This window comes from Pseudomonas sp. CCNWLW23, from assembly GCF_037095675.1.
GTDB lineage: Bacteria > Pseudomonadota > Gammaproteobacteria > Pseudomonadales > Pseudomonadaceae > Aquipseudomonas > Aquipseudomonas atacamensis.
Genome location: NZ_JBAWKM010000010.1, coordinates 132,081 through 188,750, shown reverse-complemented (window position 1 = coordinate 188,750; position 56,670 = coordinate 132,081). Strand labels below are relative to the sequence as shown.

The window sequence follows — 56,670 nt, the reverse complement described above, 5'->3', positions numbered from 1 at the left end:
AGCAGTTCCGCATTGATGTGCGTATCAACCTGGCGATTAGCAATGACTTTGACTTCTGACAGCGGCAACCCAGAACTCGACCTAGATGCCCGGTTGAACCAGCATTTCACTGGCAAGGTGGTGCGCAAGGATCTGACCAAACGCTTGAAGGAGGGCATCAATGTGCCTGTGTATGTGCTGGAGTATCTGCTCGGCATGTATTGCGCTTCAGACAACGAAGAGGTGATTGTTGATGGTCTGGAGACTGTAAAACGCATCCTTGCAGAGAACTATGTGCGCCCAGATGAGGCTGAGAAGGTCAAATCCAAGATTCGTGAGCGTGGCAGCTTTAAGATCATCGACAAAGTTTCAGTCAGCCTGAACGAGCGCCGCGATATCTATCAAGCTCTGTTTATGAATCTGGGAGTCAAAGACGCCGAGATCCCCAGTCGCTTTATCAAGGAGTTCGAGAAACTCCTGGCAGGAGGTATCTGGTGCATCGTAACGCTGAATTACCTCTTCGAAGAGGGCGCGAAAGGTTCGCCCTTCACTGTGCATGACCTCAAGCCAATTCAGATGCCCAACATGGACATGGAGGCGCTGCTGGAGTCACGTAAGAATTTCAGTGAAGAGCAGTGGATGGATGTGTTGTTGCGCTCGACTGGCATGGAGCCAGCTCATTTCAATGTGCGCACGAAATGGCATCTTCTCACCCGGATGATTGCTTTCGTCGAGAACAACTACAACTGCTGCGAGCTTGGCCCTCGCGGTACAGGTAAGAGTCACATCTACAAGGAAGTCAGCCCCAACAGCATTTTGGTGTCCGGTGGCCAGACCACAGTCGCCAACCTCTTCTACAACATGTCTCGTAGGCAGATTGGTTTGGTCGGGATGTGGGATGTGGTTGCCTTCGATGAGGTAGCGGGTATCTCGTTCAAGGACAAAGACGGGGTGCAAATCATGAAGGATTTCATGGCCTCTGGCTCATTTGCTCGTGGCCGTGACTCTATCTCAGCCTCTGCGAGCATGATGTTTGTCGGCAATATCAACCAGCCGGTCGACACCTTGGTGAAGACCAGCCACCTGCTGGCCCCATTTCCGAGTGCGATGATCGACTCTGCATTTTTTGACCGTTTCCATGCCTACATCCCAGGTTGGGAAGTCCCGAAGATGCGCCCTGAGTTTTTCACCAACCGCTATGGGCTGATCACAGACTATCTGGCGGAGTTCATGCGCGAGATGCGCAAGCGCAACTTTGCCGACGCCATTGACCGTTATTTCAAGCTGGGCAATAACCTCAATCAACGCGACACGATTGCAGTACGCCGGACGGTGTCAGGCCTGCTCAAGCTGCTACATCCGAGCGCTGACTATGACCGCGAAGCGGTACGTCGCTGCTTAGAGTACGCCCTAGAAAGCCGGCGCCGGGTGAAGGAGCAACTGAAGAAGATCGGCGGAATGGAATTCTTCGATGTGCACTTCTCGTACATTGATGCAGATACCCTTGAAGAAACCTTCATCAGCGTGCCAGAGCAGGGCGGTGGTGGGTTGATTCCTGAGGGACAAGGCAAACCAGGGGCAATGCACTTGGTATCCACTGGTGCTAATGGTCATCTGGGGCTGTACCGTTTGGAAACCCAGATCACCGCAGGCAGCGGCAAACTGAACATGTCGGGCCTGGGTAGCAGTTCATCGGCGAAAGAGGCACTCAAAGTCGCTTTTGATTACTTCAAGGCCAACATCAATCGCGTCAGCGCTGCTTCAAAAGTCGGTGATCACGATTACCACCTGCATGTTGTGGAGCTTCATAACACTGGGGCCCCTAAAGCGCTAACCTTGGCAGGCTTCGTCGCTTACTGCTCTGCTTTGATGCAGAGACCGCTTCAAGCACAAATGGTGGTGTTGGGGGATATGAGCCTTGGCGGAAACGTGGTGCCCGTGGAGAATCTGGCCGAGTGCATGCAAGTGGCATTTGATGCGGGAGCAAAGCGTATTCTTCTACCGATGGCCAGCGTAACTGACATCCCTACCGTACCGGGAGAGCTGTTTGCCAAGTTCCAGACCAGCTTCTATAGCGATCCGGTGGATGCGGTTTTCAAAGCGCTTGGGGTTAGCTGAGTTAGGATGCATCCCTTCCTGCGAATCGCCACAGGCAGCACTCATTATTGGTCGAGGCGTCGCTTGAGGCCTGCAGTTATCCGACAGATCATGCTTTGCATAGAGGATCTGTCTGTAGTGGAACTCCGATCTCTAACTAAGTCAGAATTGACAGGGACGGCAGGTGTCCCTGTTGCCATTTTTGATATTTAAATTCTTGACGATCCCGTTTCCTCAGCTAAAAATACACCCACTTGTTAGCTGATCTTGAGACCGGCTGACATGGTAGAACGCTGATTTACTCAAATAAACAGCCACCCAGCCTTGAATCACCGCATAGCGAAACTACCCACCGGGATCCGTCCCATGTGGGCAGCTCCCCTTAATGAGAGCTGTTCATTGATACATTCTTGCTGCCCCATGATCGCGTGTTCTTTAAGCAATATGAGATGTAAACAAATACGCGTGAATAATGCGATTTATTGACAAAAAACATAACAGAGTTGCTGCTTATGCGGCATATCGGACTGTTTTTTAACGATAAGTTGTCATGCTTTCCGTTCTTAGGTAGGCATAACCATTCTGATTTGCCGCTGTAACCGTCTTAAATGAAAAGGGCCCGTCGCTTAAACGACGGGCCTTTTTTGTGAGGCAATATTTACGGTTATGTTCGATTACCTGTGGGAGCGAGCCTGCTCGCGAATGCGTCAGTTCAGTCGATGCACCTGTAACTGACAGGACGCTTTCGCGAGCAGGCTCGCTCCCACGAGGTAACTTCGTCTTAATCCAGGATCAGGTGCGGCAGGAAGCGGCTGGAGTCCTTGGTGATCAGACTGTTGTCCTCGCGAACACCAATCCCTGCCGCCTCATCACCAATCACCCACGAGCCAATCAGCGTGTAGCTGTCGCCAAACTTCGGCAGCGGCGCGAACTCCTGCAGGATGAACGGCGCATCGGTGTAAGGCCCGTCCTCTTTGACAATCAGACCTTCCGCTGTTTGCAGTTCGATGTTGGCACCTTCGCGGGAAAAGTACGGCTTGCGCACCCAGCCCTTCGGCACGGCACTCTGCGGATTCGGATCAAGGTGCGCGGCGAGCAGATTCGGATGTCCCGTGTGCAATTCCCACAGCAGCGGCAGCGCACCCTTGTTGGACAGAATCGCCTTCCACGCCGGTTCGAAAAACTGCGTATCGCACTCGGCGATTGCCGCGCCGAACGGTTCGTGGAAGATGAACTCCCAGGCGTGCAGCTTGAACAGGTGCGGGATCCAGCGATCCTGCAGATCGACGAAACGACCCTCAGCCGTCAGGCCGATGTCTTCGATATCGATGTGGCGTGATTCGATGCCGACCTTTTCCGCGATCAGCCGCAGATAGTCGGTGGTACCTTTGTCCTCGATCGAGTCCTTCATCGAGGCAAAGTAGAACGGCCGCTTCAACTGCAATTCGGCGAAGGCCTGATGCAGCTTGGTGTCGATGCTGTTGAACTGGTCAGCATGCGGCGGCAGCGTGCCACGCTCGATGCATTGTTCCAGCCAGCCCCACTGAAACGCCGCCGCTTCATAGAGGCTGGTCGGCGTGTCGTAGTTGAGTTCCAGCAGTTTCGCCGGCCCGTTGCCGCTGTAGGAAAAGTCCATGCGACCGTACAGATGCGGATGACCTTCGCGCCAGGAGGTGCGGATCATGTCGTAGTACGCCGCCGGGATACTCAGGCGATCAAGCAACTCCTCGCTGTTGACCACGCGATCAACCAGATCCATGCACATCTCATGCAGTTCGGTGGTCGGGTCTTCGAGATCGTTTTCGATCTGCGCGAGGCTGAACTGGTAGTAGGCGCTTTCGTCCCAGTACGGTTCGTCGTCGATGGTGTGGAACAGGAAACCGAGGCTTTCGGCGGTGTGTTTCCAGTCGGGGCGCTCGGCGCAGTGGATCTTTTTCATGTCAGCTGCTCGAGCGTCCGGAACTGCTGCCCCAGCCACCCCAACCGCTGCGGGCGCTGGACTGGCTGCCGAAGCCGCCGCGCGAAGTCGACGACGCAACGTTCACCGGTTTGCTCTTGCTGCTCTCGTAATCCGACTGGCTGCGCGAGGTTGTGTCAGCTCGGCGGTACTGCGTTGAGGTGTTGTACGGCTGGCGCGTTTCGCGATCACGGTAAACGGTGCGTTCGGCGTTGTTGCTCATTGCGTTGCCGATCAGCCAGCCGGTCAGCCAGCCATTGCCGCCGCCACCTGAGCCACCGGAATAGTGCGAGCCGCCGTGGCTTGCGCTGCTGCTGGTGGTGGAGTCGCCCGCCGGCATTTGCGAATTGGCGATGGCATCGAGATCCTGCGGCGTCTCGGCATTGCCCGGCACTTTGAAGCCGCCGAGTTTCGGCACGAAACGGCCATCGGAATTTTTCTGACACCAGCCAGCGGCAAAGTCTGCATCGCACTTGGCCTTGTCGGTGTAGGCCGGGGCGATGCGCCGGTGTTCGTTCAGGGCGGCGACGTAGGCGCTGGAGCAGAGATCGGCGGCCACTTCGGCGTCGACACACTGTTCAACGCTCTGGAAGTTGCGCGGCTGATCCAGCGCCGCTGCTTCACCGGAAATCGCCATCGCCACCGACGCGGCGAGGGACAATTGCACGTATTTGCTGCGTTTCATCGAGAGGCTTCCTGCCGGTCAGTGGGACGGTGTCATGCACGCGGCATTGAGCATGCCGACGCTGATCGCCACGGCGGCGACATAAATGCCGGCGGCGACTTCGCCGTTGGCGATGCGCTGGGACGTGCCCTTGAGCACCAGCCCGGTCGCAACGAACGCCAACAGCTGCACGACGGCGGCGATGACCGCCCAGAGGACAAAGTCGAGCACGTTGACCGAGTAGGCGATCACGTTGCTCGCCGGAATGGCGAAACCGATGATCGCCCCGGACAGAGCAATGGCGGCGGCAGTGTTGCCGGCACGGATCAGTTCGAATTCCTTGTGCGCGGTAATGCGCGTGTAGACGAATTGAAACAGCATGAACAGCAACACGGCGCCGATCAGGTAGACGACAAAACCGACCAGCGCGGTTTTGTTCAGGGAAACGGCCAAGACTTCCAGCATGAAAAACTTCCTTTTTTAGATGGCGCTCAAATCAGTCGTGTACAGCGAGATGCCCAGCGAGGTGCTCAGGCTGACGGTGCCTTCTTCGTCCTGTTCGACGGAGAACAGCAGCAGTTCGCGGCGATCGGTCAGGCCGGTGTCACGGGCATACAGCATGGCGTGGTGCTTGATGGTGTAGGACTCGTCCGGGTTGACCACGTGTTCGGTCATTGGCACCAGTTCGGTCTGATGTAACTCGGTGCCCCATTCACGGGTGTATTCAACACCGTCGTGGTGGTAGGTCGGCAGACCGATCAGGCTGTTCGGCCCGGCCAGACGTTGGAGTTCGGCGTCACTGTTGACCGTTACATAGCTGAGGTAATTGAACAGGGTGACCGACTCGACCTGATCATCGCCGGTGACGTGGATCTGCACCCAGAAATCCTCGTCGTTCATGTAGTAGCGGTGCAGCTTGTTGGACTGGCCGAGATCGACCCAGCCGGCGCTCCACACCGCTTGATCGAATGGCACCCGCACCGACGTCGAGCCTTCCAGCAGCAATGCCAGGGTCGTGTCGAAGCGCACGCCTTTGCCTTGTGCCATGCCCAGTGGACCGCTGGCGCCGGTGCTCGTTGGCGCAGCGGCCTGCCAATTGCTGGTGCCGAGCAAGTCTTTAAACCATCCCATGGGTACGTTCCTTGAAGCGGGTGGAGGTGTTCGGGGGTGAAAAAGTGGCGGTAGTGTAACGGGCGAAGCGGTGAACGAGCAGAGGCAATTACGCCGCAAAACCATGTGGGAGCGAGCCTGCTCGCGAATGGGTTGTGTCAGTCACTCGATTATTTGACTGTCACGACGCTTTCGCGAGCAGGCTCGCTCCCACAAGTTACCGTTCAGTCATTACTGCGCGGACTTCTGCTTCAGCCGCTCAAGGATCGCATTGGCGCTGCCTTCGTTCGGCGTGATGCCGGCGTCGCGCAGTTTGCGTTCCAGGTCGTTGCCGGTAGAGGCGTCGGCCAGTTCGTCTGCGGCGTTCAGTTCGGCAGCGCGTTGCTGCTGCTTGGCTTGCAGGCGGTTCAGGGTGCCGACCGCGGTTTCCAGTTTGCCGTTGGCGCCGCCGCTGGCAATCGAGGCGCTGACCTGGGCTTTCTGCACGCTGTCGCGGGCCTTGGCCATGTCCACTTGCTGGCGCAGGCTCTTGATTCGCGATTCGGCTTTGCTGATGTCTTTGCGCATGTTGTCGGCGTAGGCGCCGAATTCATCGCTGAGCTTCTTCTCGGCAGCGAGGTCGTTGGTCAGGGTCGAAATCGCTTCGGCCACTTCCAGCGCCAGGTCTTCACGGCCGGCATTCAACGCGGCTACAGCCTTGGCTTCGAGGTCCTTGATCTTGGCGTCGTATTCGCTGACGCGGTCGGCGGCCAGTTTGTGCTTGGCCATGATCGTCACCAGTTCGCGGCGAGCATTGGACAGCGCGGTGTCGGCGTCGCGGATTTCCTGATCTAGGATGCGCAGTGCCTGCTGGTCGGCGATGGCTTCGCCAACTTCATTGGCGCCGCCGCGCAGTGCGGTGAACAACTTGCTCCAGATGGACTGAGTCATTGGATATTCCCTGTTGATTACTTGAAGAAGTGTTCGAAGGCTTCGCTGGCGCGCTGCACGTTGTCGACCAGGGTTTTCACCTCGGTGACGACGTTGGTCAGGCTCGAATCAGCGCTGAGGGCGCCGAACATGTTGTAGACGGTCTGGCCATTGGGCATCGACTCGATCCCGATCGACGACAGCGGGAACATCTCGCGGCTGCGCAGCACGGCATCGTTGAACGCCTGGACGTTGCTGATCGAATCGATGTCCACCAGCACGGTGTCGACGATGATCTGCTGGCCGGCCAGGGCGATGTGAATCGGCAGGCCGCCGAATTCGTTCATTTCCAGCTTGATGCTCGGCTCGGAGCTCTGGATCAGGGACAGCGAAATCTCTTGGGAAGCCACCTCGTCCAGCGCCTTGAGGGCATTGAAGAGGCTGTCGATGGTCCAGTTGTTGCCTGCGCTCATGTATTTCTCCGACATGAAAGAGCCAGCCAGAATCGGTTGGCGTAGCTGTTGCTCCATTTGCTTGAGCAAGCTTCGGTTTTCCGGAAGCACCCAAGTTTCGTGTTTCACATAACCGGCGGCGGCCAGGCCTGCGCGCATCTGCTTCATGTAGAAGCTCGATGGTTTTTTCGCCGACTTCTTGCCACGCTCGCCCTTGGGGCTGGCTGCGGCAGTCGTCCGAGTGCGGCTTGTCATGGCTGGAATCCGGTTATGAGCGTCTCACGCGTGGGCCACACTACAACCAATGCAAAGTGCCATCAATGACTCACGCGTGAGATTTTCGTGACAGACGCAAAAAGGCCCGCAACGCGGCGGGCCAGTGGATTGCGCAGTTGTTGCTAGGCGTTGCTGCCCAGGAACTGCTCAGTCGATACCACGCTGGCATAGGCGAAACCCAGCGCCGCCATGAATGCTGCGTGCACGTGGGCGGCCGGCACCGTCAGGCCGTTGAATTCCAGATCACGGCTGGCGCAGGCATCGTGAATCACGGTCACGCTGTAACCCATGTCCGCCGCCGCGCGGGTGATGCCATCGACGCACATATGGCTCATGCTGCCGACCACCACCAGGTCGGTGATGCCTTGTTCGTCTAGCACCGCTTTCAGTTCGGTTTCACGGAACGAGTTGACGAAGTGCTTGAGCACCACCGGCTCATCGGCATGGTTGAGCACTTTCGGATGCAGTTTCGCGCCCTCGGAGCCGGGAGTGAAAAACGGTGCCTCGTCGGAAGTGAATTCATGCCGAATGTGCACCACCGGATCGCCCGCTGCGCGAAAGGCTGCGATCAGCCGTGCGGCGTTGTCCGCAGCGGCGTCGGCGCCGACCAGCGGCCACTTGCCTTGGGGGAAGTAGTCGTTCTGGATATCGACTACGATGAGCGCTTGCTTGGCCATGGGATTGTCCTCGAGGCAGTGATTGGGTGTGGTCTCAGTATTGACGCTGGCCGAGGATTCGAGGATTGGCCGCACCGACAATAGACGGGGGAAAACTGACAATGGCTGCACAAAGAGCCGCCACCGCTGAACTGGGCGTGCTGATTTACCCAGGCGCGCAACTGGCGGCGGTGCACGGTCTGACCGACCTGTTCGCGGTGGCCAACCGCATTGCCGCCGAGTATCAGGCTGTGCAATTGCCCTTGCTGCGGGTCAGTCACTGGCAGGTCGAGGGCGAGCAGTTGCCGACGCGGGTTTACGACAGTCATCCGGGCGACGAGGACGTTTTGCTTGCCGTGCTGATTCCGCCGTCTCTCGGCGGGTTCGATGCGGCGCAGATGACCGCGAGTCTTGCGCAATGGCTGCGCGATCAGCATGCACACGGCGCGACCCTCGGTGGTGTTTGTGTGGGCTCGTTGATGCTCGCTGAAAGCGGCTTGCTCGACGGTCGCAGCGCCACCACCCACTGGACCTCGGCCCAGGCGTTTGCCGAGCGTTACCCGAAGATCAAACTGAAGGCCGACACGCCGATTGTCGACGACGGCGACCTGATCACCACGGCCGGGCTGATGGCCTGGTCGGAACTGGGACTGCGCCTGGTCGATCGCTTGCTCGGCCCGAGCATCGCCACCGCGACCGCGCGTTTTCTGGTGATGGAACACAGCGACAGCGCCAGTAAATGCGGGAGCAATTTCGCGCCGATCCTCAGCCATGGCGACGCGTCGATTCTCAAGGTCCAGCACTGGCTGCAAAGCACCGGGGCGACGGATGTTTCGCTGAACGCGATGGCCGAGCGCGCGGGCCTTGAAGAACGCACTTTCCTGCGCCGATTCCGCGCCGCTACAGGCTTGAAACCGACCGAATATTGCCAGCACCTTCGGGTTGGCAAAGCGCGAGAAATGCTCGAGTTCACCAATGGCACGATCGACCATATTGCCTGGACGGTGGGCTATCAGGATCCGGGCGCGTTTCGTGCGATTTTCAAGAAGATTACCGGGTTGGGGCCGAGTGAGTACCGGGGGCGGTTTGGTGTGAATCCCGCTCCCAGAACGACGATGAACTAATGTGGGAGCGAGCCTGCTCGCGAAGGCGCTGGATCTACAGAGTTGTAGTCGGCTGACACTACGCTTTCGCGAGCAGGCTCGCTCCCACAATGATCGCGGCAGGATGACAGATCGTGCAATTTGCCGGAGTTTTGCGCGCCGTCGTGCAGTTTGAAACAGGCCTCATGCCAGCACAGTCACGGCAAGCTCCCGATTATCGGGCGGTTCGGGGGGATCGTTGATTGGCCTGATCTCTGCAATTTCCTTTGAGAACCCATCGACTGATAAAAGGGGAACGCATGACCCCGACACCCAGCAACAAAATCGTCGTTGCCCATTCGGTGCGTGCCGAGGCGCCGCAACATGAAGTCGAGACCAACAAGGCTCTGGCGCGCTGGCTGGCGCAGATTCTCGGTTGCAAGTTCGGCGGCAGTTACGACCCGGCCAAACATTCGGGCCGCGACCTCTATCTGCTGCCGACACAAACCATCGTCGGCGCGGCCCACGCGCAAGCGCTTGGCATCAACGGCCCCGATGACTTGTGGGGCGGTTACGTCGAATACGATTTCATCTGCACCAAAGCCATCAGCCACGGTTTGCGCAGTCATCTGGCGCACGCGCCGCAGGGCTGGTCGCCGCTGTTTTCGGAGCGGGTGCGCAACGTTGTGCTCGACGGTCTCAGCGTATTTGCCCTGGAAGATGCACGGCCCGCCGCCGAACATCTGCTGTACGCCGGGCCGATTCGCTTGAAGCCGGTTCACGCTTGCGCCGGTCGCGGTCAGGAAGTGATCAAAAGCCTCGACGCGTTCGATGAGATCCTCGCGCGGCCCGAGGCGCAAAATCTGTTCAAGAACGGCGTAGTGCTGGAGCAGGACTTGAGCAACGTCGTCACCCACAGCGTCGGCCAGTCGTTCATCGGCGGCAAAGTGTTGAGCTACTGTGGTGATCAATACTTGACCGAGGACGGCGAGGGCGAAGAAGTCTACGGCGGTTCGAATCTGCTGGTGGTGCAAGGGGGCTATGACCAACTGCTCGCGCTGGATCTGCCTGATGATGTGCGTCTGGCCATCGAGCAGGCGCAGGTCTTCGACAGCGCCGCCAACGAAGCTTACCCGCACTTCTTCGCCTCGCGGCGCAATTACGATATCGCCCAAGGCCTCGACGCCAGCGGCAACCCGCGCAGCGGCGTGCTCGAACAATCCTGGCGCATGGGCGGTGCCAGCAGCGCTGAAGTGGCGGCGCTGCAAAGCTTCGTCAACGATCCACAGATGCGCGCGATTCGCGTGTCGTCGGTGGAGACCTATACCGATCAGGCGCTGCCGGCGGACGCCATCGAGGTCTATCGCGGTCCGGCTGAAAACAGCGCGTTTCTTCTCAAATATGTGACGGTCCAATCCTATGACGGCTAGAAGCGAAAGCATTCAAATCGACATTGATGACGAACAGATGAGCGGGACTTTTCTCAGTCCCAAATCGAAAGTCCCGGGGGTGTTGTTTGTGCACGGTTGGGGCGGCAGTCAGGAACGTGATCTGGAACGGGCCAAAGGCATCGCCGGCCTGGGTTGCGTATGCCTGACTTTCGACCTGCGCGGGCATACCGGCGGCACCGGAATCCCGCTGACCCGCGTGACCCGTGAAGACAATCTGCGAGATTTGCTGGCGGCCTACGATCGCTTGCTGGCGCACCCGGCCCTCGACACTTCGGCGATCGCCGTGGTCGGCACCAGTTATGGCGGCTATCTGGCCTCGATCCTGACGTCACTGCGCCCGGTGCGCTGGCTGGCGCTGCGCGTACCGGCGCTGTACCGCGACGAGCAATGGCACACGCCCAAACGCGATCTGGACAAGGCCGACCTGCGCGATTATCGCGGCACGCTGGTGCGCGCCGACAGCAATCGCGCCCTGCATGCCTGCTCGCAATTCACGGGCGATGTGCTATTGGTGGAGTCGGAAACCGACGATTTCGTGCCCCACCCGACGATCATGAGTTACCGCGCCGCGTGTCAGCAAACCCACTCGTTGACCCACCGGATCATCGATGGCGCGGATCACGCGTTGAGTGACCCGGTGTCGCAGCAGGCCTACACCTCGATTCTGGTGGACTGGATTACCGAGATGGTGGTGGGGGAGCGGTTGAGCATTATCCAATCCAGATGATCTGTCGCGTGTACCGGCCCCTTCGCGAGCAGGCTCGCTCCCACAGTTTGTGGAAGCGAGCCTGCTCGCGAAAGGGCCATCAGCAGCAATGCATGGTCAGGAAGGTTTCTTCTCGATGCGCAACGCCTTGGCCTTGGCTTCCACCACTAGATACATCACCACCGTAATCAACAGCGGCAGAAGAAAATAAATCGCCCGATACGCCAGCAATCCCGCGACCAGACTGCCGCGCGATGCCTCATGCTGCAGCAACGCCACGAACACCGCCTCCAGCACACCCAGCCCCGCCGGAATGTGCGTGATGACCCCGGCAATCGCGCTGATCAACAGCACGCCGAGCACCAGCGGATAATCCAGTTTGCTCGGCAGCAGAGTGAAGATCACCGCCGCCATCAGCGACCAGTTCAGCGCGCCCAAAAGCAATTGCAACACCGCCATGCGCAGCGACGGCAGGTTGATTTCCACGCCGCGAATCGACCACTCGCGGCGCTTGGAAAACTGACACGCCGCCAGATAGCCGGCGCTGACCAGCAGCAATAACACCCCGACCAGTTGCAAGGCCGAACTGCTGAGCTTCCAGCCCGGCGGCATAGTCACCAGACCGCTGCTGAACACCACGCCTGCGATGGTCATGTAGCCGAACCAGTTGGTCGCCAGGCTCAGGCCAAGAATCTTGGCGATGTTGCCTTTGCTTACGCCCAGCCGCGAATACAGGCGATAGCGCATGGCGATGCCGCCGACCCAGGCGCTGAGATTGAGGTTGAAGGCGTAACTGATGATGCCCACCGGCAGGATCTGCTTCCAGGTCAGGTCCTGACGAATGTAGGTGCGGCCGATAAGGTCGAAACTGGCGTAAACCAGAAAGCTCAGCAGGGTCAGGCTGGCGGCGATAATCAGCGTGCGCACCTTGAAATCGGCAAGGGTCTCCAACACCTCGGCCCATTCGATGCGGGTGGCGAACATCGTCAGCAGGACGATCAGCGCGAGGAAAAACAGGATGGTCAGCGGGCGTTTCCAGCGGCTCCATTTTGACGGCGCCGCTTGTGCCGAATGGCTATCGGAGTGCACTTCGGAATGACTCATGGACGCGCACCTCGGAAAGGCTTCAGACGCGGTTTATGCGCCGGCAGCCAACCGGCCATGGCCGGGAAGTGCCGCAGGAAGTGGAACACCAGAAAGCCCACGGTCATGTGCCAGATGCGCCCACGCGGCAACAGCTTGGCGTCCATGGCTTTGCAGTGGTTCTGGCTGAGGTCTTCGAGGCGTTCGTACAGGTGCTGATTGAACGCTCGATCGCGGATCAGCACGTTGGCTTCCAGATTCAGCGACAGGCTCAGCGGGTCGAGATTGCTCGAGCCCACGGTGCTCCAGTCATCGTCGACCAGCGCGACCTTGCCGTGCAGCGGGCGCTGGCAGTATTCGTGAATCTGCACGCCGGCACGCAGCAGATAATCGTAGGTCATGCGCGCCGCCAGTTTCGCCACGAGCATGTCCGGCTGGCCTTGCAGGATCAGCCGCACCTCGACGCCACGGCGGGCGGCGTTGCGGATTTCGCGCAGCAAACGGTAGCCGGGAAAGAAGTAGGCGTTGGCGATGATCACCCGGCGCTTGGCCTTGCGCAGCATCTGCAAATACACGTCTTCGATATCGGTGTTGTGTTGATCGTTATCGCGGAACACCAGGCGCACCTGGCCGTCGTGATCGGTGAAGGCCATTTCCTCCAGACGCTGGCGCCGGCGCTGCCACCAGAACCGCGCGCGTCCGGGACGACCGCTTTGCAGCAGGGCGAAGTGATGGATATCGGCGACCACCGGGCCCTGGATCTCCACCGAATAATCCTGCTTGGCTTCAGGGCCGAAGTCGGCCAGGTGATCGCCGGAAAAGTTGATCCCGCCGATGAACGCGATCAAGCCGTCGACCACCACGATCTTGCGGTGCAAGCGGCGGAACCAGTTGGTGCGAATGCCCAGATGCTTGGGCGCCGGATCGAAGATCTGCAAATGCACGCCGGCATCGCTCAAGGCCGACAGATAGCCGGTGCTCAGTTCGCCACAGCCGAAGCCGTCGAGGCTGACCGTGGTGCGCACGCCGCGCTGGGCGGCTTCGATAAGGATTTGCTGCAACTCGGCGCCGACCTTGTCTTCGAAAACGATGAACGTCTCCAGCAAGATCTCGCTCTTGGCTGCGCGCATCGCTTCGAACACGCGGGGGAAATATTCCTCGCCGTTCTCCAGCAGCTCTACGCGGTTATTGCTGTGCCATTGATACTCGACGTCAACGTGGCCGGGCTCGCGCACCGGCGGATTCAGCGGGACCGGGTCGACGGCAGATTTTTCCAGTGGCGCACTGTTCATAGTTCAATCTCCACCGATAACGGTGCGTGGTCGGAAAGGTGGGACCAGGGCCGGTTGGTCAATACTTTTGGCCGGCTGGCCTTGAGGTTGCGTACGTAGATGCGGTCGAGTCGTAGCGCTGGCAGACGCGCGGGAAAACTGCGCGCGGGTTTGCCGTACTGCTCGGCGAACACTTCGCGCAGGCCACAGGGCTTGAGTTGCGCATCGGCGCGCTGGCGCCAGTCGTTGAAATCGCCAGCGACAATCACCGGGGCATCGGCGGGCAATTCGGCGAGGCGTTGCATCAGCAGATCCAGTTGCGCGTTGCGGTGGCTCTCGCGCAGGCCCAGATGCACGCAGATCGCGTGCACTTCGGTGCCGTCGCCAGGCAGGCGCAGCACGCAATGCAACAGGCCGCGGTTCTCATGGCCGCTGATCGACACGTCGAGGTTGTCGTGGCGGATGATCTGGAATTTCGACAGCAGCGCATTGCCGTGATCGCCCGCCGGGTACACCGCGTTGCGCCCGTAGGCGAACTGCGGCCAGAGGCTGTCGGCGAGAAATTCGTATTGCGGCATCGTCGGCCAGTTGTCGTAGCGTTTCGGATGCTGCTCGTGCGTGCCGTGCACTTCCTGCAGAAACACCACGTCGGCGGCGACGCTGCGCACCGCTTCACGCAGCTCCGGCAGAATGAAACGCCGGTTCAGCGCGGTGAAGCCCTTGTGAGTGTTGACCGTCAGTACGGTGAAAGTGCGCACCGAGGGCGCAACCACGGAGCCTTCGTCGGTGAAACCGACCGGTTCGGGAATGCTCATGACAGAACTCCTTCTGCGGCAACTTGCCCGGGAGTCGTGGCGAGGTCTTTATCGAGGTCGAAGCGCTGCAAGAGGTTGCGTGCGTCGTAGGGCGCGCGGACTTTGATGTCGTTGTCGAAGTAGCAGAACACTTCGCGGGATTTGCGCGCGCGGGGTTTCAGGCGTGGCGCTATCAGGTGGGCGTCCTCTGGCTGTTTACCGTGATGCCAGGCGTCGATGCGCTCGGCCCAGCGCTTGAGCGCTTGTTCGGAATAACCGCTGGCGTAGAGCTCTTCGGCGCCGTGCAGGCGCAGATAGACAAAGTCGCTGGTGAGGTCTTCGCGGTACGGCCATTTGCCGGCGGTATCGGCGACGACAAGTGCGGTGTTGTGGCGCTTGAGCAAGCGCACGAACTCCGGGTCGACAAAGCTCTCGTGACGAATTTCCACAGCATGGCGCAACGGCTTTTTGCTCCAGGCTTTGACGCTGGCGTGGCCGGGCAGATGCGAATCGTGCTGGCGGGCGAGGGCGGCTGCGGCTTGGGTGTCGTGGGGCAGTTGCGCGAGAAACTGGTCGAAACGCTCGGCGTCGAATTTGAAGTTTGGCGGAAACTGCCAAAGGATCGGCCCGAGTTTTTCCTTCAGCTCCAACACGCCCGAGGCAAAGAAATTCGCCAGCGGTTTTTCGATTTCGCGCAAACGGCGCACGTGGGTGATGAAGCGCGGTGCCTTGACGCTGAACACGAAGTCATCAGGGGTTTCGGCGTACCACTGGGCGTAACGTTCGGGGCGTTGCAGGGCGTAGAACGATCCATTGATTTCGATGCTGTTGACCGCGCGGGAGGCGAACTGCAATTCGCGCTTCTGCGCCAGTCCCTTCGGGTAGAAATCCCCGCGCCACGGGGCGTAGCGCCAGCCTGAAATACCGATGTGAATCGTCGCCATCCCATCCTCCCGTAGAAAGTCCTCGTGTTGCCGATGTTCTGTGATGACTGCGGCGGGGGCGGGAAAGTTTCGGTGGTGTTACGGACGGTCGCGGGTGAAGCGAAGATCAAGAGCTTACCCCCTCACCCCAACCCTCTCCCCCGAGGGGGCGAGGGGGAAGGGAGCAGATCTTCATGGTCTTCAGGACTTGAGTTCGACTCAAGACGTGCAGTTGGTGATTTTGGTCATGCAACTCGGTCGGCTCCCTCTCCTGGGGGAGAGGGCTGGGGTGAGGGGGCTCTTGAACTTGCCGCGCAATTACCGATCAGTTCCTTACCAGGGTCAGCCACGGGAGATCGGAGCTTTGCGCAATTTCAGGATCGCCATTCTGCTGGGAGCGCTGCTGTGCTTCGGCGTCAACGCATCGCAAGCCGCCGCGCTACCAGGCGTTCCGGCCGCCGCCGATACGGCGGAAAAACCTGCCGAACCGGAACCGCTGGTGCAGGGTGGTTTGCTCGGGGCGATCAGTACGAGCATCGACGATGTGCAGGAAAAACTCGACCTTAACGAACACCTGGTCGATGCCTGGCGGCTGCGCGCCGACCGCGCGGCGGATGAGGTCGACAGGCTGGTCAAGCAACCGTCAAACCGCTCGGGCTGGAGCGTGGCCGGGGATTTCCTCACGTTGTCGGGAGTTTGGCTGGGCAGTTTCGCCCTGCTCACCGTGCTCGGCAGTCTGTTGGCCAAGCGTCTGCGTGAGGGCCGCTGGTTGCGCACCCGTCAGCGCAGTCAGGATCTGCTCGGCTACGTGCTGCCGTACACCTTGCCGGCGCTGATCTGCCTGCCGCTGACACTGTATGTCAGCCATTTTCTGCAAGCTTCGGTGGGCCGTGCGCTGGCGCTGTGTCTGGCCTACGCCACCAGCAGCGGCATCTTCTCCACATCGATGTTGTTGTGCGTGGTGGTGATGTTCAACGTCGGCCACAAGCGCGCCGCCGCGCGAATCATCCGTGAATACTGCCCGCGCCCGCTGTTCCTGATCGGCTTTCTCGCCGCCCTCAGCGATGCCCTGACCAGCCCGCAGATCGCCCGACAATTGGGCGGCAATATCACCAGCAGCATCGCCGTGTTCACCGGGCTGATCGCCTCGGTCATCTTCGGTTTGCTGGTGATTCGCCTGCGCCGGCCCGTGGCGCATCTGATCCGCAATCGCCCGCTCGCTCAGCGTTTGAAACAACCGTCGCTGCAGGAGTCGCTGCGGATATTTTCCGGGCTGTGGTACTGGCCGATCGTGCTGATGGTGCTGGTCTCGGCAGTCAGCCTGATCGGCATCGGCGAGGACAATCAGAAAGCCCTGCGCTGCGCCTTGTTCACTACCGTGCTGCTGATCGCCACGGTGTTTCTCAGCACGGTGTTGCAGCACCTGTTCAAATCACGCAAGGCCGAGGCGATCCAGCGCAGCAGTGCCTACAAGGAACGTTTTCTCAGCCTGTTGCATGCGTTGCTGCGGATCGTCATGGCGATTGTGTTCATCGATATTCTCGGGCGGATCTGGGGCGTGTCGCTGCTCGATTTCGCCCAGAGCAGCACGGTCGGCCGGGCGATCAGCAATGCCTTGAGCAGCATCGGTCTGATCTTCCTGATGACGTGGCTGCTGTGGGTGGTGCTCGACACGGCGATTCAGGAAGCGCTGAAACCGCCGCTGAGCAAACGCGCGGCACGCCAGCCGAGCACGCGGGTGAAAACCATCCTGCCGCTGCTGCGCAATGCGATCAAAATCATCCTTGTGGTGATCTGCGCGATTACCACCATGGCCAACCTCGGCATCAACGTCGCGCCGCTACTGGCCGGTGCGGGCGTGGTCGGTCTGGCGATCGGTTTCGGTTCGCAGCAACTGGTGCAGGACGTCATCACCGGGTTGTTCATCATCATCGAAGACACCTTGTCGATTGGCGACTGGGTGGTGCTCGATTCCGGCCACGCCGGCACCGTGGAAGGTTTGACCATCCGCACCCTGCGCCTGCGTGACGGCAAGGGTTTTGTGCACTCGGTGCCGTTCGGCCAGATCAAGGCTGTGACCAACCAATCACGCCAGTTCGCCTTCGCGTTTTTCTCGGTGCAGTTCACTTACGACACCGACGTCGACAAGGCCATCGAGCTGATCCGCGAGGCCGGCGATTCGATCCGCGAAGACCCGTTCCTCAAGTACAACCTGCAAGGGCCGCTGGATGTGTTTGGCGTGGACAAAATGGACTTGAACGGCGTGGTGTTGACAGCGCAATTCCGCACGGTGTCCGGTGGCCAATATGCGGTGAGCCGCGCGTTCAACCAGCGCTTGAAGAAGCTTGTGGATAACACACCGAATGTGCATTTTGCGCAGACTTATCCACAGCAGGTTCTGTTGCCGAAGCGGCAGGAGGAGGGGGCGGTGGTTGCGGGTGAAGTGCCGCAGGAGTCGCGGACCTGAAGCATGATTTTGAGGTGCAGGGCCGGCCATTCGCGAGCAGGCTCGCTCCCACAGGGGAAACGGGATTGAACTGTGGGAGCGAGCCTGCTCGCGAAGACGCCGGTGCGAACACTCTCAATGCCGGATCAGCTTGGCATGCAGTTGTCCCATGGCTATCGGATCCAGCTCTACCCAAACCTGCTGCTTGCCGGCAATCACCGCCGCCACCGCCACCCCATCGCGATACACCAGCCGATTGCTCACCAGCGCCGGCACTTTCACCCCGGGCAGCAACGTCCCGGCCAGATTCAGCGGATCAACCCCACACACCGCCACCAGGCTGCCGTCCTGCGGGCGTCGGCGTACTTCGCGCAGCAAGGGAATGGCTTCGGGCAAGGCAAACTGCTCGCCAGCCAGACCACTGACAAACCGCCCGCCCCGAATCTCGCCCCGCGCTTCCAGACGATGAAAGGTGCGCAGCAATTCCCGCCAGCTCGGCAACCAGTCCGCTTCGCGTTCCAGCAGACGCCAGAACACCACGCCGTAGCGGCGCAGCAGGGTCATGGCGACATGTTCGAGCGTCTCGGCGGCATCGGCTGACGAACCTCGGCGCAGCAATGCCCAGCGCCCGGCATCGTCCATGCCGCCGATAAACGCGCCGCGCCCGCGTCGACTGCTGCGCTGCTGGCGCTTGCTTGCTGGCGTGATCAGCGCACGCAAGCCGGCGAAGCTGTCGGCGTTCACCAAACCTGCGGCAACCAGTTCCTGCAAAGCGATTTCCAGTTCGCTGCGCAGCAGGCGCGCTTCATGAATCAGCTCATCGAAAAACAGCGCGCCATGCTGACTCAGCGCCTCGAAGACTTTCTGTGTTTTCGGCGATAACTCACTCACTGGCGTCTGTTCCGCCAGCGCACTCCACAAACCCACTTGGCTGCGCGGCAGCAGCACAATCGGTGTGCTGCGCAATGCCGAGCCGCTGACCTTCTGCCGCGCATTGATGCGCGTCCACACCAGTTTGCCGTTGCGGCACAGTTCATCCAGCCAGCTCGGCGAATAGTCCTTGAGGCGGGCCGGCAGGATGTCGCTGTCCCACGCCGAAGCTGCCGCCGGGTAGCCTTCGAATTGGCCGACAATCGCCGGCAGCACCGCACTGCCCTGACCTTGGGTGGCCGGCGTCAGATGCTGCCAGTCGAACAGAAAACGCATGAAGTCCTGCAATGCCACCGGTTCGATTTCCCGGCGCAGGCGCTTGACCGTGTAGCGATGGATGCGCGCCAGCAGATGGCGTTCGCACCATTCTTCAATCGCGCTGTTCGGCGTGAACTGGCCGCGCAACACATAACCTTCACGCTCCAGTTGCGCGAGGGCCTGATTGACTTGCGCAACTGGCAGGGCGAGCGGCTCGGCAATGGCGGGCAACGGGATTGGCCCAAAGGCGCCGAGGCGGGCGCGGATCACTTCGACCAGCGCCTCATCGAATGCCCACGTATCGTCGAATCCGGGCAGCGCGACTGCTGCGCTTGCCAACGTCGCCTGTGGATAAAGTGCTTGTAGGCAACTCAAGCGTTCGCGGGCCAGCCATAACTGATGCTCGGCGTCGATCTGCAACAGGCAGGCGCGGCCGCTGGCCATCAGCGTTTGCAGCCAGTCCAGCCAACCCGCGTTGGCGCGCGCTTCGGTGTCGCTGATGCAGGCGAGGCTCATCAGCGCTTCGTGCATTTCATCCATGGAATTGGGCGACGGCCAGGCTTCTTCGCGCACTGCGGTGATCGCATCGGCATCGAGTGCGCCGAGATCATCGGTCGACTGCGGATCGCTCCAGCGTCGATTGATCACCGCTTGCGTGCGGCGTTCCTCCAGCGGCGCGTCGTCGAGAAACGTGTACGGCCGGGCGCTGAGGATTTCTGCCGCCAGTGGCGACGGTGCCGGCAGATCACGGGCGATCAAGCGCACCTCGCCACGCTCCATGCGGCGCAGTAGGGTCAGCCAGCCTTCGCTGTCCATCGCTTCGTGCAGGCAATCGTCGAGGGTCTGTTCCACCAGCGGATGTTCTGGGACTTCACGCTCGCCGGCGAGGTTTTCCAGGCAGGCGATCTGGTCGGGAAACACACTGGCGATGAGGTCTTCGCTCTTCATCCGTTGCAGTTGCGGAGCGACTTTGCGCCCGCCGGTGAAGCGCGGCAACGCCAGCGCCACCCCGGCATTCCAGCGCCAGCGCACGCCGAACAACGGAGCATCAAGCACGGCTTGAATGAGCGTGTGTTCAGCGCTGTTGCTGTGCAGGTAACGCCAGACTTCGTCGAGCTCGAAGCTGTGACTGGTGGACAGCGACAGCACGATCGCGTCTTCGCTGGCGGCGGCCTGCAATTCGAAGTTGAAGGTGCGACAGAAACGCTTGCGCAGGGCCAGGCCCCAGGCGCGGTTGATGCGGCTGCCGAACGGCGTGTGAATGATCAGTTGGGTGCCGCCGGACTCGTCGAAAAACCGCTCCATCAACAGCGTGTCCTGCGAGGGCAGGGCGCCGAGGGTTTGCCGTGCGCGCGCCAGATATTCGACCAGTTGCTCGGCGCTGGCGAGGTTGAGGCCGAGTGTGGTGGTCAGCCAGTCGAGCGCCGGTTGCAGATTGCCGGGGCTGGCGCTGAGCAATTCGTCCAACTGCGCTTGCAGGCGCGCGACGGCCGCCGACAGTTCATCACTGCGCCCCGGCGCTTCGCCGAGCCAGAACGGAATGGTCGGCGGCATGCCCTGCGCATCCTCGACCCGCACTTTGCCGCTTTCTACCCGCAGGATGCGATACGAGGTATTGCCAAGCTGGAACACGTCGCCGGCGATACTTTCCACGGCGAAATCTTCGTTGACGCTGCCGATGTTCAAGCCCTGGGGTTCCAGCAGCACGCTGTAGTCGGCGTTGTCCGGGATGGTGCCGCCACTGGTCACGGCGGTCAGTTGCGCGCCACGCCGGCCACGCAAGGTGCGACTGACGGCATCGCGGTGCAGGTAGGCGCTGCGGATGCCCTGGCGGCCGTTGTAACCCTCGGCGAGCATGCTCAGCAGGGCCTGATAGTGTTTTTCGTCGAGATCGCGATACGGCCAGGCTCGGCGGAACATCGCCAGCAACGCGTCCTCCGACCATTCCTGGCAACTGACCTCGGCAATGATCTGCTGCGCCAGCACGTCCAGCGGCTTTTCCGGAATCTGCAGCGTATCCAGCTCGCCCCGGCGCACGCAGTCGAGCAGGGCGGCGCACTCGATCAGATCGTCGCGGGTGGTGGCGAACAAACGACCCTTGGGCGTGCCGCCGATTTGATGTCCGGAACGGCCAACCCTTTGCAGAAACGCAGCAATCGAGCGCGGTGAACTGATCTGGCAGACCAGGTCGACTTCGCCGATATCGATGCCCAACTCCAGTGATGCCGTGGCGATCAGCACCTGCAACTCGCCGCGCTTGAGCCGTTGTTCGGCGTCGAGGCGAAACTCCTTGGCCAGGCTGCCATGGTGCGCCGCCACGGCCTGCTTGCCGAGGCGTTCGCTCAAATGCCGGCTGAGGCGCTCGGCAAGGCGTCGGGTGTTGACGAAAATCAGTGTGGTGCGGTGCTCGCGGGCGAGTTCGGCGAGGCGCTCGTACACCAGTTCCCAGACATCGTTGGCCATCACCGCCGACAAAGGCACCGGCGGCACTTCGATACCCAGATCCCGAGGGCGGGCGTGGCCAATGTCGACGATTTCGCAGGGGCGATCGTGACCGACCAGGAATTGCGCCACGGCTTCTACCGGCTTCTGCGTGGCGGACAGGCCGATGCGGGTCAGCGGTTCGGCGCACAACGCTTGCAGTCGTTCAAGGCTCAAGGACAGATGACTGCCGCGCTTGCCGGCGGCCATGGCGTGGATTTCGTCAATGATCACCGTGCGCGTAGTGCCGAGCATCCTGCGCCCGGATTCCGAGCCAAGCAGCACATACAGCGATTCCGGGGTGGTGACCAGAATGTGCGGCGCGGTCTTGCGCATGGCGGCGCGGTCTTTCTGCGGCGTGTCGCCAGTGCGTACGGCGGTGGTGATGGTCAGCTCCGGCAGGCCCATTTGGCGCAATTGCGCAGTGATGCCAGCGAGCGGGTTCTGCAGATTGATCTGAATGTCGTTGGACAGTGCCTTCAGCGGTGAGACATAGACCACCAGGGTTTCGGCGGGCAGACCATCGGGCTGTTCCAGACCTCGATGGACAAGCTCATCAAGCACGGCGAGGAACGCGGTCAGGGTTTTGCCCGAGCCAGTGGGCGCGGCGATCAGCGTCGACCGGCGCTGGCGGATCAACGGCCACGCACGGGCCTGAGCGGCGGTGACCGCCGGGAAAGTCTTGTTGAACCAGGCGCTGACGGCGGGGTGAAAGCCGGCCAGCGCACTGTTGGCGGGGAGGGGCAGATTCATGACTGAAGTTATGCGGGCGGGGGCGGGAAGATGCAAGTACCGTTCGGACGCCTTCGCGAGCAGGCTCGCTCCCACCTTGGAACCCGGTCCCCTGTGGGAGCGAGCCTGCTCGCGAAGGGGCCGGTCAGGACGCCGCAAATTCGCGGATCTACACTTTACGGATGACGGTTGCGCACTAAACCCGCAAAATGCAACGATTCCGGCAATTATCGACGACGGTTCCACGAGAACCGTCGCCAAAGCCATCGTTCCAATCAGACTGGGCCTGCTGACTCTATGCGAATGCGCCTTATGTTACTGGGCGGCGGAAATGCCCTTGGGCAGGCGCTGATTCGCCTCGGTGCGGAAGAAGACATCGGTTTCCTCGCCCCCCGCCCGCCCGAAAACGGCTGGGATGCCGCGAGCCTCACCCAACTGCTCGACGACACCCGTCCCGATGCGTTGATCAACCTCGCCTACTATTTCGACTGGTTCCAGGCCGAGAGCGTCAGCGAAAGCCGCATGAGCGGTCAGGAACGCGCCATCGAGCGTCTGGCCGAACTGTGCCAGCACCACAACATTGTCCTCGTGCAGCCGTCGAGCTATCGCGTGTTCGACGGCTCGCGGGCCACGGCCTACAGCGAAAAAGACGAACCGGTGCCGCTGGGCCTGCGCGGTCAGGCCTTGTGGCGCATCGAGCAAAGCGTGCGCGCGACCTGCCCGCAACATGTATTGCTGCGGTTTGGCTGGCTGCTCGACGACAGTCCGGACGGCACCCTCGGGCGCTTCCTCGCCCGTGCGGAACAACCCGAAGAGTTGCTGCTGGCCGATGATCGGCGCGGCAATCCGACTCCGGTCGATGACGCCGCGCGAGTGATCATCTCCGTGCTCAAGCAACTCGACTGCGCCGCGCCGCTGTGGGGCACTTACCATTACGCCGGCCACGAAGCGACCACACCGCTGGCGCTGGGCCAGGCGATTCTCACCGAAGCACGCAGCCTGCATCCGCTGGCGATCGAAGCACCGACCGCGCAGGCCCACGCCGCGCGCCCGGACGCCGCCGAAGAACCGCAACACGCGGTGCTGGCCTGCAAGAAAATTCTCCACACTTTCGGGATCAAGCCGCGCGCCTGGCGTGCCGCGCTCCCGGGTCTACTGGACAGGTTCTATCGACATGGCTGAAGGAACGGTTCTAATCACTGGCGGCGCCGGATTCATCGGCTCGCACCTGACCGATGCCTTGCTCGCCAAGGGCTATGCGGTACGCGTGCTTGACGATCTGTCGACCGGCAAGCGCAGCAACCTGCCGCTGGACAATCCCAAGGTTGAACTGGTGGTCGGCGATGTCGCCGATGCCGCTTTGGTCGCCCGCGCCATGCAAGGTTGCAACGCTGTCGCGCATCTCGCGGCCGTGGCTTCGGTGCAGGCCTCGGTGGACGATCCGGTGAAAACCCACCAGAGCAATTTCATTGGCACCCTGAATGTCTGCGAAGCCATGCGCCTGGCCGGGGTCAAACGTGTGGTGTACGCCTCCAGCGCGGCGGTGTACGGCAACAATGGCGAGGGCGAGTCGATTGATGAAGACACGCCAAAAGCGCCGCTGACACCCTATGCCTCGGACAAACTGGCCGGTGAGCAGTACTTCGATTTCTACCGTCGCCAGCATGGCCTGGAACCGGCAATTTTTCGCTTCTTCAACATCTTCGGCCCACGCCAGGATCCGTCCTCGCCGTATTCCGGGGTGATCAGCATTTTCAGCGAGCGCGCCTCGAAGGGTTTGCCGATCACCGTGTTTGGCGATGGCGAGCAGACTCGCGATTTCCTCTATGTCGGTGATCTGGTCGATTTGCTGGTGCAGGCGCTGGAAAAGCCTGATGTACAGGAAGGCGCGGTCAATGTTGGCTGGAATCAGGCGATGAGCCTGAAGCAGATGCTCGAAGCATTGAAATCAGTGGTCGGTGAACTGCCGCCCGTGAGCTACGGGCCGGCGCGTTCAGGTGATATCCGCCATTCGCGAGCCGATAACCGACGCTTGCAGCAGCGCTTCGAAATGCCGCCGCAGACGCCGATGAGTGTGGGCTTGGCGCGCTTGCTGGGGCGCTCCTGAGAAGCCCCTCACCCTAGCCCTCTCCCAGGGGAGAGGGAACTGACTGAGGTGTTTGTGAGAAGTACGCCGACTTGCGATACCCAGTCGAACTCAGGTTTTGAACAACACACAAATCGGCTCCCTCTCCCCCGGGAGAGGGCTGGGGTGAGGGGCCCGGGCCTCCAACGCCCCACATGACTCAGCACCAAATGAAAAAGGCGCCTTTTTCAACAGGCGCCTTTTTCACGGCCGGAATATTGCTATCCCTGTGGCGAGGGAATGTTATCCCCCGATCGACTGCGTACGGTCGTCGTCAGGTCTGTGCCTGCCCGCCACCAAGCCTCATTCACCACCACGTGAACGTTCAGTAAAAAATCGACTTAGAACTTATAGCCCAGACCGACCATGTAGATGAACGGATCGACGTCCACATTTACCCGCGCGCGGGTGCCGGGGGCGACGGCGTTGTTCTCGACGGTCGCGCGGGTGTCGATATCGATGTAGCGCACCTGGGCGTTGAGCATGATGTTGTCGGTGATCATGTAGTCGGCGCCGACCTGCCAGGCCAGGCCCCAGGAGTTTTTCGCCTTGAAGTTGCTGAAGCCGTTGGCGCTGGCTTCGCTGCCGACGTGTTCGTCGTAGATCCAGGTGTAGTTGATGCCACCACCCACATACGGCTGGAAGGCCGATTTCGAATCCAGCGGGTAGTAGACGACGCTGAGGGTCGGCGGCAGGTGCTTCAGCGTGCCGAGCTTGCCGTTGGCGGCGGGCAGGGCGGTGCCCTTGAGCTTGACGTCATGCTCGAACGGCGTGGCTGCCAGCAGCTCGATACCGATGTTGTTGGTGAGCATGTAGGCGAAGTTCAGACCCAGTTGGGTGTCGCTGCTCATGGTCGCCTTGCCGCCCAGATCAGTGCCGCTCAGCGGACCCTGATCGACCTTGACGCTGGAGCTGTCGGCCTTCGGGTTGACGGTGATCGCACCGGCGCGCACAAGAATGTCACCGGCTTCGTGGGCGTGGGCGAGCGGGACTGCGAGCGCGAGGGCAAACAGCGGGGCGCTGAGCAAGGACTTGTTCATGGGGGCTCCGAAAGGACATAAAAATTCGATGTCCTAGGGTACGAAGCCGTCTGATACGGTGTTTTGACTCAGCTCAATGAAACAGTGAAGGGGCGGGGTTTTGTGGAGCCTTTGAGGGCCTATTCGCGAGCAGGCTCGCTCCCACCTTGGAATGTGATCACCTGTGGGAGCGAGCCTGCTCGCGAAGACGATAGACCAGCCAATACAAAACTACCGGGAATTACTCCGGCAGTTCATACGCATAAATCTTCTCCGCCTCCATCTGATACCCGGCATCGGCCAGTTCACTGCTCGAGGCTTTCACCTGCAACGGTCCTTCAACCCAATACGGCTGATACAGCTCGTCGAGCTTCACGCCCAGTTCGCTTTTCACATGGACGATCTGGTTCGACGGCGGTGGCGGTACGTGGATGCAGGCGCCGAAATACGGCACCAGCAAAAAGTCGGTAGTGCGCCCCTCTTCACTGACTTCCAGCGGCACGATGTAACCGGGCAGGCGAATGTTCTGTCCGTCGAGGCTCTTCACGACCGGCGCATTCGGCATGTCTTGCTTGGCCGCCGGCGCGGACTCGGCGGAGAGTGCGTCGCCCATCTTCGACAGGTTGTGTAGCGGGGTCATGTTGGGTACTTCCGGCGCGGCGTCCGGCGGGATCATTTCCGACCAGGTCAGGTCTTTCGGCGCCGCCGCCCACACGGGCAGGGCGACCAGCATCAGCAGCGCAAGCAGGGCGCGGGGCATGGTGAACATCCTCATAAACGGATCGACAGGCCATCGGCCAATGATTGGCGATACGCGCGCCAGGCCGGCACGCTGCCCATCAGCAGCGCGGCCGCCAGAATGCCACCGAGCAGCGTCCATTCATACTCGCTCGGCCATGCCAGCGGCAGGTACAAACCGTAATTGGCCTGCACGTACCCTTGCGCAGCGGCGATGCCGACGTACAGCAGCGCCAGCCCGGCAATCACCCCGGTCAGGGCCAGGGCGAAAGCTTCCAGCACCAGCAGACTTGCGATGTGCCACGGCCGCGCGCCCACCGAACGCAGAATCGCCATCTCGCGGCGACGTTCGTTGAGGCTGGTGAGAATCGCCGTGAGCATGCCGATCAGCCCGGTCAGCACAACGAACAGCGAGACCACGAACAAGGCTTTCTCGGCCGTGCTCATCAGGCTCCACAATTCCTGCAAGGCCACGCCCGGCAGGATCGCCAGCATCGGTTCGCCACGGTACTCGTTGATCTCGCGCTGCAAGGCAAAGGTGGAAATCTTGCTGTTGAGGCCGAGCATGAACGCGGTGATCGCTTGCGGGGTCAGGTCCATGTTGCGCGCCTGATCAGCGCTGATCCGCCCGTTGCCGCGCGCCGGCACACCGTTGTGCCAGTCGATGTGAATCGCCTCCATGCCGCCGAGGCTGATGTGCAACGTGCGGTCCACCGGGGTGCCGGTACGCTGGAGGATGCCGACCACGGTGAAGGGTTTGTCGTCATGCTTGACGAGGCTGATCGCCGCCACGCCGTGGGCCAGTACCAGTTTGTCGCCGAGCTTGTAGTGCAGCGCTTCGGCGACTTCGGCACCGAGCACCACTTCGAAAGGATCGGTGGCAAACGCGCGACCGTGGGCCAGCGCCAGGTGTTGCTGGCGCCCGTACTGGTAGTGCTCGAAGTAGGCTTCGGTGGTGCCCATCACGCGATAGCCGCGATGGGAATCGCCAAGGGACATGGGGATTGCCCACTTCACTTTCGGGTTGTTGGCGAAGTGTTCAAAGCTGTCCCAACGGATGTTGTTGGTAGCGTTGCCGATGCGGAACACCGAATACAGCAGCAGGTTCACCGAGCCCGAACGAGCACCGACGATCAGGTCAGTACCGCTGATGGTGCTGGCGAAACTGGCCTTGGCTTCGGTGCGCACGCGCTCGACGGCGAGCAGCAGGCACACCGAAAGAGCAATGGCGAAAGCAGTGAGCAATGCGGTGAAACGGCGGTTGGCCAGGCTGGCCATGGCCAGACGAAACAGATACATCTCAGACCTCGGCGGACGTGGCGGCGCGATTGAGTTCGGCCAGGGACAGATGACGGTCGAACAGCGGCGCCAGGCTCTGGTCGTGGCTGACGAACAACAGACTCGATCCGGCCTCGCGGCACTCGGCAAACAGCAGGCGAATGAAGTTCTCGCGGGCGTCGTAATCCAGTGCCGAGGTTGGTTCGTCGGCGATCACCAGTTCCGGTTGGCCGATCAACGCGCGGGCGGCAGCGACCCGTTGTTGCTGGCCGATGGACAGCGAGTCGGCGCGGCGGCTGAGGATGCTTTCGTCTTTCAGACCCAAGTGCGCGAGCAGGGTGGCGGCGGCCTGATCGACGCTGCCGTGGCGCTGTTTCGCCCGTTGCGCACGCAGTTTCGAGAAGTGACACGGCAACTCAACGTTCTCGCGCACCGAGAGAAACGGCAACAGGTTGAATTGCTGGAAAATGTAGCCGGTGTGATCGACACGAAACGTATCGCGCTTGCCGGCAGACAGTTCGGTCAGCTCCTGGCCGAGCAGGCGAATGCTGCCGCGACCGGGCTTTTGCACCCCGCCGAGCAGGCCGAGCAGGGTGGTCTTGCCGCTGCCGCTGGGGCCTTTGAGAAACAGGGTTTCGCCGGCTTCCAGACGAAACGCCGGGATGTCCAGCAGCGGCGGGTGACCGGGCCAGTTGAAGCCAAGGTCGGAAAGTTCGATGAGTGCTTGGGTCATGGCACCGATTTTCATGAAGTGAACACATAACCCTGTGGGAGCGAGCCTGCTCGCGAAAGCGCTGGGTCAGACACCCACATGTCAGCTGACACGCCGCCTTCGCGAGCAGGCTCGCTCCCACAGGGGATTTCGGTGGATCCTAGAATTTCAGCGCAGCCGACTTGGCCGTCACTTCGGTACCTTGCTGGCCGGTCGCGCTGATCAGTTGTACCTGAATCTTCTGCGTCGCCGGGAAGGTCTTGAAGATGTTCGTCAGGTTCAGCGTGTTCAGTGCCCCCGGTGTGGCGCAGCTGAATTGGTAATGCGCATGGATTTCGCTGTGGTCGTGGTGATGCTCGTGACCGTCCTTGTCCGCTTCATCTTCGTCGTGATCATCGGCGTCCGGCTTGTCGCCGAACAGCGGGCTTTCCAGTTCCTGACTGACCACCTTGCAGCCGGCCGCAGCGGGCAGGCTGAACAGGGCCAATGGTTTTTCCAGTTGCGCACGAGCGGCAGCGACTTTGGCCTTGTCGGCGTCCGACGTGGCCGCATGTTCAAAACCGACCAGATTCATCGCCGGGCTTTCCAGCTCCAGCTCCAGGGTCTGACCGTCGAGCGCGGCGTTCAGCCGACCCACGCCATGTTCGTGAGCGCCGAGGCTGCCGTGCTCATGATCATGATCGTGCTCATCAACCGCATGGGCAGTGGCCAGCGGCAACAGGGCAAACGGCAAAGCGAGCAACAGACGACGCATGACGGACTCCGAGAAAAATGAAAAGTTTGTTATGTAATCTTATAACGAAAGTGCGCAGAGTGTGCCCGTGCGCTTGAGATTGCGCAAGACATGGCTAAGCACCGCCCGGGATGAGTTCGCGGGCGGTGCTGGGATTGGATGTCATGCTTGCAGAATCAGAAGCCTGCGCCGGGATAGTCGAACCAATAGTGTCCCGAAAGAACATCGTTGATCAGATTTGCGTCGAGCACGCTCGGCGCATCGCGACTGAAACGCTGTCGCCAAGCCGGAAGCCACCAGTAGTTGATGGCTGTTCCGCGCGGAAATACCACCAGAGTCAGCACCTCCTTATCCATTTTGCCCTGCGTGTAGAGTTGATGACTGCGATCCATCAGGGCCATGTACTGGTCGATTGGCAGTCTGAACATAAGTGCCATAGTGAAGATTTTTTCACTCTGACTGAACGCCGGACTCTGCAGTACCCGCAATGCTTCGCAAGTGTGTGAATTCGGTTGACTCGCTATGCTCTGGCCTTCGGGGGTTGAAAGTATGTCGAAACGATCATCCATGTCTCGCCAGTCGGTCCGGCTATTGCGCTCAAAGTAATCACGAATAACAAGGGTCAGTGGACCTGCAGTTTCCCCGTCAGCGGGACAAGCCGAAAGATCGGCAGGCAACCAGATGCGCCATGCCACGATGAGCAAGAGTGGGGTCATCAATAGGGCGTAGTAACTTCGTTTCATTACAGGGTGCTGTGAGAAAAAGGACACTGTAGATGAATGCTCGATAACCGCCACACTGGACAACGTCGCTTGGCGTTGCACAAGTCCCGTGGGAGCATGCAGGTCAGAAAAGTGCAGGAGCGAACTCGATGTTGCGGATACGCGGAACGGTCGGCGAGGTGCCGGTGGATCTGACGGTGGAGCTGGATGACAGCGATTGGGCGAGGCTGGGTTCCGCGCTAAGCGGGCAGGCGCCGATTGCGCAGTCTGAGGCGGTTGCGCCCGCTCCGGCGGCGAAGCCGGTGAATCAGGATGATGCGCTGTGGCAGGTGGCCAAAGACTTGTTGCGCAACGCCGGGCAACTTAGCGGGCCGGATCTCCTCGATCAGCTGAAGGCGCTCACCGGCAGTGCGGCAGCGGGCAAGCGTTTGCTCGTGCGTCTGCGCCATAGTTCCGATGTGAAAGTGGCGAGCGGCGGGGATACGCCGCTCTATAGCTGGATCGGGTAAGCCCTGAAAGATCGCAGCCTCCGGCAGCTCCTACAGAATCAGTGTTCATCCGCAAAAAGCCGCGATGAGCACGATCCGATGTAGGAGCTGCGGCACGCTGCGATCTTTTGCTCTCAATAAAGCGCAGCAAACATCTTGCGGCGATACACCGTCACCAACGGATGATCATTGCCCAGCAGTTCGAACACCTGCAGCAAGGTCTTGTGCGGCAAGCCTTCCCCGTAGCTGCGGTTGCGGATGAATAGCTTCAGCAAGGCGTCCAGCGCCGCTTCGTATTGCTGGCGCGCCAGTTGCTGGATCGCCAGTTGGTACACCGCTTCATCATCCTGCGGATTTTGCGCCAGGCGGCTTTTCAGGTCGGCGGCGTCCGGCAGGTCGCGGGCGAGGCCGAGGAACTGGATCTGCGCCTTGGCCCCGGCGAGTGCGGCTTTGTGCTCATCGCTCTTGACCGCGTCGAGCACGGTTTGCGCTTCGCCCAGCTCACCGCGTTCGGTCAGGCAGCGTGCGTAAAGGATCAGCGCTTTGGCGTTGGTATTGTCTTCATTGAGAATGGTCACCAGCACCGCTTCCGCCTCGGCGAAGTGACCATCGTCGAACATTGCCTGAGCCTGTTCGAACGGGTCGGCAGCGGCCGGTGGCGGCATCTGCACATGCGGTTCCAGCAGCGCGCGCACGGCGGATTCCGGTTGTGCCCCGGCAAAGCCATCGACCGGCTGACCGTCCTTGAACAGCACCACGGTCGGCAGGCTGCGAATGCCGAAGCGGGCGACGATGTCCTGCTCGATGTCGCAGTTGACCTTGGCCAGCAGCAACTCGCCCTGATAGCTCTCGGCAATGCCCTGCAGCATCGGCATCAACGCCTTGCACGGCGCACACCATTCGGCCCAGAAATCCACCAGCACCGGTTTGTTGAAGGAGGCTTCGATCACCGACTGGTCGAAATCGGCAGTCGTGGCGTCGAAGATGTACGGCGTTTGCTGACTCATGGGGGATCTCTCTAAGCGTCAATGACCGCACTATAAGGGGTGACGCAAAAGATCGCAGCCTTCGACAGCTCCTACTTTGGAATGCGTTGCACTGTAGGAGCTGCCGAAGGCTGCGATCTTTTGGCGGCGTCAATCACGCCGCGCATGGTAGAGGCTGACATGTCTGAATTCCTCAGGCTCGGCCAGATCCGGCAAGGTCATCGCCTCGAGCATTTCAATTCGCTCATACAACGGATGACGAAAATCCCGCACCCGTGAATCCGCCACCAGCGCTTCGCGTCCGCGACTGAGAAACGCGTCGAGCAGCGGCAGATTGGCGCGGTCGTACAGCACGTCGGCAACCAGAATCAGATCGAAGCGATCGGCCTCGGCAAAGAAATCCGTCGAATAACTCATCTGCACATCGTTGAGCTCGGCGTTCGCCTTGCACGCGGCGATCGCCAACGGATCGAGATCGCAGGCCACCACTTCCAGCGCCCCGGCCTTGACCGCTGCGATGCCGGCGATCCCGGAACCGGCGCCGAAATCCAGCACGCGCTTGCCGCGCACCCAGTCGGGAAACTGTGCCAGATAACGCGCCACGGCCAAGCCGCTGGCCCAGCAAAAACTCCAATAGGGCGGTTCATGCAGGATGCGCTGGGTTTCTTCCTGGCTGAATTCGCGGGCCATGTTGTCGCCGTCGATCAACCACAGCTGCAAATCAGTGCCGGGCAACGCGCAGGCTTTCAGTCTGGCGTCGCCGAGCAATTCCCCCAAGGCCTGTTGCAGGTCGAGCGGTGCTGTCATGGCGCTTTGACGAATTGCAGCTGGCCCAAAGCCTGAGTGGTCGGTTGAGTGATGGTCTGCGACGGCAGGTGCAGAATCAGTTGTCCGGACTGGCTCGCGCGACCGCGCAGCTCAACCCGTGCGCCGGCCGGAAATGCCTCGGGGTTGAAGCGCAGATGAAACGGCAGGATCTGGTTGTTGCCGATCAGGCTGGAACTGGCGAGCAATTGTTGCGGGCGATCCTTTTCGTCGATCACCAGCAGCGCCAGTTCGACTTCGGCGCCGGTTGGCACGCCTTGCAGGGTGCCGCTCAATTCGCGCTGATGGGCTGGCAGCGGGCCGAGTTCGGCGGCCTCTTTGGCTTTTTTCTGCGCCTGTTGCGGCGCGGGGCCCGGCGTCGGCGGTTGCGGCTTGGGTGCGTCGCTGCCACAGGCCACCAGCAGGCTGAAAAGACTGAGCAGAACGAGCGGACGTAACGGCATTGGAGGCTCCGGCAGAATGAATTCCATGGATCAGACGATCATGCCGTTCTGTATACCGCAAAGCCTATGGCTTGTCTTGCCACGGGGATGCGCTACCATGGCCCTCCCATTTTTTGTTGCCAGCCACCATGCACTGTCCCTTCTGCGGTGCCAACGACACCAAGGTCATCGACTCGCGTCTGGTCGCCGAGGGCGAACAGGTGCGCCGCCGGCGTGAATGCCTGGCCTGCGGCGAACGTTTCACGACGTTCGAGACGGCCGAGCTGGTGTTGCCGCGCCTGATCAAAACCGACGGCAGCCGCCAACCGTTCGACGAAGAAAAACTCCGCGCCGGCATGCAACGCGCGCTGGAGAAACGTCCGGTCAGCGTCGAGCGCCTCGAATCCTCTCTGGTCCATATCAAGCACAAGCTGCGCGCCACCGGCGAACGCGAGGTCAAATCCCTCGTGGTCGGCGAGCTGGTGATGGCCGAGCTGCAAAAGCTTGATGAAGTCGCCTATATCCGTTTTGCCTCGGTGTACAAGCGCTTCCAGGACCTCAATGAATTCCGCGAAGAGATCGACCGCCTCGCCCGCGAACCGGTGAAAGAATGACCACCGCCGCCGAGCAGGCGATCCTCGACGCGCATTTCATGGCCTGCGCGCTGGAACTGGCGCGCAAGGGCCACTACACCACCCATCCCAATCCGCGAGTCGGTTGCGTGGTGGTGCGTGACGGCCACATTGTCGGCGAAGGCTGGCATGAGCGCGCCGGCGAACCCCATGCCGAAGTTCACGCCCTGCGCGCCGCTGGCGAGCAGGCCCGGGGCGCGACGGCGTATGTCACCCTCGAGCCTTGCAGCCACCACGGGCGCACGCCGCCGTGTGCCGATGCCTTGGTGACCGCTGGCGTTGCCCGGGTCGTGGCGGCGATGCGTGATCCCAATCCGCAGGTCGCCGGGCGCGGTTTGCAGCGCTTGGCTGATGCCGGTATTGCCACTGAAAGCGGTGTGCTGGAGGGCGAAGCACGCAAGCTCAATCAAGGTTTTCTGAAACGCATGGAGCATGGCTTGCCGTTCGTGCGGGTCAAGCTGGCCATGAGCCTCGACGGGCGCACAGCGATGGAAAGCGGCGAGAGCCAATGGATCACCGGCCCGGCGGCGCGTTCAGCGGTACAGCGTTTGCGCGCTGAGGCGGCTGTGGTGCTGACCGGCGCCGACACGGTGCTGGCCGATGGCGCACGCTTGACCGTACGCGCAGACGAACTCGGTCTGGACAGCGAGCAAACCGCGCTGGCCATGAGTCGCCCGCCATTGCGCGTATTGATCGATGGCCGCCTGCGAGTGCCGCTGGAGGCGCCGTTCTTCAAGGCCGGGCCGGCGCTGGTGGCCACCTGTGTCGCGGTCGAGGAGCAATATGCCAATGGCCCGGAATGCCTGATCGTGCCGGGTGATGACGGCCAGGTCGATCTGCATCAGTTGCTTATCGAACTGGCCAATCGTGGCACCAACGAGGTGCTGGTCGAGGCCGGTCCGCGTCTGGCCGGCGCCTTTGCGCAACTGGGGCTGGTCGACGAATTCGTGATCTTCATTGCCGGCAAGTTCCTCGGCTCCACGGCCCGTCCGCTGCTCGACTGGCCGCTGGCGCAGATGAAAGATGCGCCGGAGCTGAAAATCACTGAAATCCGCGCGGTGGGCGATGACTGGCGAGTCACTGCGATCCCTGTCCCTGCAGCCCGCGTATAATTCCCGGCCATCGCGTTAGCGCTGGCCTCGTTCTCAAGGAGAACCCCATGTTCACCGGCATCATCGAATCCATCGGCAGTATCCGCGCACTGACCCCAAAGGGCGGTGATGTGCGGGTGCACGTCGCAACCGGCAAGCTCGATCTGAGTGACGTCAAACTCGGCGACAGCATCGCGGTCAACGGCGTTTGCCTGACCGCCGTCAAGCTGCCGGGCGACGGTTTCGCCGCCGACGTCAGCCGCGAAACCCTCGATTGCACCGCCATGAATGACTTGAAAAGCGGCAGCCCGGTCAATCTGGAAAAAGCCCTGACCCCGACCACTCGCCTCGGCGGGCATCTGGTCAGCGGACACGTCGACGGCGTCGGTGAAGTGGTATCGCGCAGCGACAATGCCCGCGCCGTGGAATTTCGCATCCGCGCGCCGAAAGAACTGGCCAAGTACATCGCCCACAAAGGCTCGATCACCGTCGACGGCACCAGCCTGACCGTGAACGAAGTCGATGGCGCCGAATTCATGCTGACGATCATTCCGCACACCCTCAGCGAAACCATCATGGCTTCATATAAGCCGGGCCGCCGGGTGAATCTGGAAGTCGACCTGCTGGCGCGTTATCTGGAGCGTCTGCTGCTGGGCGACAAGGCCGCCGAGAAGACCGCCGGCAGCACCATCACCGAAAGCTTTCTGGCCCAAAACGGCTACCTCAAATAATTCAAAAGAAGGGGGTGCCTTGTGGCGCTCAATAGCATCGAAGAACTGGTTGAAGACATCCGCCAAGGCAAGATGGTCATCCTCATGGATGACGAAGACCGCGAGAATGAAGGCGATCTGATAATGGCCGCCGAATGCTGCCAAGCCGAACACATCAACTTCATGGCCAAGCACGCCCGTGGCCTGATCTGCATGCCGATGAGCCGCGAGCGCTGCGAACTGTTGAAGCTGCCGCTGATGGCGCCGCGCAACGGTTCCGGTTTCGGCACCAAGTTCACCGTTTCGATCGAAGCTGCCGAAGGCGTGACCACCGGCATCTCCGCCGCCGATCGCGCGCGCACCGTGCAGGCCGCTGCGGCCAAGGACGCCAAGGCTGAAGACATCGTCAGCCCGGGCCACATTTTCCCGCTGATGGCCCAGGCCGGCGGCACCCTCGCTCGCGCCGGCCACACCGAAGCCGCTTGCGACCTGGCGCGCATGGCCGGTTTCGAGCCGAGCGGAGTGATCTGCGAAGTGATGAACGACGACGGCACCATGTCCCGTCGCGCTGAACTCGAAGCATTCGCCGCCGAACACAACATCAAGATCGGCACCATCGCCGACCTGATTCACTACCGGATGATCCACGAACGTACCGTTCAGCGGATTGCCGAGCAGCCGCTGGACAGCGAACTGGGCCAATTCAACCTGGTGACCTATCGTGATTCGGTGGAAGGCGACGTGCACATGGCCCTGACGTTGGGCACTGTCTGCGCTGAAGAACCGACGCTGGTTCGCGTGCACAACATGGACCCGCTGCGCGATCTGCTGATGGTCAAGCAGCCGGGCCGCTGGAGCCTGCGCGCCGCCATGGCTGCGGTCGCCGAGGCCGGCAGCGGTGTGGTGCTGCTGCTCGGTCACCCGCTCGATGGCGACGTGCTGCTGGCGCATATCCGTGAAACCGGTGAGCAGGCAGCGCCGAAAAAACCGACCACCTACAGCATTGTCGGTGCCGGTTCGCAGATCCTGCGTGACCTCGGCGTGCGCAAAATGCGCTTGATGTCGGCACCAATGAAATTCAATGCGATATCCGGTTTCGATCTGGAAGTTGTAGAATACGTGCCCTCCGAATAATGACCGGCTGTTTCCGGACTCCGATTCGCGGCAAATAATCACTGAGGGGCGCGTAGCAGACGCGTCCCGGCTCTTTAAGAGAACTGACGAATGACCCTGAAGACCATCGAAGGTACCTTCATCGCCCCCAAAGGCCGCTACGCTCTGGTAGTGGGCCGCTTCAACAGCTTCGTGGTTGAAAGCCTGGTCAGCGGTGCCGTTGATGCCCTGGTTCGCCACGGCGTGAGCGAAAGCGACATCACCATCATCCGCGCGCCGGGCGCCTTCGAAATCCCGCTGGTTGCGCAGAAAGTCGCCCAGAAAGGCGAGTTCGCAGCGATCATCGCCCTTGGCGCAGTCATTCGTGGCGGTACTCCGCACTTCGAATACGTGGCTGGCGAGTGCACCAAAGGCCTTGCCCAGGTCTCCATGGAATTCGGCGTACCGGTCGCGTTCGGCGTGCTGACCGTCGACTCCATCGAGCAAGCCATCGAACGTTCCGGCACCAAGGCCGGTAACAAAGGTGCCGAAGCTGCCCTGTCCGCTCTGGAAATGGTCAGCCTGCTGGCGCAGTTGGAGGCCAAGTGATTAGCGACGAAAGCGATCGTTTCAACCCGCGCGATCCGAAACCTGCGGATGCCGGCAAGCCCTCGAAAAGCGTCAAGCGTCGCGAAGCCCGTCAGCTCGCGACTCAGGCGCTGTACCAGTGGCACATGGCCAAGCAATCGCTGAACGAGATCGAAGCGCAGTTTCGCGTTGATAACGATTTCACCGATGTCGACGGTGCCTACTTCCGTGAAATCCTTCACGGGGTTCCGCAGTTCAAGACCGAAATCGACACTGCCCTGACGCCTTGCCTGGATCTGGCGATCGAAGAGCTCGACCCGGTTGAACTGGCGGTTCTGCGTCTGTCGACCTGGGAACTGCTCAAGCGCGTCGACGTGCCTTACCGCGTTGTGATCAACGAAGGTATCGAGTTGGCCAAAGTGTTCGGTTCGACCGACGGCCACAAGTTCGTCAACGGCGTGCTCGACAAGCTGGCCCCGCGCCTGCGTGAAGCTGAAGTGAAGGCGTTCAAGCGCTGATCGGCGCTTGAATACTTTTTCTCGGCCATGGGCGAGTTTGAGCTGATCCGCAATTTCTTCGCCGCCGCGCCTTGTGCGCAGGGCGGCGAAGGCGTTGCTCTGGGGATCGGCGACGACTGCGCCTTGCTGGCGGTTCCCGCTGGGGAACAGCTGGCGGTTTCTACCGATACGCTGGTGGCCGGTGTGCATTTCGCCGACCCCTGCGATCCGTTTCTGCTCGGTCAGCGCTCGCTGGCCGTCGCGGTCAGTGACCTGGCCGCCATGGGCGCCGCGCCCGTTGCCTTCACCCTTGCCCTGACCTTGCCGACGGTAACCGCCGATTGGCTGCAAGCCTATGCCCGTGGTCTGAACCGCATGGCGCAAAGCTGCGGCGTCGCACTGGTCGGCGGCGACACCACGCGCGGACCGTTGAGCCTGACGGTCACCGTGTTCGGCCGCGTACCCGCTGGCCAGGCCTTGACCCGCAGCGGTGCGCAGGCCGGTGATCTGCTCTGCGTCGGCGGCGAACTGGGCAATGCCGCCGGCGCCTTGCCGCTGGTATTGGCCCAACGTGATGCCGAAGCGCATATCGCCCAGCCGCTGCTCGAGCATTACTGGTCGCCGCAGCCGCAACTGGCCCTCGGTCAGGCCCTGCGCGGCAAGGCTACGGCGGCGCTGGATATCTCCGACGGCCTGCTCGCCGATTGCGGGCATATCGCGCTGGCATCGAAGGTGCGACTTGAGATTGAACGCGAGCGCGTACCGTTGTCGGATGCATTAGTCGCGTTTCTCGGTCAGCGCGGTGCCGAGCGCGCGGCATTGAGCGGTGGTGATGACTACGTACTGGCCTTCACCTTGCCGTCCGCCGAGTTGCCGGCACTGCTGGCCGACGGCTGGCCGATCCATGTGATCGGGCGCGTGCTGCCGGGCCAGGGCGTGCTGCTGCTGGACCGCGACGGGCGCGACATCACTCCGCAGATTCGCGGCTACCAACATTTTCAGGAGACACCGTGACAGATCACCCGAAACAGGTTCCTGCCGAATTCGTGCCTCCTTCGGTCTGGCGCAATCCGTGGCATTTCCTCGCGTTCGGCTTCGGCTCCGGCACCTTGCCAAAAGCGCCGGGCACGTGGGGCTCGCTGGTGGCGCTGCCGTTCATTCCGCTGTGGCAGATGCTGCCCGACTGGGGCTACTGGCTGATGCTCGGCATCACCATGCTGTTCGGCTTCTGGCTGTGCGGCAAAGTCGCTGACGATTTGCGCGTGCACGACCACGAAGGCATTGTCTGGGACGAAATGGTCGGCATGTGGATCACCCTGTGGCTGGTGCCGGAAGGCTGGTACTGGTTGCTCGCGGGTTTTCTGGTGTTCCGCTTCTTCGATATCCTCAAGCCGTGGCCGATCCGCTGGATCGACAAGCACGTGCATGGCGGCGTCGGCATCATGCTCGACGACGTGCTGGCCGGTGTGTTCGCCTGGCTGGCGATGCAAGGGCTGGTATGGGCATTCGCCTGATTCGACTCACGTGAGGAACCACGCAATGCTGCGACGCGGGTTGGCGCTGCTGCTTCTGGCTCTGCTGGGCACGTTCGCCCACGCGCAGGCCGCCGCGCCTGTGCCTGGGGTGATCCATCTGGCCAGCGAAGACTGGGAGGATTACACCGCCGCCGATGGTCACGGTCTGGCCTGGGACGTGTTGCGCAAAGTGTTCGAGCCGGCCGGGGTCAAGCTGGACATCCGCACGGTGCCGTACACCCGTTCGATCGGGCTGGTGCAGTTGAAGGAAGTCGACGCGCTGGTCGGCTCCTACCGCGACGAAGCCGAGCATGTGCTGTACCCGCAATCGAAGTTCGATTCTGATCACATCTACGCGCTGGGCCTGGCCAGCAGCCCGCCGCCGACCCAGGCGACCCTGGGCAAATATCGGTTGGCCTGGGTGCGCGGCTACCGCTACGAAAACTACTTGCCGAACATCCAGCGCTTCAACCAGATCGAACGGCGCACCGGCATTCTGCTGATGCTCAAGCAGGGCCGGGCGGATTACTACATCGATGCGCTGACCGAGATTGAAGCGGTCGTGCGCGATGCCGCGGATCCGGCGCAGTATCGCTATTCGCATCTGACTGAGTTGCCGCTGTTTCTCGGTTTCGCCGATACCCCACAGGCTCGCGCGTTGATGGCGCTGTATGACCGCCGCATGGCGGAGCTGGTCAAGAGCGGAGAGTTGAAGCCGGTCTTCGAGAGGTGGCAGCAGCCGTATCCGTTTGATCCAAAATGATCACAATGTCCTGTGGGAGCGCATGGCAACTGTCATCAAACTTTTTGATGGTTATGCCCGATAATTCAGCCTAAGCGTCCACAGGAACCTGCTGTTACAATGCCCGCCTGCGAATTTTCAGTCTTCTAGATCAGGAGCACATCGGTGCCTGTCGTCTTCGTCGCCGCTTCCAAGCTGCCAACGCCTTTTGCGCAATTCACCATGCACGGCTTTCTCGATGAGAGCACCGGGCGTGAGCACGTCGTGCTGAGCCTCGGTGAAATTGCCGATGGCGCCCCGGTACTCGGTCGCCTGCATTCCGAATGCCTGACCGGCGATGCCTTGTTCAGCCAGCGTTGCGACTGCGGCTCGCAACTGGAAGCCGCGTTGCAGGCGATCGCCCGCGAAGGCCGGGGCGTGCTGCTGTATCTGCGTCAGGAAGGGCGCGGCATCGGTCTGCTGAACAAGATCCGCGCTTACGAGTTGCAGGACGGCGGCGCCGATACCGTGGAAGCCAACGAGCGTCTGGGCTTTGCCGCCGATCAGCGCGACTACGCGATGTGCCTGCCGATGCTCGAACATTTGGGCGTGAAATCCCTGCGCCTGATGACCAACAACCCGCGCAAGGTCAAAGCGCTGACCGACATGGGCATCGTCGTCGCCGAGCGCGTGCCGCTGCACACCGGGCACAATCCGCACAACAAACTCTATCTGGCGACCAAGGCCAGCAAGCTCGACCACATGATGGGCAACGAGCATCAGGGCGAGGTCGACCGCGCGTGACCCGTGGCCAGGTGCGGCGGCGGTTGTCGGTGGCCTGGTGGCAATACCTGGCGCTGGCGCTGTTGCCGCTGTTCGTGCTCAACGCGCTGTTCGGTGAAGGCCAGGGCCTGCTGCCAGTGCTGGCAATGCCTTTGTTCATCGCCGGCGTCGCCTCGATGTTTGTCAGCCTGAAGTATTTCGCCCGCTACAAACACGCCCTGATCGCCACGCAAAAAGCCCTCGATACCGCCGAAGAACCCGCCGCCTGGATTGCCCTTGCGGCGCGTCGGCGTACGGCGTTGCTGGTAGCGTCCTTGCCGGCCTGGATTGGCGCACTGGCGGTATTCGTCGGCCTCGAAGCCGTGCCGTTGATGTTGCTGGCGCTGTCCACCGCCGTGCTGTTCTACCTCTATCATATTCCGCGTCAACTCGGCTGATGCATCGCCTGTGGCTGGCGGTTCTGCTGCTCGCCCTGAGCAGCCCGGCGCTGGCCGCACTGCGTGTGGTCAGCCTCGCCCCCTCACTGTCTGAAATCGTCGTTGAACTGGATTCCGCTGACCTGCTGGTCGGCGTACTGGATGCGGGCGAGCGGCCGGCGGCGATAGCGGATGTTCCATCAGTGGGCCGCTACGGCCAGCTCGACATGGAGCGCTTGCTCAGCCTGAAACCGGATTTGCTGCTGCTCTGGCCCGGTAGCGTCGGCGCGGGGCAGCGTGATCAGCTCAAGCGCCTGAACATTCCGACCTTCGTCGCCGAGCCGCATACGTTGGCGCAACTCGCGGCGCAGATCGAAGCCATTGCCGAACAGCTCGGGCGTCCTGAACGCGGGGCGCAACGAGCGGCCGAATTGCGCAAGCAACTGGATGACCTTCGTCAGCGTTATCGTCGTGATGTGCCGCTGCGGGTGTTTTATCAAGTCTGGGACAAACCGCTGTATACCATCGGTGGCGGTCAGATCATCAGCGATGCGCTTGAGGTGTGCGGCGCGCGCAATGTCTTCGCCGAGCTGAATCTGCCGGCGCCGCAGGTGAGTATCGAGGCGGTGTTGCAGCGTGATCCGGAAGTGATTGTCGCCGGTGATCAGGCGCAGCTAGGGGCGTGGAAGACCTGGCCGCAGGTGGCGGCGGTCAGGCAGGGGAGACTGATATTGGTCACTGACAAAGGCCTTGAGCGACCGAGCGGGCAGATGATCAGCGCCACCGCCAAACTATGCCAATTGATCGCGCCGGATCGGTAGACCGCATCGCCTGTATTCGCGAGCAGGCTCGCTCCCACACTGGATTTTCGCTGAAAACAAACTGTGTGGCCGCACTCAGTCTACTGTGGGAGCGAGCCTGCTCGCGAAGAGGTCAGCCAGCCAATACAAATCTCAGCTCAGAGTTCAGGGGTCCACGTCACCCCGAACATCCACGCCCGACCTTCCTCGCGATAGCCATACTGCGCGCCGTCATAGCTGTAATTCGCCCGGCTGTAGCCCTTGTCCAGCAAGTTATCCACCTTCAGATCCAGCTTGATCTCACGGTTCAGCGCCCAACTGCTGCGCAGCCCGAGCGTGCCGTAGCCACCCAGCGACTGGGTGTTGTTCAAGTCGTCGTAACTGCCGCTGACCAATTGCCAACTGGCGCCGAGTCCCAAGCGATCAAACTGCCGATCCACATCCCAACTGGCCGTGCGCCGCGCCCGTCGCGCCAGCGTATGCCCGGTATCGCGATCACGTGGATCAATGATCGCTACGCCAAGATTGCTCTGCCAGCCAAACAGCTCGTGCTTCAGTGCCGCTTCAAAGCCATTGATCCGCGCTGACGCAACGTTCTGTGGGCGTGAGTTGCTGCCGAAGATGATCGCGTCTTCCAGGTCGGTACGGTAAATCGAGGCTTCCAGCCGCGCGCTGTCGCTCAACTGGCTGCGCCATTGCAGTTCGTAGCTTTTCGAAGTTTCCGGTTTCAGGTCGGGATTGCTGAAATCCGGGTAGTACAGGTCGTTGAAGGTCGGCGCGCGGAACCCTTCGCTGTAGCTCAGCAGCACGTCGTTGTCCGGGTTCAGCGGCAGGGTGAAAGTGCCGCTCCAAGTGTTCTGGCTGCCGAACTGCTGGTTGTCGTCGTGGCGCAGGCCGATCTCGGTGGAGAAACTGTCGGCCTGATAGCGATGCTGGATGAACGCGGCGCGATTCCAGCGGCTGTCCTCGTCAAACGCAGTGCTGCTGTTGACCCGGTCTTCGTACCAGTCGCCGCCCAGAATCAGGCTGTTGCGCGCGTCCAGCGTCAGGTCGTTCTGCCAGTTCACCGAGTCGCGATAGGTGTTGAACACCGTGCGCTCGTCGCTGAGCTTGTCGAAGGTCTTTTCGCGGTTTTCGCTGTGGCCGAATTCGATGCGGGTTTTCCAGGTTTCGTTGACCCGCGCATCGACATAACTGCTGATGCTGCTGACATTGAAGTCGCTGTAGGGCTGCTGTTGCACCGACTCGAAAGTGTCCATGTCGAAGCGGCCGAACGGATTGTCGAATTCGCCCCTGCCACGGTTATCCAGCAGATTGGCGCCGACTTCGACGTCATCGGTCAGCGCGTGGCTGAGGCTCAGGCTCAGGGATTTGTTGCGGTAGGCGTCATGGTCGCTGTCGCTTGGATACGACTCGTGGGTACGGTCGATCCCGGCCGTTTCGTCGAGGCTGGCGCCGAGGTTGAAGCGGGTTTTGTCGTCGCCGCCGGACAAGCCGAGGCTGCGTTCCCAGGTCTGCTGACTGCCGAAGCCCAGATGCAGGCGTGGCTGCAAGCCTTGCTCGGTGCCGCGTCGGGTGAAGATCTGGATCACCCCGCCAATCGCGTCGCTGCCGTAAATCACCGAGCGTGAACCGCGCAGCACTTCGACGCGCTCGATCTGCTCGATGTTCAGATGTTGCAGGTTGCTGTCGCCGGAAGTCGAGTTACCGATGCGCTGGCCATCGACCAGCACCAGGCTCTGCGCCGATTGCGTGCCGCGAATGTAGATCCCCGGCAGACTGCCGCGCCCGCCGGTCTGCGCCACTTGCACGCCGGGCACGCGCCGCAGCAGATCGGGCACGTCGCTGGGTTGCAGGCGATCGATGTCTTCGCGGGTGAACACGGTGTTGGCGGCGCTGCTGTCGTTGCGCGCTTCGACCTGACGATTGGCGCTGATCAGCGTGTCCGGCAGCTTCAGCGCCTGATCGCGTTCGAATGTATCGGCAAGGGCGCTGGCGGTTGGCAGCAGGAGGAAGGGCAGGGCGAGGCGCGAGAGGTTCATGGACAGTCCAACGGGAGTTTCAGGTGTACACAAATCAAATGTGGGAGCGAGCCTGCTCGCGAAGGCGGTGTATCAGTCAGTTCGTCTTTGACTGACAGTCCGCTTTCGCGAGCAGGCTCGCTCCCACAAGGGTATTGCGTTTATTGGGCGAGCAATGCCAGGCGCTGGCGAATCGACGCTTCGATCCCGGCCTCATCCAGCCCGCACTCGGCAAGCATCTGTGCCGGTTTCGCATGCTCGACGTAAATGTCCGGCAAGCCCAGATGCAGCATCGACTTGAGGATGTTTTCGCGGGCGAGAAACTCGCTGACCGCGCCACCGGCGCCGCCCATGATCGCGTTCTCTTCGATGGTCACCAGCAACTCGTGGCTAGCGGCGATCTCGCGCACCAGCGCTTCATCCAGCGGTTTGACGAAACGCATGTCGACCACGGTGGCATCGAGTTTCTCGGCGACTTTCAAGGCTTCGCTCAGTTGCACGCCGAACACCAGCATGGCGACCTTGCTGCCCTGACGACGGACAATGCCCTTGCCGATTTCGATCGCTTCGAGATCTTTTTCGATGACTGCATTCGGCCCGCTGCCGCGTGGGTAACGCACTGCCGCCGGGCCGTTGTAGAGGTGGCCGGTGGTGAGCATCTTGCGCAGTTCGTTTTCATCGCTCGGGGTCATGATGAGCATGCCCGGGATGCAGCGCAGGTACGACAGGTCGTAGCTGCCAGCGTGGGTCGGGCCGTCTTCGCCGACCAGGCCGGCACGGTCGATGGCGAACAGCACGTCGAGGTTCTGCACGGCGACATCGTGTACCAGTTGGTCGTAACCGCGTTGCAGGAATGTCGAATAGATCGCCACCACCGGTTTCGCGCCTTCGCAGGCCATGCCGGCGGCGAACGTTACCGCGTGCTGCTCAGCAATCGCCACGTCGAAATAACGCTCGGGGAAGCGCTCGCTGAACGCCACCAGATCCGAGCCTTCCTTCATCGCCGGGGTAATTCCGACCAGACGAGCGTCAGCCGCCGCCATGTCACACAGCCACTCGCCAAACACCGCCGAATACTTCGGCCCGCTGACGGCTTTCGGCGCAGCGGCGGGAGCGTCCAGAGGTTCGAGTTTGGTGATGGCGTGGTAACCGATCGGGTCGACTTCCGCCGGGGCGAAGCCTTTGCCTTTCTTGGTGACGATGTGCAGGAACTGCGGGCCTTTGAGATCGCGCATGTTGCGCAGCGTGGCGATCAGGGTCGGCAGATCGTGGCCGTCGATCGGGCCGATGTAATTCCAGCCCAGCTCTTCGAACAGGGTGCCAGGGACCAGCATGCCCTTGGCATATTCTTCGGTGCGACGGGCGATTTCCCACGCACCGGGCAGGCGCGAAAGGACTTTCTTGCTGCCCTCGCGCATGCTCGCGTAGGTGCGGCTGGACAGGATCTTCGCCAGATAATTCGACAACCCGCCGACGTTGCGCGAGATCGACATGTCGTTGTCGTTGAGGATCACCAGCATGTTGGCGTTGACTTCCGGCGCATGGTTGAGCGCCTCGAAAGCCATGCCGGCGGTCAGCGCGCCGTCGCCGATCACGGCGATAGCCTTGCGGTCGCTGTCCTGCAGACGGGCGGCAATGGCCATGCCCAGCGCAGCGCTGATCGAGGTGCTGGAGTGGCCGACGCCGAAGGTGTCGTACTCGCTCTCGGAGCGGCGCGGGAACGCGGCAATGCCGTCCTTCTGACGCAGGCTGGCCATGCGCTCGCGGCGACCGGTGAGGATCTTGTGCGGATACGCCTGATGCCCGACGTCCCACAGCAGACGGTCGTCCGGGGTGTCGAAAACGTAATGCAGCGCGATGGTCAGCTCGATCACGCCCAGGCCGGCACCGAAATGCCCACCGGTCTGGCCGACCGTGTAGAGCAATTCCAGGCGCAACTCATCGGCCAGGGTTTCCAGCTCGGCTTCGCCTAACCGGCGCAGGCCGTCCGGCGTGTTCGCGCGGTCGAGCAGGGGCGTGGTCGGGCGCTTGCGGGGAATCTCATGAAACGTCGTGGGCATCAGGCGAATCGTTATAGGTATAAAAGATGCGGCAGTTTACCTGATGCATCGCCCCCTGCCCACGCGTTGGTCTTTTTTGGCCGATACGCCGTCAGTTGCGTCGCTCGACGATATACCGCGCCAGCTCGCGCAACGGCTCGGCGGCCGCGTCAAACGGTCGCAGCGCCTGCAGAGCCTGATCGCGCAGTTCCAGAGCGTAGGCCTTGGCGGCGTCGAGGCCGAGCAGCGCCGGGTAGGTTGGCTTGTCGCGGGCAATGTCGGCGCCCTGCCGTTTGCCGAGGGTCGCGGTATCGCTTTCCACGTCGAGGATGTCGTCCTGCACCTGAAAGGCCAGGCCGATGGCCTGTGCATAAGTCTGCAACGCCTGAAGCTGATCAGGCTGGGCGCGGCCGCTGGCCAGGGCGCCGAGCTTGACGCTGACCTCAATCAGCGCGCCGGTCTTGTGCCGGTGCATTTGTTCGAGGGCTGTTTGATCGAGCTTGAGACCGACCGAACCCAGATCGATGGCTTGGCCGCCGACCATGCCCGCCGGACCGGCTGCATGGGCCAGCGCAGTGACCATCTGCAGACGGATTTCGCTGCTGCAATCGCTCAGGCGCGGGTCGAGCAGGGCGCTGAAGGCCAGGCTCTGCAAGCCGTCACCGGCGAGGATCGCGCAGGCTTCGTCGAATTTCTTGTGGGTCGTCGGCTGGCCGCGACGCAGATCGTCATCGTCCATCGCCGGCAAATCGTCGTGCACCAGCGAGTAGGCGTGGATCAACTCGACCGCACACGCCGCGCCGCTGGCCTGTTCAGCCTTTGCGCCGAGGGCTTCGCACGCGGCGTAAGCCAGCAACGGGCGCACGCGCTTGCCGCCGTTCATCACGCTGTAGCGCATCGCTTCGTAGAGCCGCTCCAGTTCCGGCAGCGGCGCGTTGAACAGCGTTTCCAGCGCCGCGTTGACCCGGGCCTGACTGCTCGCCGAATACGCCGCGATCATTCTGGCTCATCCGCGTCGAAGGGTTCCTCGGCGAGCTCGCCATCACGCTCCAGCAGCACCTGCACTTTCTGCTCGGCCTGGGCCAGCGCCGCCTGGCAGTCACGGGTCAGGCCGATGCCCTGCTCGAAAGCGGTCAGCGAGTCTTCCAGCGACAATTCACCGTTCTCCAGACGCTCGACCAGTGTTTGCAGGTCGGCGAGGGATTGTTCGAAATCCAGTGCAGCTTTTTTGCGGGCCATGGCGGCAAATTCCGGTAGACGTTAAACCGGCGCGACACTAGCAGATAGGGGGGGTATGGGCAAATGAGCGGGCCGTCGCTAGGCCCCTCCATAACGGTCGGCGAGTCAATCCGGATAGTTGATTTTGTAACGCGTACTGCGTCCGCCGCCCGGCAGGCGTTGCAGGCAGCCCTTGTCCAGCAACTCCGCCAGATGCCGCGTTGCGGTGGCTTTGGAAACTTTCGCAACCGCTTGATATTGCCCTGCGCTGAGGCCCTGTTCGAAACCGCGCTCACCGCCATCGAGCAAGCGATTGAGCACTTTGATCTGCTCCGCTGAAAGGTCGGATTCGCGGTGCGCCTGCCAGAAGCGAGTCTTGCCCAACACCGAATCTATCCGGGTGATGGCTTGCTGCAGGCTGCGCAGCAGTGTCTGCAAAAACCAGGTCAGCCATTCGGTGATATCGAGCGTGGCCTTTTGGCTCGACTCCAGAATCCGGTAATAACCGGCGCGATCCTCGAGAATGCTTGCGGACATCGCGTAGAAGCGGATCGCCTGCGCTTCGCCTTGCGCCAGCGCCAGATCGGTGATTGTGCGGGTCAGACGACCGTTGCCGTCGTCGAAAGGGTGCAGAGTGACAAACCAGAAATGCGCGATGCCTGCGCGTAACAGCGGATCCAGCGAAACCTGATCGCGGCTGGCTTCGAACCAGCTCAAAAAACGCTCAATTTGCTGTTCCAGCCCTTGGCGCGGTGGCGCCTCAAAGTGAACCGTTGGCCGGTCGAGCCGACCGGACACCACCTGCATCGGTTCGTCGCCGCGCAAGGTACCGACGAGTATTGGCCGCGCGCTGGACATCGCTTCCTCGGCGGGGAAAAGCCAGGTGTGCCATTCCAGCAATCGGGCCAGGGTCAGCGGCTCGTCGAAGCCATGGGTGGCATCGAGCATCAATTGCGCCAAGCCCTCGCTACGCTGGCTGACGCTATCGCGATCAACCCATTCCAGACCCAAGCGCCGGGCCAGAGAAGAACGCACGGAGCCGACATTCAGTTGCTCACCTTCGATGGCGGAGGAGGTGACGATGTTCTGAAGCAACGCATCGAGCTCGCTCTGTGCGCTCATCGAATCGCCCACTGAGCCGGCCATTCCCAAGAGTCGGCCCTGCGTCTGCACGCACTCGCGCAGCAGCGGGGCGAGGCGCTCTGCTTGCCAGTTGAAGTCGGGCCAATCCGGTTGTTGCCAGATCCAGTGCGCGGTCATTGATCACCTGTCGTAGAAGCGTGAGCCGAATAAAAATGCTATTCGGCTCATTTGGTGAGCCGAATATGCCGGCTATTCGGCTCATCGTCTACCCGGATGGCGCGATTCCTACAGCAATCACACATGTATCCGATTGTTAAAAAACTGCCGAATCGCTACTCTTCGCGGCTTCTACGGCCCCGACAGTTGCGGGGCATTCAGACGAAACGCAGTTCACCGCTGTGAAGTACCGAGGATCGGGTGCAAGGTTTCGTTCAAGGCATGGCAGGAGGCGTCACATGCGTTCATTTCTTTTGCTGCTGATCGGCCTCGCCTGCGCGCCTGCGCTGTGGGCCGCGCCGACTGCGCAGTTGTCCGAGCCGGTCGGCGGCTGGCGTTATCACGGCCTGCTCGATCGTTCGGAAAATCCGCAGGTCGCCTACCCGACGCCGCCGATCGATCGCGGCATTCAGCGCAATCGCACGATGATCCAGGGCCAGCTCAAAGCCCTCGGCCACATGCGTCCGCCGCACAGCCTCGCCGTCAACGGCAATCCATTGAATCTGTACACCGATGATCAGGGACGTTTTGCCCGGCCCTACGCATTTGGCGCCGGTTCCAACAGCGTCGAAGTGATCAGCGCCGAAGGCCAGTCGCTCAAGCGCGTGCAATTTTATGAAGCAAATAATCTGCGCACGCCGGCGAAGATTCGTCTTGTCTTGGGATGGGACGACCCGAAAGCCGAGCTGGATCTGCATATTGTCACCCCCGACGGTCAGCATGCCTTTTGGGCACGGCCGGCGCTGAGCAATGGCGGCGGCCTCGACCCGGATGGTGTCGACGGCCCCGGCCCGGAAATGTTCACCATGACCGCGCCGCTGCACGGCACGTATCTGGTCTACGTCAACTATTGGGGCAACTACGGCGATGGTGGCTATAACTTCGAGGAAACCAGTAATCAGAACGAGGTGATCACCTCGCAGATCACCCTGGTGCTCAACGAAAACACCGTCGACGAAAAACGCGAAACCTTCATCGTGCCCCTGCGGGCGATCGGTGATTTGTTGCTGGTCAAGACTTTCAACTATTAAGCATCCCGCCACGGATGAACTCGGATGTTGTGAACATGAGCGATAACACTGTGACTCCAGCTGCCGCGACACCGGCGGCCAAACCTTCGCGGCGCTGGCCGCTGGTCGTGCTCGGCCTGTGCCTGGTGGCCGGTGTGGCGGGCGGTTTCGGCTGGCTGCTGCTCAAGCCCAAAGCGCCGCCGGCGACACTTGCCAGTGACAAGCTCGGCCTCGGCCGTCCAGACGCCTTGCTCGAAACTCGCTCGCTGAGCCAGTTGCCCAAGGACCTCCTGACGGTGCCGTTTCTCAAGGCCACGCTCACCGAGGATTTCGTCTTCTATTACGAAACTCACGCCGACCGCCTCGGCCTGATCGGCAGCCTGCGCCGGATCATCTACGAGCATGACCTGAAGTTGCAGGACAGCCTGATCGAGCAGCTTTTCGATCAACCGGCCGATGTTGCGCTGTGGCGTGGCGCCGATGGCCGCTTGAAGGATTTCCTGCTGGTGATGGATCGCGGCGGATTGGCCAAGCTTCTCCAGCCGTTGGCGAAAGTGGCGCTGGATGACACTCAGCTCAGCATCTTCGGCACTCTCAAAGTCGGCGGCGATGACGTGCCGCTGTATCAACTCAGCTACAACGCCAGCAAATCACTGCTGTTCGCGTCGCGCGGCGACAAACTGGTGGTGTTGTCCAATCCAGCCAAGTACTACGACCCCGAGAGCGGCGTCTCGGAAGAGTCGGGCCGAGTTTCCGCGCAAGCGCTGGCGGCGTTACTCAACGGTGAAAAGCTCTTCCCCGAAGCGTTCGGCTTGCCAGCGAAAAAACCGGAAACCAAGCAGCGTCTGTCGGTCAATTCCAGCGTGCTCGCGATGGGCTATCAGCGCTTCATCCCGAATTTCGCCGGGCTGCGTTTCGACATGGACGACAAGGGCTGGCACAGCTATCTGGCCATGGATGAACTGGAAAACCAGCCGGACTTCGATTTCAAACCGGTCTGGCAGGCGATGCCGTTGGGGGCGAGCGCTTGCGTGACCCTGCCGGTGGCGGCCGAGCCGCAGAAACCGATATTGATCAAGCTCGGTGCCGATGAAGCTGTTGCGCAAACGCTGACCGAACACGTCGCTGGCGCGGCCGGCCTGTGCTGGTACGCCGATTCGCGGTTATACACACCGTTGCTGGTCGCCAGCCTCAAAGACGAAGACAGCAGCAAGCTTGACGGTGATCTGGGCAAGTTGTTCGGTTCGATGGTCGGCGCGTTCGAAGCCAATGTCGCCGAAAGCGTATTCCCGGTGATCGACAAGCAGGAAGGCCAGAGCCACGTCTGGCAGCGTCAGGTCAGTTCCAGTTTCGGTCCGTACGCGGCGAAGACCGCTGAAAACCCGGAGGCGATTTCCGGCAAGGCGTTCATGAAAGTCAGCCTTGCCCGTCATGGCTCGACGCTGCTGTTCTCCCTCGACGACAAACTCGTCGACAAAGCCCTCGGCACTCTCGACAAGCGCTTCCCGCCGATGGCCGACGTTTTGCCAAAAGACGTACTGATGCCGATCTACTTCGGCCCGGACGCGATGGCGCAACTGATGCAGCGCGAAACCCTCGACAGCCTGCCGCAGGACATGGAGCCGGTGTTTTATAACGCTGCGCAAACCTACCTGATGCCGAAACTGCGCACCCTCGGCGGCTACGGCAAATATGCCCTGACCCTGCCCGAAGGCAGCGAGCCTGACGGCCACTGGCAATGGCTGCCGCTGGAATGGAAAGCGCTGTGAGCGCACTGATCCGCAGCCTCGGCTTGCTTGCGTTGCTGCTGAGCGCAGGCGCCCGTGCGGTTGAAGCGCCAGCGCTCGACCCGGCGCAATCCCAGGTGTTTCGCGCCTGGTTTGTGCGTATTGCTCAAGAGCAATTAAGCCAAGGTCCGAGCCCGCGCTGGTATCAGCAGGACTGCGCCGGGCTGGTGCGCTTTGCCGCCAACGAAGCGCTGAAAGTCCATGACGACAAATGGCTGCGCAGCAATGGCCTGTCCAATCGCTATCTGCCGCCGGAACTGGCGCTGAGCGACGAGCAACGCAAGCTCGCGCAACAGTGGCAGCAGGGCGGCGGCAAGGTCGGGCCGTACGTCAACGCGATCAAACTGATTCAGTTCAACAGCCATCTGGTCGGCCGCGATGTGTCGCAGGCGCGGCCCGGTGACCTGATGTTTTTCGATCAGGGCGACGACCAGCACCTGATGATCTGGATGGGCCGCTACATCGCCTATCACACCGGCACCACCACCCCCACTGACAACGGCATGCGTTCGGCAAGCCTGCAGCAACTCATGACATGGAAGGACACCCGATGGATACCCGACGCAGCCAACCCCAACTTCATCGGCGTCTATCGACTGAACTTTCTTTCCCAATGACCGGTGCCCGCATGTTGCGTATCTGTTCGCGAATTTCCTTGCTGTTGGCGTTGTTGCTGCCGTTTACCTGCGTCAACGCCGAAGACTCGGTGGAGCCGAGCAATTACACGCCGGTGGCCGGTGAGAGTTTTTTCTTGCTCGCCGATAGCAGTTTTGCCAGCGACGAGCCGGCGATGGTCCGCCTCGAAGCCCCGGGTCGTGACTACCGGCGCTTTCGCATGGAACCGTACGGCGGCGCCGACATTCGCGTGTATCGCATCGACAAGCCGCTGGATTTCCTCAAGCGCCAGAAGAACCTGCATCGCGTCGTCAGCGACGGCCAGTTCAAGGGCGAAGGTCTGTCCAACACCCTCGCCTATCTGTGGGACAACTGGTATCGCAAATCCCGGCGGGTGATGCAGCGTGCGTTCTCCTACGAGTCGCGCAAGCAGGTCACCGAAGAAGTGCCGGAGCTGAAAATGGGCGAGGCCATGGCCGCGCCGACGCCATACGACGCGCAGCCGCAATTCGCGCTGATCCCGGGTTTGCCGGTGGTCAGCCAGTTCCGTTATCCGCTGTGGCAGGCCAAGCCGATTCAGCCGCCGGCCGGGGTCAATCTGGCCGGCTCGTCCAGCGACTTTGTCAGCGTCGCACCGGGCAACGTGTACATCCCGTTGGGTAACCTGAAGCCGGGGTTGTATCTGGTTGAAGCGCTGATCGGCAAGTACCGCGCGACCACCATGGTTTTCGTCTCCAATACGGTCGCGGTGAGCAAGATTGCCGGCGATGAACTGCTGGTCTGGGCCGCGCGCAAACACGAGGGCAGCTCGGTGCCGAAGGTCAATGTGCTGTGGACCGATGGCCTCGGCGTGATGAGCAGCGGTGCTACCGATGCCGATGGTTTGCTGCGCCTGAAACACGTCAGCCCGGAGCGCTCGTTCGTCATCGGCGAGGACGAAGAGGGCGGCGTGTTCGTCTCGGAAAACTTCTATTACGACAGCGAAATCTACGACACCAAACTCTATGCCTTCACCGACCGGCCGCTGTATCGCCCGGGCGATTGGGTGTCGTTGAAAATCGTCGGTCGCGAGTTCAAGAATGCCCGGGATTCGGTTCTGCCGGGCGCGGCGGATGTCAGTGTCAGCGTGCTTGATGCCACGGGGACCGAACTGCAAACCCTCGATCTGAAGCTTGATTCGAAAGCAGGTACTCAGGGCCGTTTCCAGTTGCCGGATAACGCCGTGGCCGGTGGTTACGAGATCCGTTTCAACTACAAGGAGCAGGCCTACAGCAGTGCTTTCCGCGTTGCCGAATACATCAAGCCGCACTTCGAGATCTCGCTGAATCTGGCCAAGCAGGATTACCGCACCGGTGAGCCGGTGAAAGGCAGTCTGGTGCTGCTCTACCCGGACGGCAAACCGGTGGCCAACGCGAAATTGAGCCTGAGCCTGCGCGCCCAGCAACTGTCGATGGTCGACAACGAGCTGCAATACCTCGGGCAATTTCCGGTGGAACTGACCAGCACCGAACTGACTACCGACAGTAAAGGCAACGCGACACTGGATCTGCCAGCGGCGGAAAAACCGAGCCGCTACATGCTCACCGTGTTCGCCAGCGACGGCGCGGCGTATCGGGTCAAGACCACCAAGGAAATCCTCATCGACCGTGGCGCGGCGAGCTTCCGCTTGAGCGCGCCGCAGCGTTTCAGCGCGGTCGGTGACAAGGTTGCCTTCAGCTACGCGAATGAGGCTGGCACCGAACAGAGCAAAGCCGTAACGCCGAGCAGCTACGCCTGGGTGCGCCTGGAAGATCAGAGCACCGGCGAAGGCAAACTCGCCGCAACGGACAAAGGCTTCAGCCTCGCCTTCGAACGTCCGGGCACCTACAACCTGACGCTGAAGGATCAACACGGTCGCGTCCTCGGCGCCACCGGCCATTCGGTCACCGGCGACGGCGTGAAAGCGGTGCCGGGTACCGTGGAAATCGTCCTCGACAAGCCCGAGTACAAGGCGGGCGAAGAAGCGCTGGCGCTGATCACCTTCCCTGAGCCGGTCAGCGATGCATTGCTGTCGCTGGAGCGCGACAAGGTCGAGGCCACTGCGCTGCTGGCCAAGGGCGCTGACTGGTTGAAGCTGGAAAAACTCAGCGACACCCAATACCGCGCGCGCATTGCGGTGAAGGATAACTTCGCGCCGAACCTGACCTTCTCCGTGCTCTATACCAAGGGCGGTCAGTACAGTTTCCAGAACGCCGGGATCAAAGTGGTCGCGCCGCAAATCGACGTGGCGATCAGCACCGACAAAGCGGTGTACCTGCCGGGCGATACGGTCACGGTCGACCTGACCACGCAGTTCGCCGGCAAAGCGGTTCCGGCGCATCTGACGGTCAGCGTGGTCGACGAAATGGTCTACGCGCTGCAACCGGAAGTCGCGCCTAGCATCGACCAGTTCTTCTATCACCCGCGGCGCAACAACGTGCGCACCAGTGCCAGCCTGTCATTCATCAGCTACGACGTGGCATTGCCGGGCAGCCCCGGCGCACCGGGCAAGGCCAATCGCAGCGAGCGCGGCGTGAAAGTGCTTGAGCGTCCGCGCCGTGAAGACGTCGACACCGCTGCGTGGCAGCCGGAGTTGTTGACCGGCGCCGACGGCAAAACCCGCTTCACCTTCAAGATGCCGGACTCGCTGACCCGCTGGCGCATCACCGCGCGGGCGATTGCCGATGACGGTCAGGTCGGGCAGAAGAAGCAGTTTGTCCGTTCGGAAAAACCGCTGTACCTGAAGTGGAGCGGGCCGAGCAAATTCCGCAAGGGCGATCAGCCGCAACTGGGCGTGTTCGCTTTCAGTCAGGCAGAGAAACCGGTCAAGGCTGAACTGGTGACTCACTATGCCGGTAACGAACAACGTATGCCGGTGACTCTGAACAGCGGCATCAATTACCTGCCACTGCCGGCGTTCGCTTTGGCCTCTGGCGAGTGGACGGCGGAGCTGGTGCAGGATGGCAAAGTCGCCGATGCCCTGGCTGTGCGCTTGAGTGCCACCGGTGAAGGCTGGCAGGTCACCCAGACACAAAGCCTCGACGTGGTCAGCGGCGATACGCCATTGAGTTTGCCGGCGGATGCCACGGATATCCGCCTGCGTCTGGATGACAGTCCGCAAGCGCTGTTCCGTTCCGCCCTCGATGATCTGCTCGGCTACCCGTACGGCGGCGTCGAGCAGACCGCCAGTCGCTTGCTGCCGTTGAGCATCGCCTATCCATCGCTGGCGTCGAACCCGCAGATTCGCGATCGCTTGCGCCTGATCATGCAGAACAGCCGCCTGCGCCTGGTGCAAATGGCCGGGCCGTCGGCGAGCTTCACCTGGTGGGGCTACGACGGCGAGCCGGATGCATTTCTCACCGCCTATGCCTATTACGCCGACTGGAATGCCAGCCGCGTACTCGACCTGACCCTGCCGCCGGAGCACTGGCAGCGGGTGCTGGAGGTCTATGCCAAGCAAGCGCCGAATACACCATTGCTGCAACGGGCGCTGATTCTGTCGTTCGCCAAACAGATGCAGCTGCCAGTGAACACGCTGCTCAGCGGTTTGATCGACGATCTGGCCAAGGCCGGTGAAGGCGCTGCCGAAACCTTGCTCGACGACGGCCAGGACAGTCTGGTGATGAACGACCCGGATTCGGCACTTGGTCTGGCGACGGCACGGGTACTCACTGCATCGTTGGCCTCGCAGGCGAAAGTTGCTTTGCCGGAGGCGTTCAATCGGCAACTGGGCGCAGCGCAACAACGTCTGGCGGTCAGCTCGCAGCCCTTCGTCGAAGCGCTGAACCTGTCGCTGCAACCGTTTGATCAGGCTCGCGCCACGGCGTTGCTGCAACGGTTACTGCCGCAGCAATCGACACTGGAACGTGCACTAGCGCTGACCTGGCTGCAACGCAGCATCGCTCAGGCCTCGCCGACCATCGCGCTGATGCCGGGTGAAGGCTGGAAGAAAAACTACGGGGCCAGCGGCGAGATGTACTGGACATGGCAAGGTGCGACGCCGCTGCCGAGCGTGCTGAGCGTGTCCGGCACGCAAGAGCGACCGCTGCGTGCAGCGCTGAGCTTCCAGACGCAACAGCCGCAGGTCGATCCAATGGCCGTGACCATCACCCGGCGCCTGTCGCGTCTGGTGCCGGGCGACGAAGCGTTCACCTACAAACTCGAGCCGGTCGGCACTAAACCGTTGTCCAGCGACAGCCTGTACCTGGACGAGGTGATCCTCACCAGCAAGGCAGCGAAACCGCTGCGCTATGGCATGCTTGAAGTGCCGTTGCCACCGGGCGCGGATGTCGAGCGCACGACGTGGGGCATCAAGTTGCAGGGCAAGGACGGCACCGAACCGACCGCGCTGGAGAAGGCGCGTTTCGAACCGGGACAACTGGCATACGCGGTGCCGGTCGACGCGCTGAGTGGTGAGTTGCGCCTGCGTCATCTGGTGCGCTTCTCGCAGAAGGGCCAGTTCAACCTGCCGCCGGTACGCTTCAAGCAAGTGTATGCACCGCAGCATCAGGCCCAGGAGGCGAAAGCCGCCCTCGGTCAGGTCACGGTCAACTGACATGCGCCGGCCGCTGTTGTGGCTGCTGATGGGTGTGATGCCTGCGCTGGCGACAGCGCAGGACGAGCCGTTGCGCGTGGCCTATCAGGGCGACTTGTTGTCGTTGAGTCAGACGCAACTGACCAAGCGCGAACCGTTGCCAGCGTCGCTGGATGCGCCGCTGGGCAGTCTGTGGAAGTTGTTCGTCTACGCGTGGCTGGTGGATACCGGTGCACAGGAACCGGCGTATGAATGTCGCGGGCAGTCCAAAGAAGAAGTTTATTGCTGCTCGGCGGGCGGCAGGATAGAGCGGGATCAGGCGCTGGTGAAATCCTGCGGTCTGTATTTCGAACCGGCGCGGTTGGGCATTGCAGCGACGGATTGGCGAGCGTATTGGCAGGCGCGGCAAGCGCCGTCGTGGTTGCTGGATTTGCCAGCCGTGCAACCGGCAACAAGGGTTTCGGTTGCCGAGTTATTGAGCGTTCTGGCGTTGCTGCCAGCGCAGGAACAGATGCGCCGCGTGCTGCTCGATGTCGTGCTGAACGCGGCGGACGGCAATGTTGTCGGCGAGTTGGGCGGACGCCTGCGGGTGAAGACCTGGAGCTGGCTCGGCGACCAGGATGCACAATCGCGGCAAGGTGGATTCGCCGGCTGGAGCGCCGACGGCGCACCGATCTGGGCGGGTGGGCGCGGTACCAGTCAAATGGTTCTGCGTCACTACGGTCAGGCGCTGGCCAGCGTGTTGCCGACGGCGTGGCCAGCGGACACGGGGCGTTGTGTGGAAGTCGGGCTGTTTTCGAAATATCCGGTTTCGAAGGTTCTGGTCGGGGACCGTGTCGCCACGTCCGGGCCATTGCGCGGCGACTACCGCGTCGAATTCGCCAACGGCAATGCGCTGGACATCCACAGCGATGGCGAACTGTTTCTGCTCAACGACAAACTCGTCGCAAGACTTGATCGCGAAGAATATGTCGCTCGCG

52 protein-coding genes (1 of these 52 cut by a window edge) are annotated in these 56,670 nt (G+C 61.5%); 26 read left to right on the top strand and 26 right to left on the bottom strand.

Annotated features, from left to right (window positions below; genetic code table 11):
- Together pglZ and brxL are read left to right on the top strand one after the other, a co-directional pair.
- Window positions 1-59 carry the 3' portion of a BREX-1 system phosphatase PglZ type A gene (gene pglZ, locus V8J63_RS15175; RefSeq protein ID WP_336464269.1) on the top strand. The gene continues 2,563 nt to the left of window position 1, outside the view, so 59 of the gene's 2,622 nt are visible here — the last part of the coding sequence; its start codon lies off the left edge, out of view; its stop codon occupies window positions 57-59.
- Entirely contained in the window at window positions 43-2,097 is a 2,055-nt protein-coding gene (brxL, locus tag V8J63_RS15170; RefSeq protein WP_336464268.1) for a protease Lon-related BREX system protein BrxL, read from the top strand. Before pglZ ends, brxL begins: the two co-directional genes overlap by 17 nt.
- 760 nt (window positions 2,098-2,857) lie before the next feature.
- Here the strand turns inward: brxL and V8J63_RS15165 are convergent.
- The 7 genes from V8J63_RS15165 to V8J63_RS15135 all read right to left on the bottom strand — a co-directional run bounded on the left by V8J63_RS15165 (window position 2,858) and on the right by V8J63_RS15135 (window position 8,121).
- Window positions 2,858-4,015: a glutathionylspermidine synthase family protein gene (locus V8J63_RS15165; protein ID WP_336464267.1), complete on the bottom strand. Its 1,158-nt coding sequence runs from the start codon at window positions 4,013-4,015 to the stop codon at window positions 2,858-2,860.
- A gap of 1 nt (window position 4,016) precedes the next feature.
- Window positions 4,017-4,718: a DUF1190 domain-containing protein gene (locus V8J63_RS15160; protein ID WP_024014516.1), complete on the bottom strand. Its 702-nt coding sequence runs from the start codon at window positions 4,716-4,718 to the stop codon at window positions 4,017-4,019.
- 18 nt (window positions 4,719-4,736) lie between these two features.
- Complete coding sequence (locus V8J63_RS15155) at window positions 4,737-5,162, bottom strand: DUF350 domain-containing protein (protein ID WP_016772952.1); 426 nt, start codon at window positions 5,160-5,162, stop codon at window positions 4,737-4,739.
- Between the two features lie 15 nt (window positions 5,163-5,177).
- The gene (locus V8J63_RS15150; protein WP_130888362.1) at window positions 5,178-5,828 is read right to left on the bottom strand and encodes a DUF2491 family protein; all 651 of its coding nucleotides are present in this window, start codon (window positions 5,826-5,828) and stop codon (window positions 5,178-5,180) included.
- A 210-nt stretch (window positions 5,829-6,038) separates the two neighbouring features.
- Window positions 6,039-6,737: a PspA/IM30 family protein gene (locus tag V8J63_RS15145; protein WP_016772954.1), complete on the bottom strand. Its 699-nt coding sequence runs from the start codon at window positions 6,735-6,737 to the stop codon at window positions 6,039-6,041.
- Window positions 6,738-6,754: 17 nt separating this feature from the next.
- Window positions 6,755-7,336: a YjfI family protein gene (locus V8J63_RS15140; RefSeq protein ID WP_225914461.1), complete on the bottom strand. Its 582-nt coding sequence runs from the start codon at window positions 7,334-7,336 to the stop codon at window positions 6,755-6,757.
- Between the two features lie 230 nt (window positions 7,337-7,566).
- Window positions 7,567-8,121, bottom strand: coding sequence for a cysteine hydrolase family protein (locus V8J63_RS15135; RefSeq protein ID WP_186568811.1), 555 nt, complete (start codon window positions 8,119-8,121; stop codon window positions 7,567-7,569).
- Between the two features lie 101 nt (window positions 8,122-8,222).
- Between V8J63_RS15135 and V8J63_RS15130 the strand changes: the two genes are divergently transcribed.
- The 3 genes from V8J63_RS15130 (at window position 8,223) to V8J63_RS15120 (ending at window position 11,360) form a co-directional block, all read left to right on the top strand.
- A complete protein-coding gene (locus V8J63_RS15130) occupies window positions 8,223-9,224 on the top strand; it encodes a GlxA family transcriptional regulator (RefSeq protein ID WP_130888360.1) in 1,002 nt (333 codons plus the stop codon).
- A gap of 278 nt (window positions 9,225-9,502) precedes the next feature.
- Window positions 9,503-10,612, top strand: a complete 1,110-nt coding sequence (locus V8J63_RS15125; protein ID WP_336464266.1) for a DUF3182 family protein — start codon at window positions 9,503-9,505, stop codon at window positions 10,610-10,612.
- A complete protein-coding gene (locus V8J63_RS15120; protein WP_336464265.1) occupies window positions 10,602-11,360 on the top strand; it encodes an alpha/beta hydrolase family protein in 759 nt (252 codons plus the stop codon). The genes V8J63_RS15125 and V8J63_RS15120 overlap by 11 nt, the downstream gene beginning before the upstream one ends.
- A gap of 96 nt (window positions 11,361-11,456) precedes the next feature.
- On the opposite strand, the gene V8J63_RS15115 is transcribed toward V8J63_RS15120, so the two are convergent.
- From V8J63_RS15115 to V8J63_RS15100, 4 genes are read right to left on the bottom strand one after another with little or no spacing between them, the layout of a single operon-like run.
- Window positions 11,457-12,443, bottom strand: a complete 987-nt coding sequence (locus V8J63_RS15115) for a lysylphosphatidylglycerol synthase domain-containing protein (protein ID WP_024014510.1) — start codon at window positions 12,441-12,443, stop codon at window positions 11,457-11,459.
- Entirely contained in the window at window positions 12,440-13,714 is a 1,275-nt protein-coding gene (gene clsB, locus V8J63_RS15110) for a cardiolipin synthase ClsB (protein ID WP_336464264.1), read from the bottom strand. The genes V8J63_RS15115 and clsB overlap by 4 nt, the downstream gene beginning before the upstream one ends.
- Complete coding sequence (locus V8J63_RS15105) at window positions 13,711-14,508, bottom strand: endonuclease/exonuclease/phosphatase family protein (protein ID WP_056790768.1); 798 nt, start codon at window positions 14,506-14,508, stop codon at window positions 13,711-13,713. The genes clsB and V8J63_RS15105 overlap by 4 nt, the downstream gene beginning before the upstream one ends.
- A complete protein-coding gene (locus V8J63_RS15100; protein WP_130888358.1) occupies window positions 14,505-15,431 on the bottom strand; it encodes a DUF72 domain-containing protein in 927 nt (308 codons plus the stop codon). The genes V8J63_RS15105 and V8J63_RS15100 overlap by 4 nt, the downstream gene beginning before the upstream one ends.
- Window positions 15,432-15,774: 343 nt before the next feature.
- Here V8J63_RS15100 and V8J63_RS15095 point away from each other — a divergent pair, with 343 nt between their 5' ends.
- A complete protein-coding gene (locus V8J63_RS15095; protein ID WP_336464263.1) occupies window positions 15,775-17,877 on the top strand; it encodes a mechanosensitive ion channel family protein in 2,103 nt (700 codons plus the stop codon).
- Window positions 17,878-17,991: 114 nt separating this feature from the next.
- Here V8J63_RS15095 and V8J63_RS15090 read toward each other — a convergent pair whose 3' ends face one another.
- Window positions 17,992-22,278 carry a DEAD/DEAH box helicase gene (locus tag V8J63_RS15090; protein ID WP_336464262.1) on the bottom strand — a complete coding sequence of 1,429 codons (4,287 nt, stop codon included), beginning with the start codon at window positions 22,276-22,278 and terminating at the stop codon, window positions 17,992-17,994.
- A gap of 276 nt (window positions 22,279-22,554) precedes the next feature.
- Here V8J63_RS15090 and V8J63_RS15085 point away from each other — a divergent pair, with 276 nt between their 5' ends.
- Both V8J63_RS15085 and V8J63_RS15080 read left to right on the top strand, forming a co-directional pair.
- The gene (locus V8J63_RS15085; RefSeq protein ID WP_038860943.1) at window positions 22,555-23,439 is read left to right on the top strand and encodes a sugar nucleotide-binding protein; all 885 of its coding nucleotides are present in this window, start codon (window positions 22,555-22,557) and stop codon (window positions 23,437-23,439) included.
- Window positions 23,432-24,364, top strand: coding sequence for an NAD-dependent epimerase/dehydratase family protein (locus tag V8J63_RS15080; RefSeq protein ID WP_336464261.1), 933 nt, complete (start codon window positions 23,432-23,434; stop codon window positions 24,362-24,364). Before V8J63_RS15085 ends, V8J63_RS15080 begins: the two co-directional genes overlap by 8 nt.
- Before the next feature lie 359 nt (window positions 24,365-24,723).
- Here V8J63_RS15080 and V8J63_RS15075 read toward each other — a convergent pair whose 3' ends face one another.
- The 6 genes from V8J63_RS15075 to V8J63_RS15050 all read right to left on the bottom strand — a co-directional run bounded on the left by V8J63_RS15075 (window position 24,724) and on the right by V8J63_RS15050 (window position 29,605).
- Entirely contained in the window at window positions 24,724-25,422 is a 699-nt protein-coding gene (locus tag V8J63_RS15075; protein ID WP_336464260.1) for an OmpW/AlkL family protein, read from the bottom strand.
- Window positions 25,423-25,642: 220 nt separating this feature from the next.
- On the bottom strand, window positions 25,643-26,161 hold the full coding sequence (locus tag V8J63_RS15070) for a DUF3299 domain-containing protein (RefSeq protein ID WP_336464259.1): 519 nt from the start codon (window positions 26,159-26,161) through the stop codon (window positions 25,643-25,645).
- A gap of 11 nt (window positions 26,162-26,172) precedes the next feature.
- Complete coding sequence (locus V8J63_RS15065) at window positions 26,173-27,438, bottom strand: ABC transporter permease (RefSeq protein WP_110603831.1); 1,266 nt, start codon at window positions 27,436-27,438, stop codon at window positions 26,173-26,175.
- 1 nt (window position 27,439) lies between these two features.
- Window positions 27,440-28,150: an ABC transporter ATP-binding protein gene (locus V8J63_RS15060; protein WP_041477850.1), complete on the bottom strand. Its 711-nt coding sequence runs from the start codon at window positions 28,148-28,150 to the stop codon at window positions 27,440-27,442.
- A 139-nt stretch (window positions 28,151-28,289) separates the two neighbouring features.
- Entirely contained in the window at window positions 28,290-28,883 is a 594-nt protein-coding gene (locus V8J63_RS15055) for a DUF2796 domain-containing protein (RefSeq protein WP_336464258.1), read from the bottom strand.
- 155 nt (window positions 28,884-29,038) lie between these two features.
- On the bottom strand, window positions 29,039-29,605 hold the full coding sequence (locus V8J63_RS15050) for a hypothetical protein (RefSeq protein ID WP_071173727.1): 567 nt from the start codon (window positions 29,603-29,605) through the stop codon (window positions 29,039-29,041).
- Window positions 29,606-29,733: 128 nt separating this feature from the next.
- Between V8J63_RS15050 and V8J63_RS15045 the strand changes: the two genes are divergently transcribed.
- Complete coding sequence (locus V8J63_RS15045; protein ID WP_336464257.1) at window positions 29,734-30,093, top strand: hypothetical protein; 360 nt, start codon at window positions 29,734-29,736, stop codon at window positions 30,091-30,093.
- A 113-nt stretch (window positions 30,094-30,206) separates the two neighbouring features.
- Here V8J63_RS15045 and trxA read toward each other — a convergent pair whose 3' ends face one another.
- From trxA to V8J63_RS15030, 3 genes are all read right to left on the bottom strand, one after another.
- Window positions 30,207-31,079 (bottom strand): thioredoxin, encoded by an 873-nt coding sequence (gene trxA / locus V8J63_RS15040; protein WP_336464256.1) that lies wholly within the window; start codon window positions 31,077-31,079, stop codon window positions 30,207-30,209.
- 129 nt (window positions 31,080-31,208) lie between these two features.
- Window positions 31,209-31,865, bottom strand: a complete 657-nt coding sequence (locus V8J63_RS15035) for a class I SAM-dependent methyltransferase (RefSeq protein WP_336464255.1) — start codon at window positions 31,863-31,865, stop codon at window positions 31,209-31,211.
- Window positions 31,862-32,326 (bottom strand): YbaY family lipoprotein, encoded by a 465-nt coding sequence (locus V8J63_RS15030; RefSeq protein ID WP_071173724.1) that lies wholly within the window; start codon window positions 32,324-32,326, stop codon window positions 31,862-31,864. Before V8J63_RS15030 ends, V8J63_RS15035 begins: the two co-directional genes overlap by 4 nt.
- Before the next feature lie 128 nt (window positions 32,327-32,454).
- On the opposite strand from V8J63_RS15030, the gene nrdR reads away from it, so the two are divergent.
- From nrdR to V8J63_RS14970, 12 genes are all read left to right on the top strand, one after another.
- The gene (gene nrdR / locus V8J63_RS15025; protein WP_007910946.1) at window positions 32,455-32,919 is read left to right on the top strand and encodes a transcriptional regulator NrdR; all 465 of its coding nucleotides are present in this window, start codon (window positions 32,455-32,457) and stop codon (window positions 32,917-32,919) included.
- On the top strand, window positions 32,916-34,049 hold the full coding sequence (gene ribD / locus V8J63_RS15020; protein WP_336464254.1) for a bifunctional diaminohydroxyphosphoribosylaminopyrimidine deaminase/5-amino-6-(5-phosphoribosylamino)uracil reductase RibD: 1,134 nt from the start codon (window positions 32,916-32,918) through the stop codon (window positions 34,047-34,049). Before nrdR ends, ribD begins: the two co-directional genes overlap by 4 nt.
- Before the next feature lie 47 nt (window positions 34,050-34,096).
- Window positions 34,097-34,759: a riboflavin synthase gene (locus V8J63_RS15015; protein WP_336464253.1), complete on the top strand. Its 663-nt coding sequence runs from the start codon at window positions 34,097-34,099 to the stop codon at window positions 34,757-34,759.
- A gap of 21 nt (window positions 34,760-34,780) precedes the next feature.
- Window positions 34,781-35,872, top strand: coding sequence for a bifunctional 3,4-dihydroxy-2-butanone-4-phosphate synthase/GTP cyclohydrolase II (gene ribBA / locus V8J63_RS15010; RefSeq protein ID WP_039761895.1), 1,092 nt, complete (start codon window positions 34,781-34,783; stop codon window positions 35,870-35,872).
- A 90-nt stretch (window positions 35,873-35,962) separates the two neighbouring features.
- Window positions 35,963-36,439: a 6,7-dimethyl-8-ribityllumazine synthase gene (ribH, locus tag V8J63_RS15005; RefSeq protein ID WP_003228649.1), complete on the top strand. Its 477-nt coding sequence runs from the start codon at window positions 35,963-35,965 to the stop codon at window positions 36,437-36,439.
- Window positions 36,436-36,936, top strand: a complete 501-nt coding sequence (gene nusB, locus V8J63_RS15000) for a transcription antitermination factor NusB (RefSeq protein WP_039761889.1) — start codon at window positions 36,436-36,438, stop codon at window positions 36,934-36,936. Before ribH ends, nusB begins: the two co-directional genes overlap by 4 nt.
- A 27-nt stretch (window positions 36,937-36,963) precedes the next feature.
- Entirely contained in the window at window positions 36,964-37,929 is a 966-nt protein-coding gene (gene thiL, locus V8J63_RS14995; RefSeq protein WP_024014488.1) for a thiamine-phosphate kinase, read from the top strand.
- Window positions 37,926-38,429 (top strand): phosphatidylglycerophosphatase A family protein, encoded by a 504-nt coding sequence (locus V8J63_RS14990; protein WP_130888587.1) that lies wholly within the window; start codon window positions 37,926-37,928, stop codon window positions 38,427-38,429. Before thiL ends, V8J63_RS14990 begins: the two co-directional genes overlap by 4 nt.
- Window positions 38,430-38,454: 25 nt before the next feature.
- Window positions 38,455-39,192: a substrate-binding periplasmic protein gene (locus V8J63_RS14985; protein ID WP_130888588.1), complete on the top strand. Its 738-nt coding sequence runs from the start codon at window positions 38,455-38,457 to the stop codon at window positions 39,190-39,192.
- A gap of 144 nt (window positions 39,193-39,336) precedes the next feature.
- Complete coding sequence (ribA, locus tag V8J63_RS14980; RefSeq protein WP_024014485.1) at window positions 39,337-39,954, top strand: GTP cyclohydrolase II; 618 nt, start codon at window positions 39,337-39,339, stop codon at window positions 39,952-39,954.
- Entirely contained in the window at window positions 39,951-40,370 is a 420-nt protein-coding gene (locus tag V8J63_RS14975; RefSeq protein WP_016772987.1) for a hypothetical protein, read from the top strand. The genes ribA and V8J63_RS14975 overlap by 4 nt, the downstream gene beginning before the upstream one ends.
- The gene (locus tag V8J63_RS14970; protein WP_336464252.1) at window positions 40,370-41,170 is read left to right on the top strand and encodes a cobalamin-binding protein; all 801 of its coding nucleotides are present in this window, start codon (window positions 40,370-40,372) and stop codon (window positions 41,168-41,170) included. The genes V8J63_RS14975 and V8J63_RS14970 overlap by 1 nt, the downstream gene beginning before the upstream one ends.
- A 137-nt stretch (window positions 41,171-41,307) precedes the next feature.
- Here the strand turns inward: V8J63_RS14970 and V8J63_RS14965 are convergent, their stop codons facing one another.
- From V8J63_RS14965 to V8J63_RS14945, 5 genes are all read right to left on the bottom strand, one after another.
- A complete protein-coding gene (locus V8J63_RS14965; RefSeq protein ID WP_336464251.1) occupies window positions 41,308-43,191 on the bottom strand; it encodes a TonB-dependent receptor domain-containing protein in 1,884 nt (627 codons plus the stop codon).
- 140 nt (window positions 43,192-43,331) lie between these two features.
- Window positions 43,332-45,230, bottom strand: a complete 1,899-nt coding sequence (gene dxs, locus V8J63_RS14960) for a 1-deoxy-D-xylulose-5-phosphate synthase (protein WP_130927822.1) — start codon at window positions 45,228-45,230, stop codon at window positions 43,332-43,334.
- Between the two features lie 91 nt (window positions 45,231-45,321).
- A complete protein-coding gene (gene ispA, locus V8J63_RS14955; protein WP_336464250.1) occupies window positions 45,322-46,209 on the bottom strand; it encodes a (2E,6E)-farnesyl diphosphate synthase in 888 nt (295 codons plus the stop codon).
- A complete protein-coding gene (locus tag V8J63_RS14950) occupies window positions 46,206-46,448 on the bottom strand; it encodes an exodeoxyribonuclease VII small subunit (protein WP_016772991.1) in 243 nt (80 codons plus the stop codon). Before V8J63_RS14950 ends, ispA begins: the two co-directional genes overlap by 4 nt.
- Window positions 46,449-46,553: 105 nt before the next feature.
- Entirely contained in the window at window positions 46,554-47,687 is a 1,134-nt protein-coding gene (locus V8J63_RS14945) for a Fic family protein (protein WP_136494094.1), read from the bottom strand.
- A 278-nt stretch (window positions 47,688-47,965) separates the two neighbouring features.
- On the opposite strand from V8J63_RS14945, the gene V8J63_RS14940 reads away from it, so the two are divergent.
- The 5 genes from V8J63_RS14940 to V8J63_RS14920 all read left to right on the top strand — a co-directional run.
- Complete coding sequence (locus tag V8J63_RS14940) at window positions 47,966-48,757, top strand: YfaP family protein (RefSeq protein ID WP_024014479.1); 792 nt, start codon at window positions 47,966-47,968, stop codon at window positions 48,755-48,757.
- A gap of 35 nt (window positions 48,758-48,792) precedes the next feature.
- On the top strand, window positions 48,793-50,505 hold the full coding sequence (locus V8J63_RS14935; RefSeq protein WP_336464249.1) for a DUF2138 domain-containing protein: 1,713 nt from the start codon (window positions 48,793-48,795) through the stop codon (window positions 50,503-50,505).
- Window positions 50,490-51,140 (top strand): DUF1175 domain-containing protein, encoded by a 651-nt coding sequence (locus V8J63_RS14930; protein ID WP_038860946.1) that lies wholly within the window; start codon window positions 50,490-50,492, stop codon window positions 51,138-51,140. Before V8J63_RS14935 ends, V8J63_RS14930 begins: the two co-directional genes overlap by 16 nt.
- Window positions 51,137-55,711 (top strand): alpha-2-macroglobulin family protein, encoded by a 4,575-nt coding sequence (locus V8J63_RS14925; protein ID WP_336464248.1) that lies wholly within the window; start codon window positions 51,137-51,139, stop codon window positions 55,709-55,711. Before V8J63_RS14930 ends, V8J63_RS14925 begins: the two co-directional genes overlap by 4 nt.
- 1 nt (window position 55,712) lies before the next feature.
- Window positions 55,713-56,670 (top strand): DUF2300 domain-containing protein (locus V8J63_RS14920; protein ID WP_336464247.1); only part of this gene is annotated, 958 nt, incomplete at its 3' end.

What these genes read in the sequence shown, in the direction of transcription:
- brxL (WP_336464268.1), top strand. Translation starts at nt 43, where the DNA reads ATGACTTTGACTTCTGACAGCGGCAACCCAGAACTCGACCTAGATGCC.
- V8J63_RS15165 (WP_336464267.1), bottom strand. Translation starts at nt 4,015, where the DNA reads ATGAAAAAGATCCACTGCGCCGAGCGCCCCGACTGGAAACACACCGCC.
- V8J63_RS15160 (WP_024014516.1), bottom strand. Translation starts at nt 4,718, where the DNA reads ATGAAACGCAGCAAATACGTGCAATTGTCCCTCGCCGCGTCGGTGGCG.
- V8J63_RS15155 (WP_016772952.1), bottom strand. Translation starts at nt 5,162, where the DNA reads ATGCTGGAAGTCTTGGCCGTTTCCCTGAACAAAACCGCGCTGGTCGGT.
- V8J63_RS15150 (WP_130888362.1), bottom strand. Translation starts at nt 5,828, where the DNA reads ATGGGATGGTTTAAAGACTTGCTCGGCACCAGCAATTGGCAGGCCGCT.
- V8J63_RS15145 (WP_016772954.1), bottom strand. Translation starts at nt 6,737, where the DNA reads ATGACTCAGTCCATCTGGAGCAAGTTGTTCACCGCACTGCGCGGCGGC.
- V8J63_RS15140 (WP_225914461.1), bottom strand. Translation starts at nt 7,336, where the DNA reads ATGAAGCAGATGCGCGCAGGCCTGGCCGCCGCCGGTTATGTGAAACAC.
- V8J63_RS15135 (WP_186568811.1), bottom strand. Translation starts at nt 8,121, where the DNA reads ATGGCCAAGCAAGCGCTCATCGTAGTCGATATCCAGAACGACTACTTC.
- V8J63_RS15130 (WP_130888360.1), top strand. Translation starts at nt 8,223, where the DNA reads ATGGCTGCACAAAGAGCCGCCACCGCTGAACTGGGCGTGCTGATTTAC.
- V8J63_RS15125 (WP_336464266.1), top strand. Translation starts at nt 9,503, where the DNA reads ATGACCCCGACACCCAGCAACAAAATCGTCGTTGCCCATTCGGTGCGT.
- V8J63_RS15120 (WP_336464265.1), top strand. Translation starts at nt 10,602, where the DNA reads ATGACGGCTAGAAGCGAAAGCATTCAAATCGACATTGATGACGAACAG.
- V8J63_RS15115 (WP_024014510.1), bottom strand. Translation starts at nt 12,443, where the DNA reads ATGAGTCATTCCGAAGTGCACTCCGATAGCCATTCGGCACAAGCGGCG.
- clsB (WP_336464264.1), bottom strand. Translation starts at nt 13,714, where the DNA reads ATGAACAGTGCGCCACTGGAAAAATCTGCCGTCGACCCGGTCCCGCTG.
- V8J63_RS15105 (WP_056790768.1), bottom strand. Translation starts at nt 14,508, where the DNA reads ATGAGCATTCCCGAACCGGTCGGTTTCACCGACGAAGGCTCCGTGGTT.
- V8J63_RS15100 (WP_130888358.1), bottom strand. Translation starts at nt 15,431, where the DNA reads ATGGCGACGATTCACATCGGTATTTCAGGCTGGCGCTACGCCCCGTGG.
- V8J63_RS15090 (WP_336464262.1), bottom strand. Translation starts at nt 22,278, where the DNA reads ATGAATCTGCCCCTCCCCGCCAACAGTGCGCTGGCCGGCTTTCACCCC.
- V8J63_RS15085 (WP_038860943.1), top strand. Translation starts at nt 22,555, where the DNA reads ATGCGAATGCGCCTTATGTTACTGGGCGGCGGAAATGCCCTTGGGCAG.
- V8J63_RS15080 (WP_336464261.1), top strand. Translation starts at nt 23,432, where the DNA reads ATGGCTGAAGGAACGGTTCTAATCACTGGCGGCGCCGGATTCATCGGC.
- V8J63_RS15075 (WP_336464260.1), bottom strand. Translation starts at nt 25,422, where the DNA reads ATGAACAAGTCCTTGCTCAGCGCCCCGCTGTTTGCCCTCGCGCTCGCA.
- V8J63_RS15070 (WP_336464259.1), bottom strand. Translation starts at nt 26,161, where the DNA reads ATGCCCCGCGCCCTGCTTGCGCTGCTGATGCTGGTCGCCCTGCCCGTG.
- V8J63_RS15065 (WP_110603831.1), bottom strand. Translation starts at nt 27,438, where the DNA reads ATGTATCTGTTTCGTCTGGCCATGGCCAGCCTGGCCAACCGCCGTTTC.
- V8J63_RS15060 (WP_041477850.1), bottom strand. Translation starts at nt 28,150, where the DNA reads ATGACCCAAGCACTCATCGAACTTTCCGACCTTGGCTTCAACTGGCCC.
- V8J63_RS15055 (WP_336464258.1), bottom strand. Translation starts at nt 28,883, where the DNA reads ATGCGTCGTCTGTTGCTCGCTTTGCCGTTTGCCCTGTTGCCGCTGGCC.
- V8J63_RS15050 (WP_071173727.1), bottom strand. Translation starts at nt 29,605, where the DNA reads ATGAAACGAAGTTACTACGCCCTATTGATGACCCCACTCTTGCTCATC.
- V8J63_RS15045 (WP_336464257.1), top strand. Translation starts at nt 29,734, where the DNA reads ATGTTGCGGATACGCGGAACGGTCGGCGAGGTGCCGGTGGATCTGACG.
- trxA (WP_336464256.1), bottom strand. Translation starts at nt 31,079, where the DNA reads ATGAGTCAGCAAACGCCGTACATCTTCGACGCCACGACTGCCGATTTC.
- V8J63_RS15035 (WP_336464255.1), bottom strand. Translation starts at nt 31,865, where the DNA reads ATGACAGCACCGCTCGACCTGCAACAGGCCTTGGGGGAATTGCTCGGC.
- V8J63_RS15030 (WP_071173724.1), bottom strand. Translation starts at nt 32,326, where the DNA reads ATGCCGTTACGTCCGCTCGTTCTGCTCAGTCTTTTCAGCCTGCTGGTG.
- nrdR (WP_007910946.1), top strand. Translation starts at nt 32,455, where the DNA reads ATGCACTGTCCCTTCTGCGGTGCCAACGACACCAAGGTCATCGACTCG.
- ribD (WP_336464254.1), top strand. Translation starts at nt 32,916, where the DNA reads ATGACCACCGCCGCCGAGCAGGCGATCCTCGACGCGCATTTCATGGCC.
- V8J63_RS15015 (WP_336464253.1), top strand. Translation starts at nt 34,097, where the DNA reads ATGTTCACCGGCATCATCGAATCCATCGGCAGTATCCGCGCACTGACC.
- ribH (WP_003228649.1), top strand. Translation starts at nt 35,963, where the DNA reads ATGACCCTGAAGACCATCGAAGGTACCTTCATCGCCCCCAAAGGCCGC.
- thiL (WP_024014488.1), top strand. Translation starts at nt 36,964, where the DNA reads ATGGGCGAGTTTGAGCTGATCCGCAATTTCTTCGCCGCCGCGCCTTGT.
- V8J63_RS14985 (WP_130888588.1), top strand. Translation starts at nt 38,455, where the DNA reads ATGCTGCGACGCGGGTTGGCGCTGCTGCTTCTGGCTCTGCTGGGCACG.
- V8J63_RS14970 (WP_336464252.1), top strand. Translation starts at nt 40,370, where the DNA reads ATGCATCGCCTGTGGCTGGCGGTTCTGCTGCTCGCCCTGAGCAGCCCG.
- V8J63_RS14965 (WP_336464251.1), bottom strand. Translation starts at nt 43,191, where the DNA reads ATGAACCTCTCGCGCCTCGCCCTGCCCTTCCTCCTGCTGCCAACCGCC.
- dxs (WP_130927822.1), bottom strand. Translation starts at nt 45,230, where the DNA reads ATGCCCACGACGTTTCATGAGATTCCCCGCAAGCGCCCGACCACGCCC.
- ispA (WP_336464250.1), bottom strand. Translation starts at nt 46,209, where the DNA reads ATGATCGCGGCGTATTCGGCGAGCAGTCAGGCCCGGGTCAACGCGGCG.
- V8J63_RS14950 (WP_016772991.1), bottom strand. Translation starts at nt 46,448, where the DNA reads ATGGCCCGCAAAAAAGCTGCACTGGATTTCGAACAATCCCTCGCCGAC.
- V8J63_RS14945 (WP_136494094.1), bottom strand. Translation starts at nt 47,687, where the DNA reads ATGACCGCGCACTGGATCTGGCAACAACCGGATTGGCCCGACTTCAAC.
- V8J63_RS14940 (WP_024014479.1), top strand. Translation starts at nt 47,966, where the DNA reads ATGCGTTCATTTCTTTTGCTGCTGATCGGCCTCGCCTGCGCGCCTGCG.
- V8J63_RS14935 (WP_336464249.1), top strand. Translation starts at nt 48,793, where the DNA reads ATGAGCGATAACACTGTGACTCCAGCTGCCGCGACACCGGCGGCCAAA.
- V8J63_RS14930 (WP_038860946.1), top strand. Translation starts at nt 50,490, where the DNA reads ATGGAAAGCGCTGTGAGCGCACTGATCCGCAGCCTCGGCTTGCTTGCG.
- V8J63_RS14925 (WP_336464248.1), top strand. Translation starts at nt 51,137, where the DNA reads ATGACCGGTGCCCGCATGTTGCGTATCTGTTCGCGAATTTCCTTGCTG.